55 protein-coding genes (1 of these 55 only partly in view) are annotated in these 56,199 nt (G+C 69.6%); 15 read left to right on the top strand and 40 right to left on the bottom strand.

All coding sequences use genetic code 11. The features are described 5' to 3' along the window. Positions 1-157: 157 nt before the first annotated feature. The 7 genes from EIZ45_RS39065 to EIZ45_RS39095 form a co-directional block, all read right to left on the bottom strand. A complete protein-coding gene (locus EIZ45_RS39065; RefSeq protein WP_043829145.1) occupies positions 158-364 on the bottom strand; it encodes a hypothetical protein in 207 nt (68 codons plus the stop codon). A 184-nt stretch (positions 365-548) separates the two neighbouring features. Then, positions 549-746 (bottom strand): DUF397 domain-containing protein, encoded by a 198-nt coding sequence (locus EIZ45_RS39070; protein WP_037809881.1) that lies wholly within the window; start codon positions 744-746, stop codon positions 549-551. A gap of 13 nt (positions 747-759) precedes the next feature. Continuing rightward, entirely contained in the window at positions 760-1,659 is a 900-nt protein-coding gene (locus EIZ45_RS39075; RefSeq protein ID WP_037809879.1) for a helix-turn-helix transcriptional regulator, read from the bottom strand. A 439-nt stretch (positions 1,660-2,098) separates the two neighbouring features. Then, positions 2,099-3,001 (bottom strand): acyl-CoA thioesterase II, encoded by a 903-nt coding sequence (locus EIZ45_RS39080; RefSeq protein WP_134668522.1) that lies wholly within the window; start codon positions 2,999-3,001, stop codon positions 2,099-2,101. Positions 3,002-3,092: 91 nt separating this feature from the next. Continuing rightward, entirely contained in the window at positions 3,093-4,517 is a 1,425-nt protein-coding gene (gene pyk, locus EIZ45_RS39085) for a pyruvate kinase (RefSeq protein WP_037809875.1), read from the bottom strand. A gap of 157 nt (positions 4,518-4,674) precedes the next feature. Then, positions 4,675-5,340, bottom strand: coding sequence for a DUF2461 domain-containing protein (locus tag EIZ45_RS39090; RefSeq protein ID WP_037810119.1), 666 nt, complete (start codon positions 5,338-5,340; stop codon positions 4,675-4,677). A 59-nt stretch (positions 5,341-5,399) separates the two neighbouring features. Beyond that, complete coding sequence (locus EIZ45_RS39095; RefSeq protein WP_037809873.1) at positions 5,400-6,617, bottom strand: glycoside hydrolase family 18 protein; 1,218 nt, start codon at positions 6,615-6,617, stop codon at positions 5,400-5,402. A gap of 169 nt (positions 6,618-6,786) precedes the next feature. On the opposite strand from EIZ45_RS39095, the gene EIZ45_RS39100 reads away from it, so the two are divergent. Together EIZ45_RS39100 and EIZ45_RS39105 are read left to right on the top strand one after the other, a co-directional pair. After that, complete coding sequence (locus EIZ45_RS39100; protein WP_205670261.1) at positions 6,787-7,089, top strand: helix-turn-helix transcriptional regulator; 303 nt, start codon at positions 6,787-6,789, stop codon at positions 7,087-7,089. A 10-nt stretch (positions 7,090-7,099) separates the two neighbouring features. Further along, positions 7,100-8,536 carry an aromatic amino acid ammonia-lyase gene (locus tag EIZ45_RS39105; RefSeq protein WP_134668527.1) on the top strand — a complete coding sequence of 479 codons (1,437 nt, stop codon included), beginning with the start codon at positions 7,100-7,102 and terminating at the stop codon, positions 8,534-8,536. A 17-nt stretch (positions 8,537-8,553) separates the two neighbouring features. Here the strand turns inward: EIZ45_RS39105 and EIZ45_RS39110 are convergent, their stop codons facing one another. Both EIZ45_RS39110 and EIZ45_RS39115 read right to left on the bottom strand, forming a co-directional pair. Beyond that, a complete protein-coding gene (locus tag EIZ45_RS39110; protein WP_134668529.1) occupies positions 8,554-9,111 on the bottom strand; it encodes a 3'-5' exonuclease in 558 nt (185 codons plus the stop codon). A gap of 54 nt (positions 9,112-9,165) precedes the next feature. Further along, complete coding sequence (locus tag EIZ45_RS39115; RefSeq protein ID WP_134668531.1) at positions 9,166-12,009, bottom strand: AAA family ATPase; 2,844 nt, start codon at positions 12,007-12,009, stop codon at positions 9,166-9,168. Between the two features lie 140 nt (positions 12,010-12,149). Between EIZ45_RS39115 and EIZ45_RS39120 the strand changes: the two genes are divergently transcribed. Beyond that, positions 12,150-13,895: a putative Ig domain-containing protein gene (locus tag EIZ45_RS39120; protein WP_134668534.1), complete on the top strand. Its 1,746-nt coding sequence runs from the start codon at positions 12,150-12,152 to the stop codon at positions 13,893-13,895. A gap of 48 nt (positions 13,896-13,943) precedes the next feature. Here the strand turns inward: EIZ45_RS39120 and EIZ45_RS39125 are convergent, their stop codons facing one another. From EIZ45_RS39125 to EIZ45_RS39135, 3 genes are all read right to left on the bottom strand, one after another. Next, entirely contained in the window at positions 13,944-14,378 is a 435-nt protein-coding gene (locus EIZ45_RS39125; protein ID WP_134668536.1) for a VOC family protein, read from the bottom strand. A gap of 9 nt (positions 14,379-14,387) precedes the next feature. Further along, a complete protein-coding gene (locus tag EIZ45_RS39130) occupies positions 14,388-15,662 on the bottom strand; it encodes a S41 family peptidase (protein WP_240690899.1) in 1,275 nt (424 codons plus the stop codon). An 86-nt stretch (positions 15,663-15,748) separates the two neighbouring features. Further along, positions 15,749-16,774: a 6-phosphofructokinase gene (locus EIZ45_RS39135; RefSeq protein WP_134668539.1), complete on the bottom strand. Its 1,026-nt coding sequence runs from the start codon at positions 16,772-16,774 to the stop codon at positions 15,749-15,751. Positions 16,775-17,065: 291 nt separating this feature from the next. On the opposite strand from EIZ45_RS39135, the gene EIZ45_RS39140 reads away from it, so the two are divergent. Further along, complete coding sequence (locus EIZ45_RS39140; RefSeq protein ID WP_134668542.1) at positions 17,066-18,157, top strand: 3-deoxy-7-phosphoheptulonate synthase; 1,092 nt, start codon at positions 17,066-17,068, stop codon at positions 18,155-18,157. A 626-nt stretch (positions 18,158-18,783) separates the two neighbouring features. Here the strand turns inward: EIZ45_RS39140 and EIZ45_RS39150 are convergent. Further along, positions 18,784-19,275, bottom strand: coding sequence for a polyadenylate-specific 3'-exoribonuclease AS (locus tag EIZ45_RS39150; protein WP_037809860.1), 492 nt, complete (start codon positions 19,273-19,275; stop codon positions 18,784-18,786). Between the two features lie 20 nt (positions 19,276-19,295). Beyond that, on the bottom strand, positions 19,296-20,057 hold the full coding sequence (locus EIZ45_RS39155) for a 1-acyl-sn-glycerol-3-phosphate acyltransferase (RefSeq protein WP_037809856.1): 762 nt from the start codon (positions 20,055-20,057) through the stop codon (positions 19,296-19,298). Between the two features lie 219 nt (positions 20,058-20,276). Here EIZ45_RS39155 and EIZ45_RS39160 point away from each other — a divergent pair, with 219 nt between their 5' ends. The 4 genes from EIZ45_RS39160 to EIZ45_RS39175 are packed head-to-tail and all read left to right on the top strand — an operon-like array spanning position 20,277 to position 23,212. Continuing rightward, positions 20,277-21,044: a carboxylesterase gene (locus EIZ45_RS39160; RefSeq protein WP_134668547.1), complete on the top strand. Its 768-nt coding sequence runs from the start codon at positions 20,277-20,279 to the stop codon at positions 21,042-21,044. Then, entirely contained in the window at positions 21,041-21,586 is a 546-nt protein-coding gene (locus tag EIZ45_RS39165) for a hypothetical protein (RefSeq protein WP_037809852.1), read from the top strand. Before EIZ45_RS39160 ends, EIZ45_RS39165 begins: the two co-directional genes overlap by 4 nt. A 10-nt stretch (positions 21,587-21,596) precedes the next feature. Continuing rightward, complete coding sequence (locus EIZ45_RS39170) at positions 21,597-22,736, top strand: glutamate--cysteine ligase (protein WP_134668549.1); 1,140 nt, start codon at positions 21,597-21,599, stop codon at positions 22,734-22,736. A gap of 20 nt (positions 22,737-22,756) precedes the next feature. After that, the gene (locus EIZ45_RS39175) at positions 22,757-23,212 is read left to right on the top strand and encodes a YdeI/OmpD-associated family protein (protein ID WP_043829118.1); all 456 of its coding nucleotides are present in this window, start codon (positions 22,757-22,759) and stop codon (positions 23,210-23,212) included. Here EIZ45_RS39175 and EIZ45_RS39180 read toward each other — a convergent pair. Beyond that, the gene (locus EIZ45_RS39180) at positions 23,209-23,775 is read right to left on the bottom strand and encodes a TetR/AcrR family transcriptional regulator (protein ID WP_134668552.1); all 567 of its coding nucleotides are present in this window, start codon (positions 23,773-23,775) and stop codon (positions 23,209-23,211) included. The genes EIZ45_RS39175 and EIZ45_RS39180 overlap by 4 nt on opposite strands. Before the next feature lie 109 nt (positions 23,776-23,884). Here EIZ45_RS39180 and EIZ45_RS39185 point away from each other — a divergent pair, with 109 nt between their 5' ends. Next, positions 23,885-24,673 carry an oxidoreductase gene (locus tag EIZ45_RS39185; protein WP_134668554.1) on the top strand — a complete coding sequence of 263 codons (789 nt, stop codon included), beginning with the start codon at positions 23,885-23,887 and terminating at the stop codon, positions 24,671-24,673. Between the two features lie 561 nt (positions 24,674-25,234). On the opposite strand, the gene EIZ45_RS39190 is transcribed toward EIZ45_RS39185, so the two are convergent. The 7 genes from EIZ45_RS39190 to EIZ45_RS39220 all read right to left on the bottom strand — a co-directional run bounded on the left by EIZ45_RS39190 (position 25,235) and on the right by EIZ45_RS39220 (position 30,474). Continuing rightward, a complete protein-coding gene (locus EIZ45_RS39190) occupies positions 25,235-26,104 on the bottom strand; it encodes an NUDIX domain-containing protein (protein ID WP_134668557.1) in 870 nt (289 codons plus the stop codon). A 117-nt stretch (positions 26,105-26,221) separates the two neighbouring features. After that, complete coding sequence (locus EIZ45_RS39195; RefSeq protein ID WP_037810117.1) at positions 26,222-27,148, bottom strand: ROK family protein; 927 nt, start codon at positions 27,146-27,148, stop codon at positions 26,222-26,224. A 15-nt stretch (positions 27,149-27,163) separates the two neighbouring features. Further along, entirely contained in the window at positions 27,164-27,640 is a 477-nt protein-coding gene (locus EIZ45_RS39200) for a hypothetical protein (protein WP_134668559.1), read from the bottom strand. Further along, a complete protein-coding gene (locus tag EIZ45_RS39205) occupies positions 27,637-28,794 on the bottom strand; it encodes an ArsA family ATPase (RefSeq protein WP_134668561.1) in 1,158 nt (385 codons plus the stop codon). Before EIZ45_RS39205 ends, EIZ45_RS39200 begins: the two co-directional genes overlap by 4 nt. Further along, positions 28,795-29,232: an SRPBCC family protein gene (locus EIZ45_RS39210; protein ID WP_134668564.1), complete on the bottom strand. Its 438-nt coding sequence runs from the start codon at positions 29,230-29,232 to the stop codon at positions 28,795-28,797. It abuts the gene before it with no gap. A gap of 27 nt (positions 29,233-29,259) precedes the next feature. Beyond that, entirely contained in the window at positions 29,260-30,054 is a 795-nt protein-coding gene (locus EIZ45_RS39215) for a metallophosphoesterase (RefSeq protein WP_134668566.1), read from the bottom strand. 9 nt (positions 30,055-30,063) lie between these two features. Next, complete coding sequence (locus EIZ45_RS39220; protein ID WP_134668568.1) at positions 30,064-30,474, bottom strand: polyketide cyclase / dehydrase and lipid transport; 411 nt, start codon at positions 30,472-30,474, stop codon at positions 30,064-30,066. 112 nt (positions 30,475-30,586) lie between these two features. Here EIZ45_RS39220 and EIZ45_RS39225 point away from each other — a divergent pair, with 112 nt between their 5' ends. Then, on the top strand, positions 30,587-32,383 hold the full coding sequence (locus tag EIZ45_RS39225) for a long-chain fatty acid--CoA ligase (protein WP_043829108.1): 1,797 nt from the start codon (positions 30,587-30,589) through the stop codon (positions 32,381-32,383). A gap of 76 nt (positions 32,384-32,459) precedes the next feature. On the opposite strand, the gene EIZ45_RS39230 is transcribed toward EIZ45_RS39225, so the two are convergent. From EIZ45_RS39230 to EIZ45_RS39240, 3 genes are all read right to left on the bottom strand, one after another. Then, positions 32,460-32,918, bottom strand: a complete 459-nt coding sequence (locus EIZ45_RS39230) for a YbjQ family protein (protein WP_134668571.1) — start codon at positions 32,916-32,918, stop codon at positions 32,460-32,462. A 27-nt stretch (positions 32,919-32,945) separates the two neighbouring features. Then, entirely contained in the window at positions 32,946-34,040 is a 1,095-nt protein-coding gene (locus EIZ45_RS39235; RefSeq protein ID WP_134668574.1) for an FAD-dependent monooxygenase, read from the bottom strand. Positions 34,041-34,375: 335 nt separating this feature from the next. Beyond that, positions 34,376-35,614 carry an aminotransferase class I/II-fold pyridoxal phosphate-dependent enzyme gene (locus tag EIZ45_RS39240; protein ID WP_134736106.1) on the bottom strand — a complete coding sequence of 413 codons (1,239 nt, stop codon included), beginning with the start codon at positions 35,612-35,614 and terminating at the stop codon, positions 34,376-34,378. 71 nt (positions 35,615-35,685) lie between these two features. On the opposite strand from EIZ45_RS39240, the gene EIZ45_RS39245 reads away from it, so the two are divergent. Genes EIZ45_RS39245 through EIZ45_RS39255 form a run of 3 tightly spaced genes read left to right on the top strand, consistent with a single transcriptional unit; the run spans position 35,686 to position 38,323 of the window. Beyond that, positions 35,686-36,168, top strand: a complete 483-nt coding sequence (locus tag EIZ45_RS39245; RefSeq protein ID WP_134668576.1) for a hypothetical protein — start codon at positions 35,686-35,688, stop codon at positions 36,166-36,168. A gap of 44 nt (positions 36,169-36,212) precedes the next feature. After that, entirely contained in the window at positions 36,213-37,358 is a 1,146-nt protein-coding gene (locus tag EIZ45_RS39250) for a GDSL-type esterase/lipase family protein (protein ID WP_134668578.1), read from the top strand. A gap of 23 nt (positions 37,359-37,381) precedes the next feature. Then, positions 37,382-38,323 carry a methylenetetrahydrofolate reductase gene (locus tag EIZ45_RS39255; protein WP_134668580.1) on the top strand — a complete coding sequence of 314 codons (942 nt, stop codon included), beginning with the start codon at positions 37,382-37,384 and terminating at the stop codon, positions 38,321-38,323. On the opposite strand, the gene EIZ45_RS39260 is transcribed toward EIZ45_RS39255, so the two are convergent. The 13 genes from EIZ45_RS39260 to EIZ45_RS39320 all read right to left on the bottom strand — a co-directional run bounded on the left by EIZ45_RS39260 (position 38,301) and on the right by EIZ45_RS39320 (position 50,076). Next, entirely contained in the window at positions 38,301-38,762 is a 462-nt protein-coding gene (locus EIZ45_RS39260) for a hypothetical protein (RefSeq protein ID WP_240690901.1), read from the bottom strand. The two genes, EIZ45_RS39255 and EIZ45_RS39260, sit on opposite strands and share 23 nt — an antisense overlap. 23 nt (positions 38,763-38,785) lie before the next feature. Then, positions 38,786-39,292, bottom strand: a complete 507-nt coding sequence (locus tag EIZ45_RS39265; protein WP_134668582.1) for a hypothetical protein — start codon at positions 39,290-39,292, stop codon at positions 38,786-38,788. Beyond that, positions 39,292-40,533, bottom strand: coding sequence for an MCE family protein (locus EIZ45_RS39270; protein ID WP_134668584.1), 1,242 nt, complete (start codon positions 40,531-40,533; stop codon positions 39,292-39,294). The genes EIZ45_RS39265 and EIZ45_RS39270 overlap by 1 nt, the downstream gene beginning before the upstream one ends. Continuing rightward, positions 40,533-41,726, bottom strand: coding sequence for an MCE family protein (locus tag EIZ45_RS39275; protein WP_134668586.1), 1,194 nt, complete (start codon positions 41,724-41,726; stop codon positions 40,533-40,535). The genes EIZ45_RS39270 and EIZ45_RS39275 overlap by 1 nt, the downstream gene beginning before the upstream one ends. After that, the gene (locus EIZ45_RS39280) at positions 41,723-42,919 is read right to left on the bottom strand and encodes an MCE family protein (RefSeq protein ID WP_134668588.1); all 1,197 of its coding nucleotides are present in this window, start codon (positions 42,917-42,919) and stop codon (positions 41,723-41,725) included. The genes EIZ45_RS39275 and EIZ45_RS39280 overlap by 4 nt, the downstream gene beginning before the upstream one ends. Then, positions 42,916-43,947, bottom strand: a complete 1,032-nt coding sequence (locus EIZ45_RS39285) for an MlaD family protein (RefSeq protein ID WP_167754205.1) — start codon at positions 43,945-43,947, stop codon at positions 42,916-42,918. Before EIZ45_RS39285 ends, EIZ45_RS39280 begins: the two co-directional genes overlap by 4 nt. Continuing rightward, entirely contained in the window at positions 43,944-44,981 is a 1,038-nt protein-coding gene (locus EIZ45_RS39290) for an MCE family protein (RefSeq protein ID WP_037809821.1), read from the bottom strand. Before EIZ45_RS39290 ends, EIZ45_RS39285 begins: the two co-directional genes overlap by 4 nt. Next, positions 44,978-46,333 carry an MCE family protein gene (locus EIZ45_RS39295; RefSeq protein ID WP_043829090.1) on the bottom strand — a complete coding sequence of 452 codons (1,356 nt, stop codon included), beginning with the start codon at positions 46,331-46,333 and terminating at the stop codon, positions 44,978-44,980. Before EIZ45_RS39295 ends, EIZ45_RS39290 begins: the two co-directional genes overlap by 4 nt. Beyond that, positions 46,330-47,190: an ABC transporter permease gene (locus EIZ45_RS39300; protein ID WP_009075203.1), complete on the bottom strand. Its 861-nt coding sequence runs from the start codon at positions 47,188-47,190 to the stop codon at positions 46,330-46,332. The genes EIZ45_RS39295 and EIZ45_RS39300 overlap by 4 nt, the downstream gene beginning before the upstream one ends. Position 47,191: 1 nt before the next feature. Then, a complete protein-coding gene (locus tag EIZ45_RS39305; protein ID WP_037353718.1) occupies positions 47,192-47,983 on the bottom strand; it encodes an ABC transporter permease in 792 nt (263 codons plus the stop codon). A 123-nt stretch (positions 47,984-48,106) separates the two neighbouring features. After that, positions 48,107-48,871, bottom strand: coding sequence for a glucose 1-dehydrogenase (locus tag EIZ45_RS39310; protein WP_043829087.1), 765 nt, complete (start codon positions 48,869-48,871; stop codon positions 48,107-48,109). A 13-nt stretch (positions 48,872-48,884) separates the two neighbouring features. Further along, positions 48,885-49,766, bottom strand: coding sequence for a 3-oxoacyl-ACP reductase (locus EIZ45_RS39315; protein ID WP_037809817.1), 882 nt, complete (start codon positions 49,764-49,766; stop codon positions 48,885-48,887). Positions 49,767-49,890: 124 nt separating this feature from the next. Next, positions 49,891-50,076 carry a ferredoxin gene (locus EIZ45_RS39320; RefSeq protein WP_037809816.1) on the bottom strand — a complete coding sequence of 62 codons (186 nt, stop codon included), beginning with the start codon at positions 50,074-50,076 and terminating at the stop codon, positions 49,891-49,893. A 103-nt stretch (positions 50,077-50,179) separates the two neighbouring features. Between EIZ45_RS39320 and EIZ45_RS39325 the strand changes: the two genes are divergently transcribed. Both EIZ45_RS39325 and EIZ45_RS39330 read left to right on the top strand, forming a co-directional pair. Beyond that, positions 50,180-51,343, top strand: a complete 1,164-nt coding sequence (locus tag EIZ45_RS39325; protein WP_134668592.1) for an acyl-CoA dehydrogenase family protein — start codon at positions 50,180-50,182, stop codon at positions 51,341-51,343. Positions 51,344-51,459: 116 nt separating this feature from the next. Beyond that, positions 51,460-52,488, top strand: coding sequence for an acyl-CoA dehydrogenase family protein (locus EIZ45_RS39330; RefSeq protein ID WP_134668594.1), 1,029 nt, complete (start codon positions 51,460-51,462; stop codon positions 52,486-52,488). Here EIZ45_RS39330 and EIZ45_RS39335 read toward each other — a convergent pair. Both EIZ45_RS39335 and EIZ45_RS39340 read right to left on the bottom strand, forming a co-directional pair. Further along, on the bottom strand, positions 52,472-55,198 hold the full coding sequence (locus tag EIZ45_RS39335) for a bifunctional GNAT family N-acetyltransferase/acetate--CoA ligase family protein (protein WP_134668596.1): 2,727 nt from the start codon (positions 55,196-55,198) through the stop codon (positions 52,472-52,474). The two genes, EIZ45_RS39330 and EIZ45_RS39335, sit on opposite strands and share 17 nt — an antisense overlap. Before the next feature lie 389 nt (positions 55,199-55,587). After that, positions 55,588-56,199 carry the 3' portion of an acetoin utilization protein AcuC gene (locus tag EIZ45_RS39340; protein ID WP_037809812.1) on the bottom strand. Its footprint extends 561 nt past the window's final position, so 612 of the gene's 1,173 nt are visible here — the last part of the coding sequence; its start codon lies beyond the right edge, outside the window; its stop codon occupies positions 55,588-55,590.

Here is a 56,199-nt window from a genome sequence, read left to right on the forward strand (position 1 = left end):
GCTTGACAAACAAAACCCAGGGATGTCTTCACGGACCTCTGCGGGAGCTTCGCGCGGGCGGGGGCCGGGTGCGTCCGGCGGGCGGAGCGGCCCCGGAACCCCCGTCCCGGCTCGGCCGCCCCGCCCGACCCCCTTACCGTCCCCGACACCCTGAGGCTCATGCGCTATGTCGCGCCCTGGCCTCCGGTACCGTCGCCGTGCGCCTTTCCTGGCGGGGCACCTCGACGTTCGTGATGCGGTGGGTGCGCACCCAGCGGACCACCCGGTTGCCCCGGCTCAGGCGGGCCTGGCGGGCGGCGCGGCGCAGTTCGGTCATCCGGTAGTCGACCTCGGCGCGGGTGGCGTCCCAGTTGTAGTCGCTCATTTTCTTCTCCCCAGCGGGTCTCGTTGTCTGCCGAAGACCACTTTCGTGCTGAGGGGCCGCCCCGGGCATCGGGTGATCGCCTACACCGGGACGCGAAAAGACCCCTTACCCGCGGCTTCGACCAGGGAAGTCCAGGTCGAGCGGGGTAAGGGGTCTCAGCTGAGCGATCAGCCGGGCGAACGGGTCAAGCCTGCCCCTGGCCGCGCACCGCGTCCAGGAGCGCCTGCCAGCCGGCGGCGGGCAGGCGGAACGCCCCGCCTTCCGGGTCTTTGGAATCGCGCACCGCGGCGCCGCCTGCGACGAAGGCGACCTCGACGCAGTCGTTGCCGCCGCCGCTGTAGCTGCTCTTGCGCCACTGGGCACCGGAAAGGTCGGCCATCATGGTCCCCACATCCTCACTGTCTCGGGTCGGTGTTCCTCGGTTCCTGAACCACGGCGGCCTGTTCGGCGAACCGGCCGGCCGCGTCGGTGATCAGCGCCACCGAATCGTCCGGTTTCAGCGCTGCTGCGCGCAGGTGGTCGAACATCAGCGCGTAGCGCCGGACGTCGTCGGGCTGTTCGAGGTACAGGCCGCTGGAAGTGCTGTCGTCGACGTAGACCACGTCGGGATCGGCCTGCTCGGGGAAGCCCATGATGAGGAACGGTCCCTCCATGCCGGGGTGCGCCCCGGCGCCGAACGGCACCACCTGGACGGTCACGTTCGGCTTTTCCGCCATCGCGGTGATCCGGTACAGCTGCTCGGCCATCACCTCGGGGCTGTCGACCACGCGGTGCAGCACCGCCTCGTCGATCACCGCCCAGTACTCGACCGGCGGGTCGTCGGTCAGCAGCTGCTGGCGCGCCATCCGCGCGGCGACCCGGCGGCGGGTCTCGGACTCTTCGGCGTCCGGGCGCAGCGCGCGGATCACCGAGAACGCGTAGCGCTCGGTCTGCAGCAAGCCCGGGACCAGCAGCGCCTGGAACGCGCGCAGCGAGCTCGCGTCGGCTTCGAGGCCGACGAAGGTGCCGGTGAAGACTTCGTTGTACGCGTGCCACCAGCCGCGTTTGCGTGCTTCACGCGCGAGCTGGACGAGCGCTTCCTGCTCGTCGCCGGTGATGCCGTACAGCGCGAGCATGTCGCGTGCGTCGCGCGGGGTGACGCCGACGTGGCCGGTCTCGATGCGGCTCACTTTCGACGCCGAGCACTCCAGCTTTTCGCCGACCTCGTCGATGGTCAGATCGGCGGCTTCGCGCAGCCTCCGCAGCTCGCTCGCGAGGCGCCTGCGGCGAACAGTCGGTCCCTGGCCTCTCGCCACGGCAGCACCTCCGGTTCGTATTGTTGCCCGCACTGCATATCTAACCAGGTGATCGACTTGTCAGTGGAGTAATAACACCGGCGAATTCCCACTGTCGCGGCGGGAGCCCGCCATCACTGGTTCCGATCTGCTCTCGACCTGCATTGTGCAGAGTGCGCTTGTACTCTGGCATCCTGCGGGCCGAGACGCGAATCCAGCCGCGTCGACGGCCCTGAGCAGCGTAGACGACGGCCGTCCCCGGCTATTCGCGGACACCGCGGTAAAGCGGACGACCACGGTGTCCGGGGCCGCCCCCCGACCGGTCCCGGGCACCTTCCTTTGCTTCACGGCATTACTCAGACGAGTATTCCCGCGCAATTTCGCCACGGGAGAGTGACAGTTTCCGACGTTTTCCTCTGCAGACAGCCACTCTGAGTGGTCATCGCCGGGGCAGCCGTCCTTATCGGACCCGCAGCAGTCCTTCTTGGACCACGGTGGCGACGTGCAGGCCGTCGCGGGTGAAGAACCGTCCGGTGGCCAGCCCGCGGGCGCCCGAGGCGCTCGGCGACGTGCTGTCGTAGAGGAACCACTCGTCTGCCCGGAACGGACGGTGGAACCAGAGCGCGTGGTCGAGGCTCGCGCCGAGCACCTTGTCGACGTCCCAGTACACGCCGTGCCGCGCGAGGACCGAGTCGAGCAGGGTCATGTCCGAGGCGTAGGTGAGCACGCAGACGTGCAGCAGCTGGTTGTCGGCGAGGGTGCCGTCGGCCCGCATCCAGACCCGGTGATGGGTCGGGCGTTCGCCGGTCGTGCGGGTGACCCACGGCGGCTCGCCGACGTAGCGGATGTCGATCGGCCGCGGGATCTCGCTGAAGCGCAGGCCGTAGCCCGCGGTCAGCTCGGGAAAGGTCGGCAGCGACTCGGGATCGGGCACGTCCGGCGGCATCGTCTCGGCGTGGTCGATGCCCGGTTCGTCCTTCTGGAACGACGCGGACAGCGAGAAGATCGCCTTGCCGTGCTGGACGGCGACCACGCGCCGGGTGGTGAACGAGCGGCCGTCGCGGATGCGGTCCACTTCGTACACGATCGGGACGCTCGGGTCGCCGCCGCGGATGAAGTACGCGTGCAGCGAATGGACCCGCCGCTCCTCCGGAACGGTCCGGCCCGCCGCGACGAGCGCCTGCCCGGCGACCTGCCCGCCGAACACCCGCACCGACGAGTGCGCGGGCGAAACGCCGCGGTAGATGTTCTCTTCGATCTTCTCCAGGTCGAGCAGCGCGACGAGCTTGTCCAGCACGGGCTGCCCGCCGCCACCGGGGTTGGAGTCGAGTCCGGTGGCGGCCTTCCTGGCCATCTCAGTCATGCCAAAAATTTACAGCGGCGCCCAGCGCCTCCGTTGAGGGTGGCGGAGGGGAGGAAGGCGGAGCCTATGCAACAGGGTTCCGGCATGTCCCTTATGCGTGGTCGTCTTCACCGAGCCGGTGGACGTGGATCAGGTTGGTCGACCCGACGGTCCCGGGCGGGGAGCCCGCGACGATCACCACGAGGTCGCCGCGCTGGTACTTGCCCATTTCGAGCATCGCGTGGTCGACCTGCTGGATCATCTGGTCGGTGGAGTCCACGCGCGGCACGATCTGCGTCGTGGTGCCCCAGGTCAGCGCCAGCTGGCTGCGGACGCTCTGCTCCGGCGTGAACGCCATCAGCGGCAGCCGCGTGTGCAGCCGCGCGAGGCGGCGCACGGTGTCTCCGGACTGGGTGAACGCGACCAGCGCCTTGGCGTTGAGCCGCTCGCCGATGTCGCGGGCGGCGTAGGAGATCACGCCCCGCTTGGTGCGCGGCACATGCGACAGCGGCGGCACGACCGGCGAATCCGTCTCGACGGCCTCGACGATCCGGCCCATCGTCTGGACCGTCTCGATCGGGTACCGGCCGACGCTCGTCTCGCCGGACAGCATCACCGCGTCGGCGCCGTCGAGGACCGCGTTCGCGACGTCGGACGCCTCGGCGCGGGTCGGGCGGGAGTTGCTGATCATCGACTCCAGCATCTGGGTGGCGACGATGACCGGCTTCGCGTTCTCGCGGCAGATCTGGATGGCGCGCTTCTGCACCAGCGGGACCTGCTCGAGCGGCAGCTCGACGCCGAGGTCGCCGCGGGCGACCATCACCGCGTCGAAGGCCAGCACGATGGCCTCGAGGTTGTAGACCGCCTCGGGCTTCTCGATCTTCGCGACGACCGGCAGCCTGCCCTTGCCGACGCGGTCCATCACCTGGTGCACGAGGTCGATGTCGGCGGGCGAGCGCACGAAGGACAGCGCGATGAAGTCGACGCCCAGGTGCAGCGCGAACTCCAGGTCCTCGATGTCCTTGTCGGACAGCGCCGGCACCGAGACGTCCATCCCGGGCAGCGACACGCCCTTGTTGTTGCTGACCGGACCGCCCTCGGTCACCTCGCACACGACGTCCGGGCCCTCGACGTCCTTGACCACCAGGCCGACCTTGCCGTCGTCGACCAGCAGCCGGTCGCCCGGCTTGGCGTCCTTGGCGAGGCCCTTGTAGGTGGTCGAGACCCGGTCGTGGGTGCCCGCGACGTCCTCGACGGTGATCCGGACGACGTCGCCGGTGTGCCATTCCGCCGATCCGCTGGCGAACGTGCCCAGCCGGATCTTCGGTCCCTGCAGGTCGGCGAGAATCCCCACCGCCCGGCCGGTTTCGGCGGCCGCGGACCGGACCAGGTCGTAGACCTGCTTGTGGTCGCTGTGGCTGCCGTGGCTGAAGTTCATCCTCGCGACGTCCATCCCGGCGTCGACGAGTGCCCGCATCTTCTCCGGCGTGGAGGTCGCGGGACCCAATGTACAAACGATCTTCGCGCGTCGGCTCACGTCCGGAGAGCCTAGTCGCTCGGGCCGCTCGCGTCTGTACCGATCCCGAAACTCCGGCCGGAGAACGCGGGAAGGATTCAGTTCCGGGCACCGGCGTGCGCTGGGCCGCCGCGCCGCACGGGGGCACGAGGAATCACCCGAACGGGGGAGGCCGGGTTCAGCGCCGCGGTTTCTCGCTCGGACCCACGTGGTCGCGGGCCCATTCGTTGAACTTCCGCAGCTGGCGCCACGATTTCCGCACCCGGTCGAGTGCCTCGCGCTCGTGCAGGAAGTCGTCCGGCTCCCAGGCTCGGACGGCGTACACCGAGCGGTGCCGCAGCAGGTCGAGGCGCGGGTGGTCCTCGGCGAACCCGCGCGGTTTGGACTTCAGCCGGTCACCGAGAATTTCCCAGCCCGCCTTCCGCAGGCTCGCCAGGATCTTCTCCAGCGCGGGCCCGTGCAGTTCGGTGTCGACCGCCGTGCGGTACCGGGCCAGCTGGTCCGAGGCCAGGTGGAAGCAGCCGCCGCCGACGCGCAGCCCGGCCGGGCCGACCTCGACGTAATACGCTCCCCCGCCGCGGCCGGCCTCGATCACGCCGCCGCAGTGCGTCTTGTACGGCGTCTTGTCCTTGGCGAACCGGACGTCGCGATAGGGCCGGAACACCTTCGCCTCGCCGAAGCCCGCGCCGAACTCCGGCTCCAGTTCGGCCAGCAGCGCCTCCATCGGAGCCCGCACGTGCTCCTTGTAGAGCGCCACGTGGTCGTCCCAGTAGGCCTTGGTGTTGTCCGCGAGCAGCCCGTCGTAGAACTCGACGGCGTGCTCCCCGAATCCGCTGAACTTCACCCGCAGCACGATAAACCGGGGCACCGACAGAATCGGCGCCCCGGCTGCATCGAACGGGGTTACTTGGCGAGTGCCGTGATCAGCTCGCCGTTCGAGGTGTCGCCGGACAGCTCCCAGAAGAAGGTGCCGCCGAGGCCCTGGGACCTCGCGTAGGAGGTCTTGCCCGCGATGGTCGACGGGGTGTCGTAGCTCCACCAGTTCGAACCGCACTTGGCGTACGCGGTGCCCGCGACGGTTCCGGTCGCCGGGCAGCTCGTCTTGAGGATCTTGTAGTCCTCGATGCCCTGCTCGTACTTGCCAGGGGCCGGTCCGGTCGCGGTGCCGCCCGGCGCGCTCTGCGTGACGCCGGTCCAGCCGCGGCCGTAGAAACCGATGCCCAGCAACAGCTTCGAGGCCGGGACGCCCTTGCTCTTGAGCTTCTGGATGGCCGCGTCCGAGTAGAAGCCCTGCGTCGGCAGGCCGTTGTACGACGTCAGCGGCGAGTGCGGCGCGGTCGGGCCTTGCGCGGCCCAGCCGCCGAAGAAGTCGTACGTCATCACGTTGTACCAGTCGACGTACTGCGCGGCGCCCGCGTAATCGGTGACGTCGAGCTTGCCGCCGTTGCTGCCGTCCGCGGTGATCGCGGCGGTGACGAGCTTCGACGAACCGAACTTCCCCCGTACCGCGGCGAGAAGCTTCTTCAACGCGTCGGGACCGCTCGTGTCACAGGTGAGACCGCACGCGTTCGGATACTCCCAGTCGAGGTCGATGCCGTCGAACAGCCCGGCCCAGCGCTTGTCATTGACCAGGTTGTAGCAGGAATTCGCGAAGGCTTCCGGGTTCTTCGCGGCCTGGCCGAAGCCGCCGGACCAGGTCCAGCCGCCGAAGGACCAGATGATCTTCAGCCCGGGGTGCTTGGCCTTCAGCTTCTTGAGCTGGTTGAAACTGCCCGCGAGCGGCTGGTCCCAGGTGTCGGCGACACCGTCGACGCTGCCCGCCGCGTCGTAGGTCTTCTGGTAGTCGGCCCACGCGTCGCCGATCGCGCAGCCGCCGTTCGTGACGTTGCCGAAGGCGAAGTTGATGTGCGTGAGCTTGTTCGCCGAGCCGGACGTCTCGATGTTCTTCACGTGGTAGTTGCGGTCGTAGATGCCCCAGTCGGTGAAGTAGCCGACGACCTTGCCGGACGCGGCCTCGGTTCTCGCGGGGGCCGCGGCCGAGGCGGCGGGGACGAGCGCGGCCGCGGCGGCGAACGCCGCGGTCGCCAAGGCCAGCAGGCGGGTTCTGCGCAAGCGAAGCATCGTTGCTCCCTTCAGGAGTCACCGTCGGTGACGAGGCAGTGACGGCGGGGACAAATGCACCGTAAGTGGACTAGACCACCAGGTCAATGGTTTAGACCATAAAACGGACATTCGGCGGTACGCGCATTCCTTGACAGGCATATGCGCCGCGAGGCAGATTTCCGGGGTGATGCAGACCTTCGACGTGCTGGCCGAACCCCGCCGCCGCGCGCTGCTCGACCTGCTGCTCGAGGGCGAGCGGTCGGTCGGCGAACTGGTGGCCGAACTGCGGCTCAGCCAGCCCGCCGTGTCCAAGCACCTGCGCGTCCTGCGCGAGGCGGGGCTGGTGACCGTGCGGGTGTCCGCACAGCGCCGCTGCTACCGGCTGCGCGCCGAGCCGCTGGCCGAAGTGGACGCGTGGCTCGCGCCGTACCGGCAGTTCTGGGCCGAGCGGCTCGACGCGCTCGAACAGCGGCTGGACGAAACCGAGTGAGGAGCACGTCGTGATCCGAGTGGACGGCCGGACCCTGCGGTGCGCCGACGTGGTCACGGCGGCGCACACCGACGGCCCGCTGGCGATCGACGTGTCCATCGCCGCGCTGCGCGCCGCCGAGCACTCGTGGAAGCTGGCCGAGGACCTGAGCACCCGGCGAGTGGTCTACGGCCGCACCACCGGCGTCGGCGCGAACAAGGACGACGCGGTGGACGAGCCCGCCGAACACGGCCTTCGCCTGCTGCGCAGCCACGCCGGCGGCAGTGGCGAACTGCTGCCCGACGGCCAGATCCGCGCGATGCTGCTGATCCGGCTCAACCAACTGCTGGCCGGACGCTCCGGAATCAGCCCCGAGCTGATCAGTGCGCTCGCCGAAGCCGTGCGCACCGGCGCCTTGCCCGTCGTGCACCGCCTGGGCGCGATCGGCACCGGCGACCTCGCTCCCCTCGCGGAGACCGCTCTCGCGTTGGCTGGGGAACGCGAGTGGGCGATCGGCACGGTGCCGCCGGTTCCGGTGCACACGGGCGACGCATTGGCGTTCATGAGCAGCAACGCCGCGACGCTCGCCGAAGCGACCCTCGCCGCGATGAGCCTGGACACGCTCACCCGTGCGAGCCACGCCGTCGCCGCGCTCACGTACGTGGCTCTCGACGGCAACCCCGAGGCGTACGCGACGCCTGTGCACGAAGCGCGTCCGCACGCCGGACAGGTGGCGTGCGCGGCTGAGATGCGTCGGCTGTTGGGCATGCACGGCACGCCTAAGCCGGGTCGGCGGCTTCAGGATCCCTTCGGGCTGCGCGCTTTTCCTCAGGTGCAGGGTCCCGCGCTGGACGCGATCCACTATTTGCGCGATGTGCTCGCCGTGGAGATCAATGCCAGCACGGAGAATCCGATGATCTCCACCGTGCATGGCGATGCGTACCACCACGCGCACTTCCACACTGCGTATGTCTCGACTGCGCTCGACCAAGCCCGCGCGACAGTGCATCAGGTCGCAGAGCTGTCCGTGGCCCGGTTGGGAGACTTGGTGGAACCGGAGTTCACCGGGTTGCGGCCGTTCCTCGCGGTCGGTCCGCCGGGAAGTTCCGGGGTGATGATCCTGGAGTACGTGGCGCACGACGCGCTGACCGAACTGCGGCAGGCGGCGTTGCCCGCGACGCTCGGGACCGCCGTGGTGTCGCGCGGGATCGAAGACCACGCGAGCTTCTCGACCCAGGCCGCACGGGCGGCTACTGCGGCTGCTGGGGCTTACCGACAGGTGCTGGCTTGCGAACTGGTCGCGGCGGTGCGGGCGTTGCGGATTCGGAAGGCCGAGCTGGTGGACCTCCCGGTGCGGGCGGCGTACGCGGCCGCGGTGGAGGTGTTGGACGAGCGGTTGGAGGATCGGCCGTTGACTGAGGACATCGCCAAGGCAGCCGGAGTTCTGGACGAGCTGGCGCGGATCTGAACCCCGGCGATACGGATTCAGCCGCGGGGCCACGCTCCGCGCTTCGCGATCTCCAGCACCAGCGCGGCGATGTTCCACGCGTCGTCGTCGCCGCGATGGTGGCGGCCTTCGAGCGGGAGGCCCGCGACGGCAAGCGCTTGCGCCATTCCGGGGCGGCGACGCAGACCGCAGGCCGCGGTGAACGCGACCTTCGCGTTGGTGTGCTGTCCAGTGAACGGGTACTCGGTGCCGGTGTGGCGGCATTGCCGAGCGAATTGATTGCGGTCGTAGTCTCCCCAGCTGGCCCACGGCAACTCCGCCGTGCGATGCCGCACCGCCAGCGTCCGGCAGGCCTCCTGGAACGACAAGCCGCCGTCCACTTCGGACTGGGTCAAGCCGGTCAGCTCCGTGCAGAACGGGCTCACTTCCGACCGGGCCGGACGGACCAGTATCCGGTGCTTGGCCACCCGCTCGCCCGCGCGCAGATCGACGACCGTCAATCCGATCTCGATGATCTCGCTGGCCTGGCCGGGCGGCGGCTGTTTCTCCCAGCAGGTCGCCTCGACGTCGACCACGTTCAGGAGGTCCGCTTCCATGCCAGCGAGTGTAGAAACCGAAGACAGCCGAGGCACTCGAGTTTCCACGCAGACTCAGTCCTCCGCCAAAGCGTCCCGCCGCAAAGCCGTGAACAACTCCTCCGCCCGCCCCCGATCCCGGGCCGCAGCAAGGCAATCGCCGCGCCAATCCGACAGAACAGCATTCGCCGCACTCACCCGTGCGTGCAAGTAAGGCGAACCCACCCGCTCAGCCAGCGCACCCGCCTCCTCCAAACTCTCCCCCGCCGCCGAAAAGTCCCCGCGCCGAAGAAAAGCCAGACCCTGCACCCGAAACGCGTCCGTGCGGGCGAGGATGTGCTCGATGTGCTCAGTGCAGGCAACAGCCTCCGCAGCAGTCTCCCCGGCAGCAACCGGGTCCCCGGCCGCCAGTTGTGCTTCGGCGAGGAACGGCAGTGCGTCGGTCATCTGCCAGCTCCGTTCCCCTTGCAGCGCAAGCAAAGGCAGCAACCGGCGCACTCCTCGCTCAGGACGGCCCGCGCGGACGTCGTTCTCCGCCAGCTGTGCGGACGCGTTGCAGATGATGTCCGCATTGTCGCTCTCTTCGCCCAGCCGGATCACTTGAGTCAGGTCGTCGGCCGCCACGTCGTAGCGGCCGCAGGCTGACCACAGTGCGCCCCGGCCGATGAGGGCCATCGCGCCGCACATGGGCGAGCGGCCGTGTCCCGCCAGTTCCAGTGCCTGGCTGAACCGGCGCAGCGCGGCGCCCCAACGGCCGACGTAGACCGCGCTCGCGCCGACGTTGCAGACGGCTCGGCTGAGCAGCTCCCGGTCGCCCAGTTCTTCGGCCAGCCGGAGGATTCGCTCGAACTGCCGGTCCGCCCGGGTCAGTTCGCCGCGGTAGTGGTGCAGCACGGCGACCCCGGTCAGCGCGCGGACGACGATGTCCCGGTCGCCGCACAGTTCCGCGGTGGCCGCGGCGGTGTGCAGATCGGCCAGTGCTTCCTCGTTGCGGCCGAGCAGGCGCAACGCGAGGCCGCGGCGCAGGTGGCCGCCCGCTAGGCCATGCTCGTCCCCCACCGACTCCGCCGCGACGATCGCGGCCGTGGAAACCTCGACGGATTCCCGGTAGCGCGTGCTCTGGTAGAGGTTCGCGGCGCGAGCCAGCCGCAGCCGCACGGACGATCCGCCGGGGCGATCCTCGGTCAGGGTCGGCGCGATCCGGGCCAAGCCTTCGCGCGGAGTGCCGCGTTGGTAGTGCAGGTACCCGATCCTCGCGATAACGAGGCGTTGCCGTTCCTCGTCACCTTCCTTGCGGTACACCAAAAGCGCGCGTTCAGCAGCGGCGAGCGCGGCGTCGTACCGGCCGGCTGCGGCAAGCGCGTCCGCCCAGGCTTCGGCGGCTTCGGCGACGGCGGCCTGGGAACCGGTGCGGTCCAGCAGGTCGACCAACGCACCCAGATGCTGGGCGGCCGTGTCGTGCGCGGCTTGTCTGCTGGCTTTTTCCGCTGCGTGCCTTAAGGTCTGCGCGGCGCGTTCAGTGTCCTGTGCGTGCGTGTAGTGGTAGGCCGCCGCCGCGCCGCCCAATGCTTCGGCGAGTCTGCGGTGCAGTGCGTGCCGACGGCTTGGTGGCAAGTCGCCGTTCACTACCTCGGCGACCAGTTCGTGGGTCAGCCGGACGCCCTCGGCGTTCTCGTCCAGCAGCCGTGCGGTGTGCGCGGGAGCGAGCACTTCGGACAATTCGGCCGGATCGAGCCCGGCAGCCGCGGCCAGGACGTCCGGGTCCATCCGCTGCTGCCCCACCGCCAGCAGCGTGAGCACTTCGACCGTCCGTTCGGGCAGCGAACCGACCTGCCGCCGCACCGCGTGGGCAAGTCCCCACGGCAGTTCCGCGGGCGGTTTGCCGGATCTGCCCAGTACGTGTCCCAGTTGGACCAGGAACAACGGGAGTCCGCCTGCCAGTCGGAGCACGCGGTCGCGGGCGGACTGCCCGACCTCGGTTCCGGCGCTGTGGTGCAACAGCATCGTCGCGTCCTCGTCCGCCAGCGGGGCCAGCGAATGCTGTGTCACCAAGCCTTTCCGGTACAAATCGAGCAGCGTGTCGGCCAATGGCTCGGCCGCGGCGATCTCGGTGTCGCGGTAGGCAGCGAGGAAGCGGACGCGATCCGGCCGGGCGTCTTGGACGAGCGAAGCCAGCAGCGCCAGCCCGTCCGGACCGGCCCATTGCAGGTCGTCCAGGATCACGAGCACGCCGCGGCGTCGCGCCAGGGTGTCGAGAAACCGCGCTGCTTCGGCGAACATCTGCCAGCGGGCCGGAGCCGGTTCGGCCGTGCGTTGTTCGGGAAGCAGGAACGCCAGGCCGGGTCCGGCGGGATGCTCGGAAACGTGCCGCGCGAACGCTTCGGAGAGCGGCGCGTACGGCTCTCCGCCATAACGCGAGCACGCCGTCGAGAGCACCACCGTTCCCCGCGCCTCGGCCAGCGCCGCGGCTTCGGCGAGCAGCCGGGTCTTGCCGATTCCGGTTTGTCCCGCGAAGACCAGAAACGGCCTTCCTGTCCCGGAAATGTGCTTGTCCAGCAAGGCGTGTTCCTCGGTGCGGCCGATGAGGTCCGGCGCCGGACGAGGCGGCGGAACCGGGTGGTCCAACGGCTGTTGCCTGCCGCGCCGGGCGGCCGCGAGCAGTTCGGCCCGGCTGTCCTCGGGCAGTGCGAGACCGTCGGCGAGGAGTTGCACGGTGACTCGCCGCGGATGCCGTTGCCCGCGTTCGAGATTCCCCACGCCGCGCGTGCTCAGCCCGCAGCGCTGGGCCAGTTGTTCCTGCGTCAGCCCGGCTGCCCGGCGCAACCGGACCAGTGTCCGGTCGAACGTTTCCGCAGCGCCGTCCGGCATGTCCCGCACCTCCTGCCGCTCCATCGTCGCTCGCGCCGGGGCGCGAGACATCCTCCGAAGGTCGGGTTCCTCCTCCCGGCACAACAGCCGGTTGTGCCGGTTGTTCCTGGTTCCGCACCGCCTCGGTGAAATCCAATGGCGGCACCGCTTTTCGCCCGTCTTCCGGGCAGCGGCGTACGAGGAAGGACGCGATGATGCGTGCAGGAATGACCTTGAGACGGCTGGCCGCCGCCGGTGCCGCGCTCGCTCTCGGAGCGGGGGTGGCGGCGCTGTCGGCCCCGGCCGCGGACGCCGGACCCCAGCTGAGCCCGGCGTCGTGTGCCAACGCGCCCGCCGGCTACGCGAAATGCCAGGCCGTGCAACTGGTTTCGTCCGGAGCCCGCCCGGCCAGCGCGATGAGCCCGGCCGACCTGCAGAAGGCCTACGGCGTCGCCGGGATGAAGAGCGGCGGGACCACCGTCGCGATCGTCGACGCCTTCGACGACCCCGGCATCGAGAAGGATCTGAACGACTACCGCTCGCACTGGAACCTGGGCTCCTGCACCAAGGCGAACGGCTGCCTCACCGTCGTCGGCCAGGACGGCACGAGCACGCTGCCGTCCAAGACCGACTCGGGCTGGGCGACCGAGATGGCCATCGACGTCGACGCGGTCAGCGCGCTCTGCCCGGACTGCAAGATCCTGCTGGTGGAAGGCAACAGCAACGAGGACAGCGACCTCGCGGCGGCGGTCGACAGCGCGGTCCGCCTCGGCGCGAAGATCGTGTCGAACAGCTACGCCGACCACGAGAGCGCGATCCCCTCGGACGCCGAGCAGCACTACAACCACCCGGGCGTCGCGATCCTCGGCGCCACCGGCGACTGGGGCAGCGAAAGCGGTTCCCAGGCGGAATACCCGGCCACGTCGCCCGAGGTCGTCGCGGTCGGCGGCACCACGCTGACCGCGTCCGGCAGCGGCTACTCCGAAACCGCCTGGAGCAAGGCGGGCAGCGGCTGTTCGAGCAAGTTCAGCAAGCCCGCGTTCCAGAACGGGATCAGCACCGCGTGCGACAATCGGGCCACTTCGGACATTTCGGCGGACGCGGATCCCAACAGCGGCATCACGATCTACGTCAACGGCCAGCAGTCGCAGTACGGCGGCACCAGCCTCGCCACCCCGATCGTCGCCGGCATCTGGGCGCTCGCCGGCACGCCCAAGGACGGCGACAACGCCGCGACCTACCCGTACGCGCACACCGGCGACTTCAACGACGTCACCTCGGGCAGCAACGGCAGCTGCGGCACGGTGATCTGCGACGCCGGCACCGGCTGGGACGGCCCGACCGGCCTCGGCACCCCGCACGGCGTCACTGGCCTGACTCCCGGCGGCGGTACCAACGGCAAGCTGAGCGTCAGCAACCCGGGCAAGCAGAACAGCGTGGTGGGCAAGGCGGTTTCGCTGAAGGTCACGGCGTCGGGCGGCACCTCGCCCTACACCTACTCGGCGGACGGCCTCCCCGCCGGACTGGCCATCGACGGCAAGACCGGCTCCATCACCGGCACACCCAGCGCCGCGGGCACCAGCAACGTGACCGTGACGGCCACCGACTCCGCCGGGGCGACCGCGCAGGCTCCGTTCACCTGGACCGTCACGACGGCTCCGGTGGGCAAGCTGACCGCGAAGTTCACCACAGACTACGACTACGGGTTCGGCGCCTTCGCGCACTTCACGATCACCAACGGCGGCTCGTCGGCGTCTAACGGCTGGACGCTGTCGTTCGACCTGGCTTCGAACGAGTCGCTGTCGAACACGAACCCGGGCACCGCGTCCAGCTCGACCGGGCACGTCGTGATCACCGGACAGGACAGCATCCCGGCGGGCGGCAGCCTCACCGTGTCGCAGATCTACCAGGTGTCGGGCGGCTCGTTCACCGCTCCGGCCAACGTTTCCGTTTCCTGACCCGGCAGCCGCCGTGCCGTCGCCTCGCGCGCGGCACGGCGGTTTCCGTCAGTCCAGGCAGAACTCGTTGCCCTCGACGTCCTGCATCGGGATGCAGGACTCGTTCACGCCGTCCGCCTCCAGCACCTGCACGATGGACGCGCCGAGCGCGACCAGCCGATCGGCCTCGGCTTTCAGGGCCGCCAGCCGTTCCTCGCCGACCAGACCGGTGCCTGCGCGCACGTCGAGGTGCACCCGGTTCTTCACCACGCGGCCCTCGGGCACCCGCTGGAAGAACAGTCGCGGGCCGACGCCGTTCGGATCGACGCAGGCGAACGCCGAGCCCTGATGCTCGGCCGGCAGCGAACGGTCGAACTCCGCCCAGTCGGCGAACCCTTCCGGCGGTGGCGGCACGACGTAGCCCAGCACCTCGCACCAGAAGCGGGCGACGCGCTCGGGCTCCGCGCAATCGAAAGTGACCTGGACCTGCTTGACCGACCCCATGCGCTCACCTTACCGGCGGGCCGCGGCCAGCGCCGGATCCCGTCCGGCGGCGAGATCGTCCGGGGCGAAGACCGGGACCTGCAGGTCCGGGCTGATGCCGGTGCCGTCGTAGGTGCGGCCGTGCGGGTCGAGGTACTCCTCGTTCGGCAACGCCACCTTCCAGCCCGGCTTAGGCAGCGTCCGCTCCAGCAGGTCCGAGAAGGCGCCCTGAGTGGACTGTCCGATCAGGACCGGACGCGGATGCCGGTTCAGCAGCGCTTGCAGGAAGGTCTCTCCCGCTGAGACGTCCAGGCTGCCGGTCAGGACCGTGAGCGAACCGGTGTAACGCGGTGCCGCGGCTGGCTGCACGAAGAACGGTTGCGGCACAGTGAATCGCGTGGGGTCGTCCGGGTCGTTGCGGGCACGTTTGGCGTAGGCGAAGTGCGGGACATCGGTCAGCCGGGCGGCGACTTGCAAGCCGAGCGGGTCGTCCCCTCCGCCGTTGACACGCAGGTCGAGGATCAGGCCGCGCAGCTTGTGCACCCGGTCGGCGGTGAAGATCTCGTCCAGCGCTTTCGCCAGGACCTTGCTGCTGGCGGCGAAAGTGTCGGCGTAATCGTGGAATCCGCTGATCCGCAGGTATCCGCGACCCTCGGGCAGATCTGCGTAGGCGATGGCTCCGTCGGCCCAATGCTGAATCAGCGCACCGAGATTCGCGTCGGCTACGGCGATCGCGCGCGGGACGGTCGTTTTCAGGTCGGGAGTGCCTGGTCGCGGAAAAGAGCAGTGCTGGCCTGCGGCGAGCAGACCGACATGAGCGTCGTGCAGCGGACGGATCAGTCCACAAAGGACTTCGAAGAGCCGCTCCGGATGCGCGGCGATCTCGCGGCGGGCAGCGTCCCCTTCGGACTTCCAGTCGACGCCTTTCGCCCGGAAGAAGGGATAATTCTCGGCGAAGGTGTGCCAGAAGACGTCGAACAGGTCCGCGGACGAAGCCCGGCACGCAGGCGGCAATCCACCCGGGACGCGACGCAACGACCGCACGCCGAGGTTGTCGTCGAAACTCATCCGGCCCGCCCGGATGGTGACGACCGAGCCTTCGTTCGTGGAAAACGTTGTGCCGTCGCCAGTTCCGGAAAGAGTGCCGGGCAAGCAACTGACCTCGGTGACGTCGTAAGTCGTCAGCTTGCCGCCGGACACGTGGACCAGCTGCCCGTACCCGTCCGTCCGCCAGACACTGTCCACAGTGGAAGGAGGGGCTGCGGCCACCGAGAGAATCGCCAAGCCCGCCAGGAAGATTCGCACGAGCCGAGGGTAGAAAAAAGCCGGGGGCGCACGGAATACCGCGCGCCCCCGGCACTGTGGTGGGGTTGCCCCTACCACGGGAGAACTCAGCCGAAGAAGACTTCGGCTTCCTGGTACCGCTCCAGCGGAACGGTCTTCAGCTCGGCCGTCGCCTCGGACAGCTTCACGCGCACGATCTCGGTGCCCTTGAGCGCCACCATCACGCCGAAGTCGCCGTCGGCGACGGCGTCCACCGCGTGCAGGCCGAAGCGCGTCGCGAGGACCCGGTCGTAGGCGGTCGGGGTGCCGCCGCGCTGGACGTGGCCGAGCACGACCGCGCGCGATTCCTTGCCGGTGCGCTCGGAGATCTCGTCGGCCAGCCAGTTGCCGATGCCGCCGAGCCGGACGTGCCCGAAGGCGTCCTTCTCGCCGGTCAGCAGCTTCTCCTCGCCGCCCTCGGGCAGCGCGCCCTCGGCCACGACGATGATCGGCGCGTACTCCTTCTCGAAGCGCTGCTCGACCCACTGCACGACCTGGTCGACGGAGAACTGCCGCTCCGGCACCAGGATCACGCTCGCGCCGCCGGCGAGGCCGGAGTGCAGCGCGATCCAGCCCGCGTGCCGTCCCATGACCTCGATGACGAGCGCCCGGTGGTGCGATTCGGCTGTGGTGTGCAGCCGGTCGATCGCCTCGGTGGCGATGGAGACCGCGGTGTCGAAGCCGAACGTGTAGTCGGTGGCCCCGAGGTCGTTGTCGATCGTCTTGGGCACGCCGACGACGCCGATGCCGTCGTCGGTCAGCCGCTTGGCGACGCCGAGGGTGTCCTCGCCGCCGATCGCGATCAGCGCGTCGACCTCCTGGTCGGCGAGCACCTTGCGGATCTGGTCGACGCCGCCGTCGACCTTGTACGGGTTCGTCCGCGACGACCGCAGGATGGTGCCCCCGCGGGTGAGGATGTCCTCGACGTCGGCGAGGCCGAGCGGCCGGCTGTCGCCGGTCAGCGGGCCCTGCCAGCCGTTGCGGAAGCCGACGAACTCCCAGCCGTGCACTTCGACGCCCTTGCGGACCACCGCGCGGATCACCGCGTTCAGGCCGGGGCAGTCGCCGCCCCCCGTCAGCACACCGACACGCATCTGTTGCCTCCGTCTTTCCTCGCAGGGAGAGTGCAGTCACAGTCCGCGGACAGCGTAGCGGCTTTCATCTGGATCGGTGCAGGGCGGACCACCTGCCCAATCCGGTCCGGGCCGGGGCGGCTCGGAGGTGTGTTACGGTGGCGGCGTGCAGCGCTATTTCTGGTTTACGAAGCCGGCCCCGGGTGGGCACGGCGGCGTGAACCTGCGCTGACCTCCACCCCGAGCCGGATCTCGAACCGGCTCGGCGAATCCCCCGCGGGTCGGTGTCCACCAGGAAGGAACCACCCGCTCATGAGCACCCGCCTCGTCGCCGCCCCCGCCGACGCGAGCACGCTGGACAACCGCCGCACGACGTCGGTCAGTCCCCTCATCTCGCCCGCGCTGCTGCGCGAAGACCATCCCGTGGACGCCGCGGTCGCGAAAGTCGTGGAAAACGGCCGCACGGAAACCGTCGACATCCTCGACGGCCGCGACGACCGTCTCGCCGTGATCGTCGGCCCGTGCTCGGTCCACGACCCCGAAGCCGCCCTCGACTACGCCCGCCGCCTGGCCGCCAAGGCGGAGGCTCTGCGCGAAGACCTGCACATCGTGATGCGGGTGTACTTCGAAAAGCCGCGCACGACGCTGGGCTGGAAGGGCCTGATCAACGACCCGGATCTGGACGGGACCTTCGCCGTCAACAAGGGCCTGCGCCTGGCCAGGAAACTCCTGCTGGACGTCTCCGGACTGGGCCTCCCGGTCGGCTGCGAATTCCTCGACCCGATCACCCCGCAGTTCATCGCCGACATCGTCACCTGGGGCTCGATCGGCGCCCGCACCGCGGCGAGCCAGGTCCACCGGCAACTGTGCAGCGCCCTGTCCATGCCGGTCGGCATCAAGAACTCGACGGAAGGCGACATCCAGGTAGCCGTGGACGCGACCCGCGCCGCCGCCGCCTCGCACGTCTTCCCCGGCATCAACGTGGACGGCCTGGCCGCCCTGGTGACGACCTCCGGAAACCCGGACTGCCACGTCATCCTGCGCGGCAGCTCCGCGGGCCCGAACCACGACCCGGCGTCAGTCGAGGAAACCCTGGCCCGCCTGGCGAAATCCGGCCTCCCGCAACGCTTGGTGATCGACGCGAGCCACGGCAACAGCAACAAGGACCACGTCCGCCAGGCGGAAGTAGTCCGCGACCTGGCCGCCCGAATCTCCTCGGGCGAACGCGGCATCGCAGGCCTGATGCTGGAAAGCAACCTGGCCGCCGGCCGCCAAGACCTGGTGCTGGGCCGCTCGGCGGACCTGACCTACGGCCAGTCGATCACCGACGCCTGCATGGACTGGGACACGACAGCAGACCTGCTGGACACCCTGGCCACCGCAGTCCGCACCCGCCGCGGCTGACACAGCCCCGCTCCCTCCGCTGGTCGTGAGGGGAACCCTCATTGACTCTGATTCCCTCAGGGTTCCCCTCACGACCAGCCGAAGCACGTGAGGGACCCCTTCACGGACTTGGATTCCCTCAAGGAGCCCTTCACGGCCCGCTCGCCTCGCGCCCGCTCGGGATACCGCCCCAATGCGGCATTGGGTGCGTCACATGCACCGAACGCCACATTNTCGCGCCCGCTCGGGATACCGCCCCAATGCGGCATTGGGTGCGTCACATGCACCGAACGCCACATTGGGTGCGCCAGATGCACCCAATGCCACATTGGGGCGCAAGCCCCCACCACCAACCAACCCGCAACCGATGCACCCAACGATCAGCGCACCCAGCCCCCGAGCGCAGCCAGTGCACCCAAAACATCGAGGCACCCAGCTCCTCCCGCAGCCAGTGCACCCAACGAGCGAGGCACCCAGCCCTCCCCCAACCCCGATACGAAGCTCCCCTGCGGTTCGGGGGTGCTTGTCAAGGCATCTTTCCCGCCTTGACAAGCACCCCCGAACCGTCAGCACAATCAAACTTCGGGGTGCCCCACGCACGCCAGGGCGCAATGTCGCCCCCAGGCGACGAGCCGAAACGACGACCTTCAACGCCCCCGCCGAAACGCCTCCTCAATAACCCCCCACCGCTGCAAATTATGCCGAGCATCAGCCAACGCATCGTGCTGATCCCCAGGCGCAGCAGGCAACTTAGGCTTCCCCGCATCCTCCCACCGCTGCCTCAAATCCCGGGTGAACCGGGGCAACTGCCGAGGCAACGCAGGCATCGGCCCCCACAACTGCGCCAACGCCACATGGTCATAAGCCGCGAACCAGGCCCACAGCTCGATCCCCCCAGGCGGCTTCCCGAAGAACTCCAGCAGATCCGCCCGGATCCGCTCCCGGCTCCGCCAAGCCGGATCCGCCGGCGAGGGCAGCTTGGGCAGCACGTTCTCCCGCACCCAAGCCCCGGCCCTCCCGGGGTCGAAATCAGTGGACACGGCATAGAACTCGCGTCCGCGCTCGTCAACGACACCGATCGACACCAGGTCAATCGTCACGCCGTCCTCAATAAACTCGGTGTCGTAGAAAAAACGCACCGGGGAACTCTAGTGGGGCGCTACCCGGCCTTCGTCTCCGGCACCCGATCGGCGTCCAGCGCCCTCGGCTGGGCCGGCACCGCGGGCTTCACCCCGGCCGCCTCGGCGGCGAGCAGTTCCTTGGCCTTGGCCGCGTAAATGTCCACGTACTCCTGGCCGGACAGCTCCATCAGCGCGTACATGATCTCGTCGGTGATGGACCGTTCGATGAACCGGTCGCCGGCCAAGCCCTCGTAGCGGGAGAAGTCGAGCGGCTTGCCGAAGCGCACCTCGAGCCGCCGCGGCCACCACATCTTGGAACCGATCGGGTTGACCTTGTCCGTGCCGACCATCGCCACCGGGACCACCACGCCGCGCGATTCGAGCGCGATCCGGGCGACGCCGGTCTTGCCCTTGTACAGCCGTCCGTCCGGGGAGCGGGTGCCCTCGGGGTAGATGCCGAGCAGGTGCCCGTCCTTGACCAGCCGGATCGCGGTGTCGAGCGCGGCCTGCGCGGCGTTGCCGCCGGAGCGGTCGATGGGGAACTGGCCGACGCCGGTGAAGAACCACTTCTTGAGCAGGCCCTTGAACCCGGGCTCGGTGAAGTACTCCGACTTCGCCGGGAAGGTGACCTTGCGCTTGACCCGCAGCGGCATGAAGAACGAATCCGCGACCGCGAGGTGGTTGCCGGCGAGGATGGCGCCACCCGTCTCGGGGATGTTTTCGGCGCCGACGACTTTCGTGGGCCACAGCGTCTTCAGCAGCGGCCCGATGAACACCCACTTCATCAGCCAGTACAGCACCGGGTTCCAGTCCTTTCCTGCCCGCGCGGGCCCCGGCAGGTCAGCGTACGGAACAAGCACCGGCCCGCACAACGCGAGAGCGGGCGGTCACCCGGGGGCAGCGACCGATCTCACAGCGGAACCGGACGGATCCTCGCTTCCGCGACTAGGCCACACAACCCGGCTTCGGCGTGAGAGCATGGAGAGACTCCACCGCTTCGATTCGGAAGGGCGTTCGTGATGGGCGTGCTCGCCGGCGCGGAACCGTTCTCCCACCCGGGTTCCTCCGGGGCCGGCTTCCTGCTCTGCCACGGATTCACCGCGACGCCCGACGGCATGCGCGCCTGGGGCGGGCACTTGGCCGCCGAGGGCTTCGCGGTGCGCTGCCCGCTGCTGCCCGGCCACGGCACGCACTGGCGCGACCTCAACCGCACGACCTGGCAGGACTGGTACGCCACCGTCCGCGAGGCGCTGCTGGCCCTGCGCGCGGAATGCGACCAGGTGTTCGTCGGCGGGATGTCGATGGGCGGGACGCTCAGCCTCCGCCTCGCCGAGGAGTTCGGCGCGGACATCTCCGGCCTCGTGCTGGTCAACCCGTCGGTCACCCGGCTGAGCCTGGACGCCAAGGTGCTGCCGCTGCTGTCGCGCGTGGTCCCGTCGATCCGCGCGATCGGCAACGACATCGCGAAGCCCGGCGAGGTCGAACTGGCCTACCCGCGCACCCCGGTGCGGGCCGCCGCGAGCCTCGCCCGGCTGTGGAAGATCGTGCGCGCCGACCTGCCGAAGGTGACGCAGCCGGTGCTGCTGCTGCACTCGCGGGTCGACCACGTCGTCGAACCCGAGAACTCGCAGATCGTTCTGGACGGCATCTCGAGCACGGACGTGACCGAGGTGGTGCTGGAGAACAGCTTCCACGTCGCGACGCAGGACCACGACGCGGAACTGATCTTCAGCCGCAGTGTCGACTTCGCCCGGCAGCTGCGGGCGGGACAGGTGGGTGCCGGATGAACCGGGGGAAAGGCGCGGACGGGCCCGAGGACGTCGACGCCACGTTCGCCGAGATCGTGGCCGACCTCCGGGCCGAGGGCGTGGGCGTGTTCCTGGACGAGGACCCGTTCTCCGGCGCCGGTCCCAAGGCCGCCGAGCCCGAGGCGTCCTCCGGAGCCGAACCCGAAGCGGGCAAGACCAAGCCGAAGCCCGCCGCGGACCCGCCCGCCGCTCCCCCCGTGTCGTCCTCGGAGGGCTGGCGCACCGGCGGCACCGACTGGGACACCACGATGTTCTCCGGCGACCCAGCCGAGGACGACGAGCACTACGTGCCCCCGGAGCCGCCGCCGCTGCCGCGCTGGCGCAAGGGCGCGTTCATCGTGCTGCTGTTCTTCGTCGTCGGACTCCTGCTGCTGATCGTGCCGAGCCTGATCGGGGTCGGCCCGGCGCTCGCCACCCCGCTCGGCATCCTCTCGCTCGCCACCGGCATCGCGCTGCTCCTGCTGCGCGTGCGCCAGGGCCCGCCGCCCGGCGCGGACCCCAGCAACGGCGCCCAGGTCTGACCGGACGGGCATGCGGATCGACTTCCGGGCGTCCCGGCGTTCCACCGTCGGCGCGGAATGGGAACTCGCGCTGGTGGACCGGCGCAGCGGCGAACTGCGATCGGTCGCGGAGGAACTGCTCGCCGCGGTCCGGCCGGACGGCGCGCCCGAGCATCCCCGGATCAAACAGGAACTGCTGCTCAACACCATCGAGGTGGTCAGCGGCGTCTGCCGCACGGTCGGCGAGGTGAAGCACGACCTCGCCGAGGCGCTCGACGAGGTGCACCGCGTCGCCGACCCGCTGGGCGTCGAACTGTTCTCCGCGGGCTCGCACCCGTTTTCCTCGTGGTACCGGCAGAAGGTGACCGACAAGGAGCGCTACGCCAAGCTGATCGACCGCACCCAGTGGTGGGGCAGGCAGATGCTGATCTACGGCGTGCACGTCCACGTCGGGCTCGACCACCGGGACAAGGTGCTGCCGGTGCTCGACGGACTGCTGCGGTACGCGCCCCATCTGCAGGCGCTGTCCGCGTCGTCGCCGTACTGGTCCGGCGAGGACACCGGGTACGCCTCGAACCGGGCGCTGATGTTCCAGCAGCTGCCGACCGCCGGGCTGCCGTTCCAGTTCCGCGAATGGGCGGAGCTGGAAGGCTACGTCGAGGACATGTTCACCACCGGCGTGATCGATCATTTTTCCGAGATCCGCTGGGACATCCGCCCGGCCCCGCATTTCGGCACCATCGAGATGCGCGTGTGCGACGGACTGCCGACGCTGCAGGAGGTCGGCGCGATCTCGGCGCTCACCCAGTGCTTGGTGGACGATTTCAGCGACCGGCTCGACAAGGGCGAGACGCTGCCGGCGCTGCCGCCGTGGCACGTGCAGGAGAACAAGTGGCGAGCCGCCCGCTACGGCCTCGACGCGATCGTCATCCTCGACGCCGCCGGACGCGAACGGCTCGTCACCGAAGACCTCGCCGAACTGCTGGACCGGCTGGAACCGGTCGCCAAGCGGCTGGACTGCGTCCGCGAGCTGCGCGATGTCGAGAACATTCTCCAGGTCGGCGCGAGTTATCAGCGGCAGCGGGCGGTCGCCAAGCAGTACAACGGATCCTTGAAGGCCGTGGTCGCCGCGCTGGTCACCGAGATGCGCGAGGGCGTCCCGCACGTTTAGCTGTGGCCCGGGAGGCAGCGATGTCGCATACGTTCAGCACGCTTGTCGAGCTCAACGGCAAGACCGCCACCGGATTCCGGGTCCCGGCCGACGTTGTCGAGGCGCTCGGCCAGGGACGGCGGCCGAAAGTGCGGGTGACGATCGGCCCGCACACCTACCGCAGCACGGTCGCGGTCTATTCCGGCGACTTCATGCTGCCGCTCAGCGCGGCGAACCGGGAGGCGGCCGGGGTCGCCGCCGGGGAGACGGTCGAGGTCACGCTCGAAGCCGACCTCGCCGAGCGGACCGTCGAACTGCCGGATGAGCTGGCTTCGGCGCTGGCGGCAAGGCCCGGTGCGCGGGCGGCGTTCGACAAGCTTTCCTTTACCGCCCAACGGGAACGGACTGAAGCGGTCACCTCGGCCAAGCGCGCCGAAACCCGGGAACGGCGGATCGCGAAGATCGTCGCCGAGCTCGCCGGGGACGGGCTCCCCTAGCTGATCGTGACGCCGGGTTTGCCGAACCCGCCGAGCACGGTGTCGACGACGCGGGTGGCCAGCGCGTCCGGGTCGGCGGAGTCCTGGTCCTGCGCGGCTTCGTGGATGAGCGCGCAGTAGACGCGGCGCGCCCAGACCAGGTCGACGCCAGGCCGCAGCGCGCCGCTTTCCTCCAGCCGCCGGAAGAAAACGTCGCATTGGGCGAGCACGTCCGGGGTCAGGACGCCGTCCTCGGCCGGGTGCGCGTTCATCGCGAAGCCCCACCGGAGCTTGACGCTCAGCACCTTCGCGGTGACCTGGTAGAGCGCGACCAGCGGCGGCGTGACGTCGGGCCGGACGCTGGCGAGCGCGTTGTGGAACTGCTGCGTCGCCCACAGGGTCATCGCGTCGACCAGCGCCTCCCGGCTGGCGAACCGGCGGTGCACCGTGGTCCGCGAGACGCCCGCGGCCTCGGCGATCTGCTCCATGGTCGCCGCCGGGTTGTCGCTGAGCACCCGTTCGGCCGCCTCGAGGATCGCCTGGGCCGTCCGTTCCGAGTCCGCGCGCAGGGCCCGTTTCTCCATGCTGTCCAGTTTACGCCATGGTTGCCACTCGGTTCATAGTTGCGACACTGGTGTTGCAACTGCTAGCTTAGCTGCATCGCCTTTGACACGACTTTTTGGGGGTTTCGCGATGGACCTGCAGTTGACCGGCAAGACCGCGGTAGTCACCGGAGCGAGCCGGGGAATCGGCCTGGCCACGGTTTCCGCGCTGCTCGGCGAAGGAATGCGCGTGGTGGCCGCGGCCCGGACGATCACGCCGGAACTCAAGGAAACCGGCGCGGTGCCGATCTCCGTGGACCTCTCCACACCCGACGGTCCCGGACGGTTGATCGACCAAGCCGTCGCGGAACTCGGCGGATTGGACGTCCTGGTGAACAACGTCGGCGGCGGCGACAGCGCCAGCGGACAGGCCGGTGGTTTCCTGTCGATCGCGGACCAGCAGTGGACGGACCTGCTGGAACTGAATTTCCTCGCCGCTGTCCGGGCTTCCCGTGCCGCATTGCCCCACCTGATCGAACGCCGGGGCGCGATCGTCACGGTGTCCTCGAACGGCGCGCGGATTCCGCATTCGGGCCCGATCGCTTACACCACCGCGAAAGCCGCGCTGACCGCTTTCGGGAAGGCGTTGGCGGAGGAGTTCGGCCCCCAAGGCGTACGAGTCAACACGGTCTCGCCTGGGCCGGTGCGCACCGCGCTGTGGGAAGGCCCGGACAGCTACGGTGCCGAGCTGGCTTCGTCGATGGGGTTGGCGCACGAGGATCTGCTGGCCGCACTGCCCGCCGGTGCCGGAATGCTGACCGGACGGCTGATCGAACCGGATGAGGTGGCTACGTTGATCGCGTACCTGGCGTCGCCGCTGGCTGCGAGCATCACCGGGACGGACCACCTGGTGGACGCAGGCTCGGTGAAGACCGTGTGACGGCTAGCGCTGACGGGGCGGATGGCTGACTTGGCTGCTTGCGATTTGTCGCCGACGGCACGACACGAGCCGGAAGGTAACCGCTCTCGGCTAGCTGCTCGATGCCTCGCGAGGGCTTCTTTGCCGCGCGATTCACGATCGGCTGCGACGGGCGGGATCACGCGGAGCATTGCCGGGCTATGGACGAGGGCGTGCGGCGTTCGCTCGATCATGCCGCTCCCGCACCAGAATTCCCGACCCGGCCACGCGGCTCGCGACCAACCACCACCACGGAGGTGATCTCCCAAAGCCCCATCGGACAGCAGTTGCATCCGCGCGACGTCCGCTCAGCTCGCGCGGCAAGATCGCCGACTCGGGCGCGCAGCTCGCGAGCAGCCGCCACCACAGGCGTGATCCCCCGCAGCGCTGCTGAGCAGCGGCCGAGACCCCGCGACGTTCGCTCACAGCGCCGCTCCCGCAGCAGGATTTCCCGACCCAGCCACGCGACTCGCGCCTAACCACCACCACGGAGGTGATCCTCGAAGCCACACCAAACACCAGCCGCGGCCAAGCGAGCCCCGCTCAGCCGCCCAGTTCCCGCAGCAGCGTCCCCGGTCCGAGCACCAACGCGCCTAGATCGCCGACCCGGCCGCGCAGTTCTCGGTCGGCCGTCACCACCACGACGTGGTCGTCCGGGCGTTGGCGGGCGGCGGCGGTCACCTCGACGATCTTCGAATCGCCGTCCGTCTCCGCCGCGACGACCTCGACTCCGGGGATCGGCTCGACTCCTCTGGCCTTGCCCTCGACCACCAGCACCACCCGGGGCCACCAGGACCACGCCGGGCCCGCGCCGATTCCGGTTACGGAGTCGCGCAGACCTTGTTCGGCCGGACCGGTCAGCTGGTCGCGCAGTCGTTCCGCGGCGCCGTGGCGGTCGCGCCACCAGCCGTCGGGGCGGGAGCCCATCACGTTCGCCGCGTCGACGACCAGGACCAGTTCGCGGCCTAACTGCTCGCGCAGCACGGGCCAGGCGGCGGCGAAATCTCGGTGGAGGTCCAGTGCGGCCACCTCGTCCGGCGGGACCCAGCGCATCTCGGCGCTTTCCTCGTTCGCGACCTGGGCTTGCAACGCACTGTCGGCCAGGCCGAGGACCGTCGTGTACTGCCATTCGCCGTGGTCCAGCACCGAGGCAGACATCGCGCGGAACGCGGACGCGGGGATGGCGGCCTCTTCCCACGCCTCGCGGGCAGCGGCCTCGTGCACGGTCTCGCCGACTTCGAGCGCGCCGCCGGGCAGGGCCCACGTGCCGCCGTTGTGCACCCACGACGCGCGCTGCTGCAACAGCACCCCGCGGCTGGGATCGCACAACAACAAGCCGGCCGCGCCGAACGCGCCCCAGTGCTGCCTGCCGCAGGAGCACCGCACGAAGCGGTTGGCGGTCATCGGCGTCACCGGCCCAGCCTTCCACAGAACGTCGTGCGTGTTAATCCCGGTGAGAACCGTGAATGCCACGCACGAGCCCTGCGGAACCTCGTGCGCGCCTAGGCCGGTTCTAACCGGCGTACGCACTCACAACGTGTCCATCGCCAACGCCGCCGCCCCGACGATCGCCGTGTCGTCGCCCAGGTGCGCGGTCCGGATCCGGGCCAGCGGACGATGCCGTGCGCCCGTGATCGCTCCGGAGTAGTGCTCCCGGGCCTCGTCCAGGAACAGCGGCGCGGACTCCGACACTCCCCCGCCGATCACGATGATCTCCGGGTCGAAGACGTCCGCCACCAGGGCCAGTCCCTCGCCCAGCCATTTCGCCAGTTCCGCCATGGCGCGCAAGGCGATCGGGTCGCCGTCACGGGCCGCGCGGGCCACTCGGCGGCCGGTGACCGAACCGGGGTCGCCGGCGATTTCCCGGGACAGCACAGTCGACCGGCCGGGGTACCGGGCGAGCAGTTCGACGGCGGTCGCGGCCAGCGCGGTGCCGCTGCAATAGCGCTCCCAGCAGCCGTACTTGCCGCACGGGCACGCGCGACCGTTGCGCACCACCGTGAGGTGGCCGAGTTCCGGCGCGACCCCGTGGGCGCCCCGGTAAATCTCACCGTCCAGCAGCAAACCCGCGCCTATTCCGGTGCCCAGTGCGACCAACGCGGCCACCCCCGCACCGCGGGCGGCGCCGAAGCGGTGTTCGGCGACGACCGCCGAATTGACGTCGTGCTCCAGCGTCACCGAGAGGCCGACGCGCTTCGCGATCCGGTCCGCCACCGGAGCGTTGCGCCAGGCGAGATGCGGCGCGAACATCACCGAGCGCCGGTCGCGGGTCACGAAACCGGCCACGGCCAGGCCGACCGCGGCGACGTCGTGCCGGTTGCGCAGGTCTTCGACGACCCCGGCGATGGCGTCTTCGAGCGCGTTCTCCTCGCTCGGCGTCCCGACGCGCGCCGTGTCGAGCAGCGAGCCGCGCTCGTCCACGACGCCGGCGCGCACGCTGGTGCCGCCGACGTCCACCCCTACGGTCAGCAATCAGTTCTCCCGCTCCGGCTGCCAGTCCGCGCGCTTGCGGACGGCGATGTGCTGGACCCGCGACGCCGCCTCCGAAGAGGACGCCGCGGTCGCGGGCGGATGCGCGACAGGCCGGAATCCGGGCATGTGCACGCCCTCCTCCGGCTCCCACCGGTCCGCGAGCACCGCCCGCAGCAGCGCGACGAGCTGGGCGGCCTGTTCGAGGACCCTCGCCACGAACTCAGGCCGCTCGCCGCGCACGACGGCGACGATCGCACACAGCGGGCACCACCCGCATCCCGAAGTGCTGTCCTCCACACCGGACCCGCCCGGCGCGCCCGGTTCCTCCGGCGAGCCGTGCCCGGCGGCCATGACGCCTTCCAGCCACGGCGCGGCCCGTTCGATCACCATCTCGACCAGCAGCCGGATCTCCTCGGCCAGCTTCAGGCCGTCCGAAGAAGACCCCGCCGCGTGGTCGTCGCCGTGTTCTTCGCTCATCCGGCTCCCCGGTTCCCGGCCAGGCTGACCACCAGGCCGTCGGCGTCGGATTCCGCGCCGGTGATCCGGCACGGGCGCAGTGTCTCGGGCAGGGCGACCAGGCGGCGGAACCCGTCCACGGTGATCGCCAGGTCGTCGTCGACGCGGGCGAGGTCGACCGCCGAATCGCGGTCCAGCGGGAGCGCGACCCGCAGCCGGAAACCGTCCCCGTCGGCGGCCACCGACAGCAGCGGCGTGACCGGTTTCCCGTTGCCGGACAACGGATCCCGGCTGCCGTACAGTTCGCGGGCCAGTTCGGCGAGCGCCTCGGCGCCCACCGGTTCGCTCGCCCGGTGCTCGACGCGGGCCAGCTCGCCGGGGCCGAATCCGGCCTCGGCCAGTTCCGCCAGCACGGCGTCCTGCTGGTCCCGTCGGGTGCGCAGCCATTTCGCCGCCGATCCGCGCCAGAATCCGGGCGCGGGCATGAGCCGGTTGGCGATCAGTCCGTCGACCGCGATGCCGCGCAGCGCGAGCGACGTCAGCGTGCGCCGCGCCTCGGCGACCACCACTCGTTCCGGCGTCAGCACCAGCCGCACGGTCGTCACGCGCGGGTCGGTGAGCAGTTCGCGCAGCGCGTCGAGATGCGCGCCGAGCCGACGCACCGAAGCCGCGACGCGCCGGTTGCCGAACACCCGGCCCAAGTAGCCCGACACGGCTTCCGGCAGCGAAAGCAAGCGCAGCGTCTCAGCGGTCGGACCGCAGTCGACCACCACGGTATCCCACGGCCCCTGCGAAGCCAGCCGCCGCACCTCGCTCAGCGCGAGCAGTTCGTCGACGCCGGGCAGCACGGTCAGCTCTTCCGCGTCCAGGACGTCCAGACCGGCTCCGGCCAGCACTTTCCGCAGTTCGCCGCGCAGCTCGTGCCAGGTGCGGTCGGCCAACGCCCGCGAGTCGACCTGCGCCGCCCAGAGACCGGCAGGCGTGCCGTCGCGGCGGAGGTCCACTTCGGAGGGTTCGGCGCCGAGCGGCGTGCCGAACGCGTCGCCGAGCGAATGCGCCGGGTCGGTGGACACGACGAGCGTCTTCCTGCCGCGGCCGGCGAGCGCGGCCGCGGTAGCCGCGGCGAGCGTCGTTTTCCCGACACCCCCCTTGCCGGTGAACAGCAGGATGCGCATCTAGCCCTCAGCCCTGCGCTTGAGCTCCTTGAGCGCGGTGTCCATGACCATCTTCTCCGCCTTGCGCCGCAGCAGCCCGATCATCGGCAGCGCCAGCTCGACCGACAGCGTGTAGGTGACGCGGGTGCGCCCGCCGTCGAGCGGCTCGAGCGCGTACCGGCCGTTCTGCGCCTTCTGCATCTGGCCCTTGACCAGGTGCCAGCTGACGCCGAGACCGGAATCGTCCCAGTCGTATTCGAGTGTGTACACGTCCTTGATCGGCCCGGCGTCGAGGGTCAGCTTCACCTGTTTCGCCCGGCCCGCGTCGTCGGTCGCGAGCACCTCGGTCTCGCGGACCGCCTTGGCCCACTCCGGGTACGCGGGGAAATCGGAGATCACCGACATGACCCGCGCGGGCTCGGCGTCGACCTCGATGGACTGCGTGGACTGCTCGGCCATGGGACGAAGCGTAGCCGGACAGCACAGTCACCAGCGCAGCACGTAGGGCTGCCCGGTCTCCTTGAAGTGACCCACGTTACGGCACTCGGTGTGCGCGACCCGGCGCCGCGCGGCCAGCGGCTGGTGCACGTGCCCGAACACCGACCAGCGCGGACGCTGCCGCCGGATCAGGTCCAGCAGCGCCTTCGAACCGATTTCGGCGCGGCGCGCGACCACGTCGTAAGTCAGTTCGGGCACCGCGGGCGGAATGTGCGTGCACAGCACGTCGACCTCGTCCAGCAGCGAGACCGCCGCGTCGAACTCCTCGCGTGCTCGCAAGTACGGCCGCCACGCCGCGCCCTTGCGTGGACGCGGAAGCACGCCGTCCGGCAGGACCGCCCCGCCGGCGAAGCCGAACCGCAGGCCGCCGATGGTGACGACCTCGCCGTCGACCAGGTGCACGCCCTCGCCGGCGAACTCCGGCCACGCCGAAGGCGCGTCGACGTTGCCGGGGATCGCGTACGTCGGCGCGGTCATCGAAGCGAACAATGTCGAGTACTGCTCGCGGACCGCTTCGTCGACCGCGGCGGCCGGATCGTCCAGGGTGGCCCACAGCGTGCGCGAGTAGGCGACCGTCTCGTCCCTGGTGCCTTCGCGGCGCAGGCGGGCGAACTCGCCGACCTTCTCCGCGCCGAACAGCACGCCCATGATGCCTTTGTCGTGGTCGTGGTAGTCGACGAAGTCGAGCAGGTCGCCCAGCACGACCAGCGCGTCCGCCCCGTCCCCCGCCCGCTTCAGCGCGTCGGCATTGCCGTGCACGTCCGAAACGACGTGAACCCGCACAAGAGCCTCCTACTCGACGGGCCGGGGCGGAATCCCCGGCTCGCGCCCGTCCTCGAGGATCTCCTTCAGTCCCAGCGCCACTTCCTTCGCCGCGCGCGCCCGCCGGTCGAATTCGCGGCGCAGTTCGCGCGGGCTCAGCTCGCGCGGGACGCCGCCGGGACCGGCAGGCGTGGCCCGCAGGAAGTAGTGCAGCACCGTGCCGTCGAGAACAGGTTCCAGCCAGACCTCCATGGTACCGATCAAGGCGCCCGTGACGGTCCAGCGCAGGCCCTTGTCCCCCCGGTCGGTGTAGACCCGCAACTCCAGGTCGGGCCAGTAGCGCCGCCACGAACGCGGGTCGGCGAAGGCGGCAGCGACGGTCGACGGGGGCACGACGAGGAAGGTCTCGTCGACAAGATCGAGAGCTGGCGGTTCGTGCACCCGGACACGATGTCACGACCTCGCCGCGCGCTCCGTGCCAGCATGGTCTTAAGGTCTACGGCACGCTAAGTTGACTGGCGGGTAACCGCACGCGTCGAACACGGAGGTCCACGTGCGCGAATACAGCGCCCCCGCCGGGAAGCCGGTGACCGACGACGAGAACCTGGCCGATGTCGTCTGGGCGAACGCGGAGCGGTTCTCCGACGTGGTCAGCTTCCGGAGGCAGGTCGAGGGCACCTGGCTGGACGTCACCGCGAAGGACTTCGCCGACCAGGTCGCGGCCGTGGCCAAGGGCCTGATCGCGGCGGGCGTCGGGCACGGCGACCGCGTCGCGCTGATGTCCAAGACCCGTTACGAGTGGACTCTGGTCGACTTCGCGATCTGGGCCGCGGGCGCGGTCACGGTGCCGATCTACGAGACCTCGTCGCCCGAACAGGTGTACTGGATCCTTTCCGACTCGGCGGCCAAGGCCGTCGTCGTGGAGACCGGCGCGCACCGCAAGGCGGTCGACGAGATCAGCGGGCGGCTCAGCGCGCTCGAGAACATCTGGCAGATCGAGGGCGGCTCCCCCGCGGTCGACGAGCTGACCGCGCTGGGCGCCGAGGTCTCCGACGAGGACCTGCACACCCGCCGCCGCGGCGTGACCGCGAACGAGACGGCCACCATCGTCTACACCTCGGGCACCACCGGGCGGCCCAAGGGCGTCGAGCTGACCCACCGGAACCTGCTCGCCGAGATCCGCGCGGACATCGAGGCCTTCCCGGAGCTGATGGAGCAGGGCAACTCGCTGCTGTGCTTCCTGCCTCTCGCGCACATCCTCGCCCGCGCGATCGCCATCACCGCGCTCACCGCCCGGGTCACCCTGGGCCACACGCCGGACGTGAAGAACCTGGTCCCGGACCTCGGCACGTTCCGGCCGACGTTCGTGGTCGCCGTGCCGCGCGTGTTCGAGAAGGTTTACAACACCGCCAAGCAGAAGGCGCACGCCGACGGCAAGGGCAAGATCTTCGACGCCGCCGAGGCCACCGCGGTCGCGTACAGCGAGGCGCAGGAAAAGGGCGGCGCCGGACTGGGTCTGCGCGCGAAGCACCTGGTGTTCGACAAGCTGGTGTACGGCAAGCTCCGCGCCGCGTTGGGCGGCCGCTGCATCGCCGCGGTGTCCGGCGGGGCCCCGCTGGGCGCGCGGCTGGCGCACTTCTTCCGCGGCATCGGCGTGCCGGTGTTCGAGGGCTACGGCCTCACCGAAACGTCGGCCGCGGCGAACGTGAACACCAGCGCGGCGTTCCGCGTCGGCACCGTCGGGCGTCCGGTCGCGGGCACCTCGGTGCGCATCGCGGAGGACGGCGAGGTCCTGCTCAAGGGCGACGTCGTATTCGGCCGGTACTACAACAACCCGGAGGCGAGCGCGGAAGCCCTCACCGACGGCTGGTTCCACACCGGCGACCTCGGCGAACTGGACGCGGAAGGCTTCCTCAAGATCACCGGCCGCAAGAAGGAGATCATCGTGACGGCGGGCGGCAAGAACGTCGCCCCGTCCGGTCTCGAGGACACCATCAAGGCCTCGCCGCTGGTGAGCCAGGTGATGGTGGTCGGCGACCAGCGGCCGTTCATCGCCGCGCTGGTGACGATCGACGAGGAGTACTTCCCGGCCTGGAAGTCCCAGCACGGCAAGCCGGAAGCGGCGACGGTGTCGGAACTGGCCGAGGACGCGGACCTGCGCGCCGAGATCCAGGCGGCGGTCGACGAGGCGAACAAGCAGGTGTCGCACGCGGAGTCGATCAAGAAGTTCACCGTGCTGGCGAACGACTTCACCGAAGCCGGCGGCGAGATCACGCCGAGCCTGAAGCTGAAGCGGAACGTGGTGAACAAGAACTACGCCTCCGACATCGAGGCGCTGTACCGGAAGTGACCCGGTCCCGCGAAAACGGGCCCGCGCCGATCGCCGGCGCGGGCCCGTTTTCCGTCTGTCGCCCAGGCTGCGGGAGTCAGGCCTGCGGCGGCTGAGCCTGGTACTGCTGCTGCGGCGCCTGCGCGTACTGCTGCTGCGGGGCGGCCTGCTGCTGTTGCTGCGGCGACTGTTGCTGCTGAGTGCCGTCCGGGACCACGTACACCGCGGTGCCGTAGGCGGCGATCTCACTGGCCGTGCCGGCGATTTCGTTGCAGTCGAAGCGCAGCGCGAGCACGGCGTTGGCCCCGTGCTGCATGGCCTCCTGGCACAGCCGGAAAAGAGCTTCGTGGCGCGAGTCGGACAGCAGCTTGGTGAGGCCCTTGAGCTCGCCGCCTCCCATCGCCTTGAACCCGGAACCGATGTTGGAGAACATGTTGCGGCTGCGGACGGTGAGCCCGAAGACCTCGCCGAACACGCGGACGACGCGGTACCCGGGCAGATCGTTCATGGTCGACAGCAGGATCGGGAACTGCTGCGGTGGCGCGGCTTGAGTCATGCGCGGATCGTATCGTCGGCGGGCCGCTCACGCTGTGATTCGCGCGGTCCAGTCCAGATGATGCCGATATGCCCAGCCTCGTTCCTCGCCGACGTCCTGGCCCGCGCTGGCCGCCACGAGCTTCTCGACCCGGGCGCGGCGCAGCCGGTCGTAGGCCGCGAACGCCGCGGGCGCGTCCGGCAGATCGCGCAGGCACTGGCCGAGCACCACGGCGTCTTCCAGCGCCATCGACGCGCCCTGTCCCGCTGCGGGGGACGCCGCGTGCGCGGCGTCGCCGGCCAGCACCATCGACGGCGTCGACCAGACGCGGGTGGTCGGCAGGTCGTAGGAATGGCCGCCGTGCACGTCGTCGCCGGTCGCGGCCACGATCGCGGCGCACGGCAGCGGGTCGTCCGCGAACGCGGCGTGGGTGAACTCACGCCAGCCTTCCGGGGTGACGGCGGCGATCTCGGCGCGCGAGCGTTCGGAGTCGGGGACGCGGGCGAACCAGAACGTCGCGCCGTCCGGGTCGGTGGTGTAGCCGAACGCGGCGCGGCTGCCGCGGAACATCCGGTAGCTGCCCTGCGCGGCAGGAAGTCCTTCAGCGCGGGTGTAGCCGTAGACCACGGTGAGGCCGGTGAAGCGCGGCGGTTCGGCCTGCGGGTCGATGAGCGTGCGGACGACGGAATGCAGCCCGTCCGCACCGACGAGCACATCGCCGGACGCGGTGGTGCCGTCCTGGAATGTCGCGGTGACGCCGTCGGTCGCGGAAACCAAGCGCTTGCCGTGGACGATTTCGACGCCGCGGCGTTCCGCTTCCTGTTGCAGCGCACGGTAAAGCGCGGCGCGGGTGAGGGTGCGCGGGCCGTCGAGTTCGCGGTCGAACTCGTGCGCGCCGAGCGTGGTTCCGTCCGGGCCGACGAGTTCCATGCCGGTCGAGGGGAAGGACGCCTCGATCACCGGAGTGTCGGCGTCGATCGCACGCAACGCGTTCATGCCGTTGTGCATGACGACGAGGAACGCGCCCGCGTCCGCTCCCCCGCTGGGATGCGCCTCGTAGACGACCGGCTCGTGCCCGGCGCGCTGCAGCGCCATCGCCGTGACTGTGCCCGCGACTCCGCCGCCTGCGATCAAAACCCGCATCGTGCCCCCCCTGGAAACGACCGTGCCGCCGCCACCGTAGCGGGTGGCGGCGGCACGGAACCAGCGAAGATCAGGCGCGCTGCGCGATCGCGAGCCGCTGGGGCGAGGTTTTGCCGTCTGTGAGGGCCTCCCTGAGGGAATCTGATTCCCTCAGGGAGGCCGCACAGACAAGCAGAAACGGTCACCCGGGTAGGAAACCGGTCATTTCGCCGCCTGATTGCGTCCTTTGTGGACGGTCAGCATGCCGGAACCGCCCGGGCCAAGTCCCTGGCAGGGGAATCAGATCCCCTCAGACCTGAACACGCATTTCGCGCACGGCTTGCGACCAGCGAAGATCAGGCGCGCTGCGCGACCGCGAGCCGTACGCAGACGGCGAGGGCGCGGACGGCCTCCTCCACCTCGGCCAGCTCGGGGAAGGTCGGCGCGATGCGGATGACCGCGTCGGCCGGGTCGTCGCCGTGCGGGTGGGTGGCCCCGGCCGGGGTCAGCGCGACGCCCGCCTCCTTGGCCAGCCGCACGACCTCCTTCGCGGTGCCCTCGGGCACGGTCAGCGAGACGAAGTACCCGCCGGTCGGCTTGGTCCAGGTCGCCAGGTCGCTCAGCTCCTCGGTGAGGATGCGCTCGACGGCGGCGAACTTGGGCGCGATCAGCTCGGCGTGCTTGCGCATCAGCGCGCGGACGCCGTCGGCGTCCTTGAGGAACAGCGCGTGGCGCAGCTGGTTGACCTTGTCCGGGCCGATGGTGCGCTTGCTCAGCACGCTCTGCCACCAGGCGAGGTTCGCCTCGGACGCGCCGAAGAAGCCGACGCCGGCCCCGGCGAAGGTGATCTTCGAGGTGGAGCCGAACACGAACGCGCGGTCCGGGTTCCCGGCCTCGGCGCAGAGCGCGAGGATGTCGGCCAGCTCCGGCTCGTCCTCGGTGAGGTGGTGGACCGCGTAGGCGTTGTCCCAGACGATCCGGAAGTCCGGCGCGGCGGTGGGCATCGCGGCGAGCCGGCCCGCGACCTCGGCGCTGAAGGTGACGCCGGTCGGGTTGGAGTACTTCGGCACGCACCAGATGCCCTTGACCGCGGCGTCCTCGGCGACCAGCCGCTCGACGACGTCCATGTCCGGGCCGGTCTCGGTCATCGGCACCGGGACCAGTTCGATGCCGAACCGCTCGGCGAGCGCGAAGTGCCGGTCGTAGCCGGGCACCGGGCACAGCATCGCGATCCGGGGCTCGTCGGCCCAGCGGCGCGGCGCGCCCGGCAGGGTGCTGAGCATCGCCTGCGCGATCGTGTCGTGCATCAGCTCCAGGCTCGAGTTGCCCGCGGCGAACAGCTGCTCGACCGGCACCTGCAGCGCGTCGGCGAAGATGCGGCGCAGCTCCGGCAGCCCCTTGAGCCCGCCGTAGTTGCGGGTGTCGGTGCCGTCCTCGGCCTTGTACTGGCCGTTCGGCAGCGTCAGGAGATCCGCGGAGAGGTCGAGCTGCCGGGGCGACGGCTTGCCGCGGGTGATGTCCAGGGACAGTCCGCGCTCGACCAGCGCGGTGTAGTCGCGACGGGCAGTGTCGACATCGACAGGAGCTGTGGTCATACCACCACGCTAAACCGCGAGCGCAAGCCAGTTCGGGTGACCCCCGGCTCTCGTGGGCTAGCGTGGGGCCCGTGCGGTACCTGGTGCATGCCGAGCAGCGGCAGTTCTCCTTGCAGGACAAGGACGCCTGGCGTCCCGGCGACGGCGGGTGGACCGACGAGGCGGTGTCGGCGCACCGCGTCGCGGTAGAGCCGTCGTCGCTCTCCGTGGCGACCGCGCGCTCCGACTGGGTCGAGGTCGATGTGTCGGTAAGCACAGCGATGCCGCCGGTGCTGCCGGACGCGTCCCACGTGGTGGAAGCCGATCTCGACGTCCCCGGCGGCGTGGCGACGCTCGCCGGACCCGCCGATTACGCCCGCCAGGAACACCGGATCGCAGTCCCGCCCGGGCGGTACCGGGTCCGAGTGTCCTATGTGGAGAGCGGCCCGCCGGACGCGGAATGGCACGACCACGAGTTCGGCGAGCATTTCCGGTACGTGCTGGACCTGTGGCCGTCCGCCGGGGCCGCCCCGGTCGCGGTGCTGCGCGCGGGCCCCGGGGTCTGGGACGGCTGATATCCCGTTGGCGGCGAGGGGCCGCGGACGGCAGACTCGGCGGCATGCAGTGGATCACCACCGAGATCGGCGAAGAGTTCGTGCGCGGTGCACTCGAGCTGGAACGCACGCCGCAGGGCTTGCTGCCGCACCGGCTGACCGCGCGGGCGCGGGCGCAGAACACCGACAGCAGGCTCGCGATGGCGGAGACCCAGCCGTCCGGCGTGCGCCTGGCGTTCCGCACCGAGTCGACGGCGATCGAACTGGACACCCACCGCACGAAGGTCGGCTACGTGGGCGTGCCGCCCTTGCCGGACGGCCTCTACGACCTGGTGCTGAACGGGCGTCCGGCAGGCTCCGCGACCGTCTCCGGCGGCGACGAACTGATCCTCGACATGATGACCGGCGAGGGCGAAACCCGCCCCGGCCCGCCCGGCACGGTCCGGTTCTCCGACCTGCCTTCGGGCGTCAAAGACGTCGAGATCTGGTTGCCGCACAACGAAACCACCCGGCTGGTCGCGTTGCGCACCACCGGCCCGATCACTCCGCTGCCGCGCGATCGGCGCGTCTGGCTGCACCATGGCAGCTCGGTCAGCCACGGCACCGGCGCGGCAGGCCCGTCGCAGACATGGCCCGCGCTGGCCGCCGCTGCCGCCGGGGTCGATCTGATCAACCTGGGTTTCAGCGGGAGCGCTCTGCTGGACCCGTTCACCGCGCGGGCTCTTCGCGACACACCCGCCGATCTGATCAGCGTGAAGCTGGGAATCAACATCGTGAACGCGGACCTGATGCGGTTGCGTGCTTTCGGCCCGGCGGTGCACGGATTCCTGGACACGATCCGGGAGGGCCATCCGGACGTTCCGCTGGTGGTGGTTTCCGCATTGCTGTGCCCGATCCACGAGGACACGCCGGGTCCGGGAGCGCCGGATTTCAGCACCGGAACGCTCCGGTTCAAGGCCACCGGCGATCCCGCCGCCGTCGCGGAGGGAAAGCTGACGCTGAAGGTGATCCGGGAGGAACTGGCACGGGTCGTCCGGGACCGGGAGGATCCGGCACTGTCCTACGTGGACGGACTCTCGCTGTACGGGGAAGAGGATTTCGCCGCACACCCGCTGCCGGACGCGCTGCACCCGGACGCGGCGACGCACCGGTTCGTGGGCGAACGGTTCGCCAAGCAGGTCTTCGGACCAGGCGGTCCCTTCGCCGGTTGAGGCGCGCTGCTAGTTTTCGAACCATGGCGGACCACACTCTCCGGACACAGCTGACCCACCCCGATCGCGGCGTCCTGCTGTTCGGCATCACGCCGCCCCGCCTCAGCAACACCCCCGAGCGGATCCGGGAGATCACCGCCGCCACCCTGGCGCGGCTGAGCGACCTCGACGTCGACGGCCTCGCCCTGTACGACATCGACGACGAGAGCGACCGCAACCCCGAGGAGCGGCCGTTCCCCTACCTGCCGACCCTCGACCCGGTGCGCTACCACGCGGACTATCTCAGCGAGTGGGACCGTCCGGCGGTCATCTACCGGTGCGTCGGCAAGTACCCCGAAGGCGAGCTGCGGGACTGGCTGCGGAACGCCGACGCCGACCGCGTGCTGTCGGTCTTCGTCGGGGCTTCGTCGAAGGGCAAGGAGGTGCACACCCGGCTGTCCGAGGCACAGGCGTTGCGCCGGGAAGTGCGCCCCGACCTGCTGCTCGGCGGCGTCGCGATCACCGAACGGCCCGACGAGCACCTGCGGCTGATCGCCAAACAGCAAGCTGGCTGCGCGTACTTCATCTCGCAGGTGATCTACAGCGCCGACGCGGCGAAGAGCATGGTCTCCGACTACTTCTACGCGTGCCGTGAGCAGGGCCTCGAGCCGAAACCGGTCCTGTTCACGCTCTCGGTCTGCGGTTCGGCGAAGACGCTGGCGTTCCTCAAGTGGCTCGGCGTGCATGTCCCGCGGTGGCTGGAGAATTCCCTGCGCCACGCGGACGACACCCTGGCCGAGTCGTATGACCAGTGCCTGGCGAACGCCCGGGAACTGGCTGCGTTCTGCCGCAAGCTCGGGATGCCGTTCGGGTTTCTCGTGGAGAGCGTGTCCATCCGGAAGGTCGAGATCGAGGCGTCAGTGGCTCTCGCGCGCGAGGTGAGCGGGCTGCTCGGCCGAAGCGCTACAGCGGATCCAGCGCGGTGATCTTCCACCGCCCGTCAGTCCGACGCGCAGTCACCGACAACTGCCCCACCGACGACTGAGGCGCACCACCACCCGGCAAGATCGTCTGCTGATCCAGGAAAAGCAGCAAACTCGCATCATCACCGTGCAACGAACGAACCCCGATCGCCCGCACCGTCGTGGTCCGGACGAGCTTCTCAGTCGCCGCACGCTGCCGAGCCGCGGTGAACTGGCTCTGATACTGCCCCACAGCCGAACCAGTCAGCACGTCAGCCGCCGCGCGCGCAGTGCGGTCCAAATTCGCGTAGTCGTAGGAAAAAAGCGCCTTTACCGCAGCACTGACCTGGTCGGTGACCTGCGACGTCGCTTCCGTATCGACCATCGCCTCGTCATCCTCAGGCTGCAGCAACGACGCCTGCACGCCGAACCACACCGCGCACGCCAGCGCGACTGCGGTCACTCCCGCGGCGATCGTCCGCCGGTTCACGAGCCCACCGCCTGGATGCCGCCGATTTTCCACGCGTCGCCGTCTCGCGCGAAGTCCACGGCCAAGCGCGCCTGTTTCGCCGAAGGCGCGCCGTCGCCGGTGCTCACGCGGACGTTCAGGACCGCGATCAGCCGGGCGGTTCCTGCCGAGGGGTTCAGGTCGGTGACGGCGGCCTGCACCAGGGAAGCCGTCGACACGGTTTTGGTGCGTTTGGCGCGGTCGATCTGCAGTTGCCGGTCGCCGGAGAGGTCCTTGCCGTACTGCCCGGTCGTCGCGGCGATCCAGCGGTCCACGTCGACCGCGCTCGTTCGGTAGTCGATCGTGTTGAGCGTGACCAGTTCCGTGCTCGCGGCGGCCAGCACGGCGTCGCGCGCGCGGCCGCGGGCGAGGCTGTCGTCCTGCGCCGCGCTCCACCACGACCAGCCGAACCACGCGGCGGCCAGCACCGCGACGACGGCCAGCGCGGTCAGCACCCGTCCGTTCCGGAAGGTGTCCTCAGCCATCACGAACCGCCCAGCAACGCCCCGAGCCCGCCCTTCAACGGCGCGGTCAGCTGGCCCAGCAGACCCGGCAGCTGCTGCTGCGAACCCTGGTCCGAAGGCGCGGAAGCCTTGGGCGCGGCCGGAATCGCGGGCGGCTTCCCGGCGTACGGCGCGTTCTGCGCACCCCGCACCTCAGTCGGGCTGCCCGGCGGCTCCGCGCAGTAGGCGTTCATGTTGACCGGCGCTTCGCTCGTGTCGTTGGCCGGACGCTGTTTCGTGCCCTCGTACCCCTTCGTGCACGAATGCGGATCGAAGAAGTTGAACACCACGCCAAGGTGCCCGGTGCCGTCCGGCGAGGTCGACGGCGAGAACGCCGAGATCACCGGGTACGCCACCAGCAGCTCCTCGATCGCGTCCTTCCGCATCGACGTAACCTGCGCGGTGGTGAGCGAGTTCGCGAACAGCACCCCGAGGTCGGTCCCGGACGTCGCGAGCACGTCGCTGATCTGCCGGCTCAGCTGAGGAGCCTCGTCGATCACCTTGCGCACCGCCGGATCCGACGACTTCAGCTGCCCGGCGATCGTCTTCAATCCGGACGCGAACGCCGTGATGTTCTGCGCCTGCCGCTCCTGTGTGGCGAAAACCGTGCGCGAATTCGCCAGCAACCCCTGCGTGTCCGGCACGTACTGGGCAGCCGTCGCGGTGAGCGAACTGGTGCTGTCCAACAGTTTCTGCAGCTGCGGGCCGGAACCGGCGAACGCGTCGTACGTCTCGTCCACCACGGTCTTCAGCGATTCCGGATGGACGCTCGCGACCAGTCCGTCGAGATGCGTCAGCACCGAATCCGGCGTCGCGGGCAGCGACGTGCGGTCCTGCGTGATCACCGCGCCGTCCTCCAGGTACGGCCCGGTCTCGCGGTCCGGCAGCAGGTCCACGAACTGCTCGCCCACCGCCGACCGGTTCGCGACCTGCGCGTGCAGCGCCGACGGGATGTCCGGGCCGCCGGAGTCGATGTCGAGCCGGACGTCGATGCCGTGCGGCGTGAGCGTCATCGCCCCGACCCGGCCGACCGTCACGCCGCGGTACGCGACCTCGGAGTTCACGAAAACCCCGCCGGAGTCGGGAAGCTGGAGCGTCACGTGATAGCCCCGGTTGCCGAAAATCCGGTCGAGACCGGCGTAGTGCCCGCCCGCGTACGCCACCGAAACGACGGCGATCGCGAAGAACACCAGCAGCTGGATCCGGACCTTGCGCGTGTTCATCAGCCGCCTCCCACCAGACCGCCGAGCAATCCGCCCAGCACCCCGCCGTAGCCTGGCTTCGCTCCGCCCGTGGCCGGGGTGTTCGGCAGCGGCAACGGCAGCTGCGGCATCCCTTGCCCGGCAACGGGCGGGGCGGCGCCGGACGTCGAGGGCGTCGGCAGCTGGAACGGCGGCTGCGACGAGTTCGTGAAGTTCTGCACGAGCTTGTCGAGATCGAGGTTGATCCGCGCGTCGACGTTCGCGTAGTCGCCCTTGATCACGTTGCCCGCGTAGTCCGGGAACGGGTAGGTCAGCAGGATCCGCAGCGCGTTCGGCAGGTCCTGGCCCGCCGCGCTGAGCTGGCGCAGCGTCGGCTCCAGCGCCTTGAGGTTCGCGACGAGCTGGTCGCGGCTGCGGTTGACCGTGTCCACCGCGACGCCGGACAGCTTGTTCAGCGCGTTCAGCATCCCCACCAGCTGGTCGCGCTGGTCGGCGACGATCTTCAGCCCGGGCGCGAGTTTGTCCAGCGCGGTGGCGAGGTTCTGCTTCTGCCCGACGAGCGTCGTGGACAGCTTGTCCAGCCCGTCGATCGCGCGCAGGATCTCGCCCTTGTGCCCGTCGAGCTGGGTGGCGAGTTCGTCCACCCGGGACAGCAGCGCGCGCATCTGCGGTTCGTTGCCCGACAGCGCGTCGTTGAGTTCGTGGCTGATGTTCTGCAACTGGTCGACGCCGCCGCCGTTGAGCAGCAACGACAACGCGCCCAGCACCTCTTCGATCTCCGGGTTGCGGTTCGTGCGCCCGAGCGGGATCTGCGCGCCGTCGGCGAGTTTGCCCGCGGGTTTCTCCGCGGTCGGCGCGCTCAGCTGCACGAACTTCTCGCCGAGCAGACTGGACTGGCGCAGTTCGGCGTGCGCGTTGGCGGGCAATTGGACGTCGCCGTTCACCGTCATCGACACGAGCGCGGACCGGGTGTCCGGGGTGAGCGCGATCCGGTCGATCCGGCCGACCGCGACGTCGTTCACCTTCACGTTCGCCTGCGGAACCAGGTCCAGCACGTCGGTGAACAACGCGGTGACGTGGTACGGGTGGTCGCCGACGTCCGGGCCGCCCGGCAACGGCGTCGAGTACAGCCCGTTGAACCCGCCGTCGCTGCACCCGGCCAGCACCAGCACCCCGGCGAGCACGCCCGCCAGCCGTTTCCGGAGGCGTTTCACTTGCCACCTCCGGGTTTTTGCGTCAGCACGTCCGACAACGGCAGCGGCAACGGCGGCAACTGGCCGTTCTGCAGGGAGTTCAGCGCCTGCGGGATGGACGGCAGCTTGAGCGTGCCGTCGAGCACCGGCGCGAGCTTCTTGCAGATGTTGCCGAGCGTGTCCGGCAGCGGCTTCGGCGTGCCCGCGCTGATCAGCCGGCACACCGTGAGGATCGGCGGGTTGGTGATCTCGTTCAGGTTGTCGCGCACCGCGATCGTGCCGGACGCCGCGTCGTAGGTGTTGATGAAGTTCGTCGCCCCGGTCGGCGCGATGTCGAGCACCTCGGCGAGCGCGGCGCGCTGGTCCACCAGCACCTTCGTCAGCGACGCCAGTTTGGCCACATTGGACGAAAGCCCGTTCTTGTTGTCCGCCACGAACTGTTTCACGTCCTGCAGCGACGTCGACAGCGATTCGAGCGCGGCGCCGACGTCGTGCGAATCGTCGGCGAGGAAGCCGCTGACGTCCGCGAGCCGCTGGTAGAACTCGTTCAGCTGACTGTCGCTTTGGGACAGTGCGGAGGTGAAGGAGTTCAGGTTCTTCACCGTGGAGAACAGGTCGTCCTTCGAATCGTCGAGCGTGCCGGCCAGTTCGGCGAGCCTGCTGACGGTCGAGTTCAGGTCCTTGCCGTTGCCCTTGAGGTTGGCCGCGGCCGTGTCCAGCAGATCGGAGAACGCGCCGTTTTTGTTGGCCCCGTTGGGTCCCAGCGCGGTGGACAGCTTGTCGAGGCTCGCGTAGAGGTCGTCCAGTTCGACCGGCGTCGCGGTTTTGTCGCGCGCCAGCACGGTTCCGCTCGCGAGCGTCGGGCCGCTGTCGTACGCCGGGGTCAGCTGGACGTACCGGTCGCTCACCAGGCTCGGCGACACGACGACCGCGCCGACGTCCTTCGGGATCGGGACGTCGTCGTTCACCTTCATGTCCACGCGCACCGCTTGGCCTTGCGGCGTCACCGCGGTGACCTCGCCGACCGCCACGCCCAGCACGCGCACGGACGATCCGGCGTACAGGCCGACGGTTTTCCCGAAGTACGCCGAGATTTTGGTGCCGCCGGTGTCGCGCAGCACCAGGTAGATGCCCGCGGTGAGCAAAAGCGCTGCCACACAAGCGAAGCCAAGCCAAGTAACGAGGCTCCGCCCGGCCTTAGTCTCGACAGTCATCGTCCACCCACCCCCTGGTCAGGCGCGGAGATCGGCGGCGTGCAGCCCTCCGGATTGATCGAGATCCCGCCCGCCGTGATCGTCGGCGGCAGCAGACCGCACAGGTACCCCTCGAACCAGCGCCCGTTGCCGGTCGCGTTCGCGCCGACCCGGGCGAACGGGGCCATCAGCTGCAAGCTCCGGTCGAGGTTGCCCTGGTTGCGCTGCAACACGTCGGTCACCTTCCCGAGCGCGGCGAGCGTCGGCCCGATCTGGGTGCGGTTGTCCGCGACCAGCCCGGACAGCTGCTTCGAGATTTCCTGCGTGCCCTTGAGCAGCGTGCTGATCTGCTCGCGGCGCTGCTGCAGTTCGCTGAGCAGGAGGTTGCCGTCGCTGATCACCTGCTGCAGCTGCGCGTTCCGGTCGGACAGCGTCTTCGAAATCTTGCTCGTGTTGGACAGCAGCGCGTGCAGATCGGCGTCGCGCGAGGACACCGTCTTCGACAACGCCGACAGCCCGGACAGCGTGTCCTTCAAGTACTTCGGACTGTCCTTGAGGGAATCCGACAGCGCGGTGAAGCTCTGCGCGAGCTGCTGCGTATCGATGTCGCCGACCGTGGTGGACAGCTGGTTGAACGCGTCCTGCAACTGGAACGGCGTCCGCGTGCGCTGCACCGGGATCGTGTCGCCGGGCTTCTGCGTGCCGCCGCCCTTCGTGTCCAGCGCGAGGTACTTCTCCCCCAGCAGCGTCTTGATCTCGATCGATGCCGTGGACGCGTCGCCGACCCGCACGCCCTTCACCCGGAACTTCACGAGCACCTGCTTGTGCCCCAGTTCCACCGACGTCACCTGCCCGACCTTGACGCCGGCCACCTGCACCTCGTTGTCCGGCGCGAGCCCGGCGGACTCGGCGAACGCCGCAGTGTAGGTGGTGCCGCTGCCGAACATCGGGATGCTGTCGGAAAAGTACGTCACGGCGGTCACCAGCACGATGAGCACGAGCGTGACCGCGCCGACGCTCGCCTGGTTCCGGTCCTTCAGTCGTTTCACGGGCCACACCTCGGCGCGCGTTCGGTGCCGGGGATCGGCACGATCGGCAGCGTCACGTCCAGCGAGGAAATGCCGATGGTGCCTTCGATCCCGCACAGGTAGTAGTTGAACCAGCTGCCGTAGCTCAGGGTCCGGGTGAACTTCTCCAGGTTCCCCGGCAGCACCTGCAGCAGATGCTCGACGAGCGGCTGCGCGTCGTTGAGGTTGTTCGCCAGCTTCCCGAGCTGGGTCACGTCCTGCTGCACGGCGGGACGGGCGTCGGCGAGCAGCCCCGCGGTCGCGTTGGTGAGGTCGCCGAGCGCGCCCACCGCGTCGCCGATCGGCTTGCGCTGCTGCGCCAGCCCGCTCACCAGCCGCTGCGTCTGGTCGACGAGGTCGCCCAGCTGCGGGCCGCGCGCGTTGACCGTGCTGAGCACCTGGTTGAGGTTGTCGATGACCTGCCCGATCACCTTGTCCTTGCCCGCGATCGACGTCGTGATCGACGCGGTGTGCGACAGCAGGCTGGTGATCGTGCCGCCCTCGCCCTGGAACACCTGCACGATCTCCGCGGAAAGCTGGTTGACCTCCTTCGGGTCCAGCGCCTTGAACAGCGGTTTGAACCCGTTGAACAGCACGGTCAGGTTCAGCGCCGGCTTCGTGCGCTCCGGCGGGATGGTGTCGCCGGGAGACAGCGTGTCGCCGCCGCTGACGTCGGTGCCGAGCGAGAGGTAGCGCTGGCCGACGAGGTTGCGGTACTTGATGGTCGCGGTCGCGAGCGAGGGCAGCTTGTAGGCCGATTCGACGAGGAACCGCACCTCGGCGTAGTTCTGCTCGCCCTGGTCGACCCCGATCGTCTCGACCTGGCCGACCTTCACGCCGGAGATCCGCACGTCGTCGCCTGCTTGCAGGCCGGACGCGTCGGTGAACTTCGCGACGTAGGAGGCGGTATTGCCGAAGTTCGTGTTCGCGATCGTGGTGGCCAGGATCCCGGTGAGCAGCACGGTGACCACGGCGAAAATGCCGATCTTGATCAGCGCGGGAACGAACGACCTCATTTCAGCTCCACCTCCGCGCCCCGGTACAGCGGCCCGACCAGCAGTGCCGACCAGCCCGGCACGTTTTCCGGCGCGGTGTTCAGCGTCGGCGAGGCGAGCAGGTCGAGCAGCTTCTGCTCGTCGGCCGACCCGACGATGCTCGGCGCGCCGCCGGTCGACCCGGACCCGCCGGGCAGCGGGCCGTTCGTGAAGTCGCTGGGCAGCGTCCCGTCCGGATCGTGCGGCGGCGCGGGCTTGCTGGCCCCGTCCTTCACCGCGCCGTCCGGCGGATACTGCGGCCAGCGCCCGGGTTTGGGCACCTGCGGATAGCAGCGCGGCCCGCGTTTGTCGTCGTACTTCGGCTCGTCGACGCCGGGCAGGTACTTGCCGCGGCTCGCCGAGAACTCGATCGTCACGCGGCTGACCTCCGGATGCGCGGTGCCCTTGCCGAACGCCAGCTCCGCGTTCGGCACCGTCCCGGCCAGCTGCTTGAGCAGGCACGGGTATTCCGGCGCGTACTTCGCGAGCACGTCGAGCGTGGGCTGCACGGCGGTGGTGAGGCGGATGATGTTGTCCTTGTTCACTTCCAGGAAGCGCGTCAGGTCGGTGGCGGTGCCGGCGACCGAGGAGTACAGGTCGGTCAGGCCGCGCTGTTTCTCCACGATGGTCTGCGTCGTCGTGGTGAGGTCCGCCAATGCCTGCAGCGCGTCCGGCGCGGCCTTGTCGTAGATGCCGGATACGTTGGCCAGCCCGGTGATGTCCGATTTGAGATCGGGCAGCGACGGGTTGAGCTTGCCGAGATAGTCCGACAGCTGGGTCAGCGTCTCGCCGAGCTTCTTGCCGCGTCCGTCCAGCGCGGTGGACACGGCGTTGAGCGTGCTGGACAGCTTTTCCGGCTGCACCGCCTGCAACAGCGGCATGACGTGGTTGAGCACCTGCTCCAGTTCGATCGCGGTGCTGCTGCGGTCCTGCGGGATGACGTCGCCCGCCTTGATCGGCCGCTGCGGCCGCTCGGGCAACTGGAGCGCGACGTACCGTTCGCCGAACAGGGTTTTCGGCAGCAGCCGCGCCGAAACGTTCGACGGGATCACGTCGGTCTTGTCCGGCTGCAGCGCCAGTTCGAGCTCCGCGTGGTCGCCGACCGGCCGCACGTCGCGGATCTCGCCGACCAGCATGCCGCGCACCTTCACGTCGCCGCCGACGCGCAGCTGGCTGCCGACGTGGTCGGTCTCCAGCTTCACCATCGTGACCGGCGTGAACACCTTGCGGTACGCGGCGATCGTCGTGGTGAAGAACAACGCCGCCACGACCAGGAACACCAGCCCCAGCAGCTGGTACTGGAGCCGTTTGCGCAACTCTCGACGGGTGCTCATCCGGATATCCGCACTGTCGTGTTCGCGCCCCAGATCGCGAGGCTCAGGAAGAAGTCCAGCACCGAGATCAGCACGATCGACGTCCGCACCGCGCGGCCCACCGCGATGCCCACCCCGGCCGGCCCGCCGGACGCGGTATAGCCGTAGTAGCAATGGGAAAGGATCACCAGCACGCTGAACACGATCACCTTGGCGAAGGACCACAGCACGTCCTCCGGCGGGAGGAACAGCGTGAAGTAATGGTCGTACGTGCCCGCGGACTGGCCGTAGAGCCAGATGGTGATCTGCCGCGACGCGAGATACGAGGACAGCAGGCCCACCGCGTACAGCGGGATCACCGCGGTCACCCCGGCGAGCACGCGCGTGGTGACCAGGTACGGCATGCTCGGCACCGCCATCACTTCGAGCGCGTCGATCTCCTCGGAGATCCGCATCGCGCCGAGCTGGGCGGTGAACCCGCAGCCGACGGTGGCCGACAGCGCGAGCCCGGCCGACAGCGGAGCGACCTCGCGGGTGTTGAAGTAGGCGGAAATGAACCCGGTGAGCGCGGCGGTGCCGAGCTGGTTCAGCGCCGAATACCCCTGCAGGCCCACGATCAGGCCGGTGAACAGCGTCATGCCGATCATCACGCCGAGCGTCCCGCCGATCACCGCGAGCCCGCCGGTGCCGAAGCAGACCTCGGTGAGCAGCCGGGTGGTTTCGCGGCCGTAGCGGCGGATCGTGCGCGGCGACCAGGCGAGCGCCCGGCCGTAGAACGACAGCTGTTTCCCGAGTCCTTCGAGGCTCGCGCCGGGGCGCGCGATGATCTCCAGCGTCCGGTCGGACGCGCGCGTCTGCTCGATCGGTTCGGCCGTCATGTCACAACGCCTTCGGGGGCACGACTTTGAGGTACACGGCGGTCAGCACGACGTTGATCAGGAACAGCAGCAGGAAAGTGATCACCACCGCCTGGTTCACCGCGTCGCCGACGCCCTTCGGCCCGCCCGCCGGGTTCAGCCCGCGGAACGCGGCGACCACGCCCGCGACGAAGCCGTACAGGAACGCCTTGATCTCGCTGATCCAGAGGTCCGGCACCTGCGCGAGGGCGTTGAAGCTGGCCAGGTACGCGCCGGGCGTGCCGCCTTGCAGGACCACGTTGAAGAAGTAGCCGCCGAGCACGCCGACCACGCTGACCAGGCCGTTGAGCAGCACCGACACCACGATCGCGGCGAGCACCCTCGGCACCACGATGCGCTGCACCGGGTTGACGCCGAGCACTTCCATCGCGTCGATCTCTTCCCGGATCTTGCGCGCGCCGATGTCCGCGCAGACCGCGCTGCCGCCCGCTCCGGCCACCAGCAGCGCGGTGATCAGCGGGCTCGCCTGCTGCACGATGGCGAGCGCGCTGGCCGCGCCGGTGAAGGACTGCGCGCCGATCTGCGTGGTCAGCGATCCGAGCTGCAGCGCGATGACCGCGCCGAAGGGGATCGCGACCAGCGCCGTCGGAAGAATGGTCACGCTCGCGAAGAACCAGCACTGCTGGATCCACTCGCGGAACTGGAACGGGCGCTTGAAGATCGCCCGCAGGACCTCCCAGGACAGCGTGGCGAGCCTGCCGACCTGGGTCAGCGCCGCGGTGCCCGGGAGAGTGACCGAGCCGCTTCCGCCCACCGCACCTCCCAGTAGTCACCCCCGAGTCTTGCCCATCCCCGCCCGCCGATTTCGGTTAGCGGTGTTCACTCCCGTCCCTTCAGCCCCCGGCGGTCACCCTAGGCGCACCAGCACCCGACCTGCTCACAATTTCAGCGCGTGCGTGGCGGTGGCCCCGCCGTCGGCGACGAACTCGCCGCCGGTGCAGTACGAACTCTCGTCGCTGCCGAGGAACACCAGCAGCGGCGCGATCTCGTCGGCGCGGCCCACCCGGCCGAGCGCGACCTTCTTGCCCACCCAGGACACGTCCACGTCCGCGCCCGCCGCGTCGGACACCATCTTTGTGTCGATCATGCCCGGGTGCACCGAGTTGACCCGGATCCCGCGCGCGCCCAGTTCCAGCGCGGCGACCTTGGTCATCCCGCGGATCGCGAACTTGGTCGCGGTGTAGGCGACGAGGAACGGCATCCCGGCCAGACCCTCCACAGAGGACACGTTGACGATGGAGCCGCCCCCGGCCCCGGCCATGGGTTCAACGACCGAGCGCATGCCGAGAAACGCCCCGATCTGGTTGATCCGCACGACGCGTTCGTATTCGGCGAGCGGCGTCTTCGCGAGCTCCGAAAAGTACAGCACCCCGGCGTTGTTGACCAGCACCGTCGGCGGCCCGAACTCGGTCACCGTGGTCTCGACCGCGGCGGTCCAGCCGTCCTCGTCGCTCACGTCGAGATGGCAGAACACCGCCGCTTCGCCGAGTTCCGCGGCGAGCGCTTCGCCTTCGTCGTCGAGGACGTCGGCGATCACCACCTTCGCGCCCTGCGCGACGAACGCTCGCGCGGCGGCGGCGCCCTGTCCGCGGGCCGCGCCGGTGATGAGGGCGACCTTGCCGGACAGCCGGTGCTCAGTCATGCGTCCTCCGGGTTCAGGGCAGCGAAAGCAGATCGGTCGCGGCGAACATCCGCTCCGGGTCGCGGCCGGCGAAGTGCCCGCCGACCTTTTCGGCGAGTTCTGCGGTGGTCCAGGCGCCGTTCGCGGTGTCGAACCGCTCCTCCACCGACGGCGGTTTCAGCAAGGCGACCATGCCGCCGTGCACGACGAAGACCTGCCCGTTGATCGCGTCCGCCTCCGGCGAGGCGAGGAATGCGACAAACGGAGCAACGTGCTCTACCGACAACGGATCGAGCCCGTCCTCGGGTGCTTCGCCGAAGACATCCGCGGTCATCGCGGTGCGGGCGCGCGGACAGATCGTGTTGGCGCGCACGCCGTATTTCGCGAGCCCGCGCGCCGCGGACATGGTGAGCGCCGCGATCCCGGCCTTGGCCGCCGAGTAGTTGGGCTGGCCGGGCGAACCGACCAGGAACGCCTCGGACGCGGTGTTCACGAGCCTGCCGTACACCGGCTGACCCTCCATTTTGGAGCGATCGCGCCAGTACGCGGCGGCGTTGCGGGACAGCAGGAAATGCCCGCGCAGATGCACCGCGATGACCTTGTCCCAGTCCTCGTCGGACATCGAGAACAGCATCCGGTCGCGAAGCACGCCCGCGTTGTTCACGACGATGTCGAGGCTGCCGAAGTGGTCGACCGCGGCGGACAGCAGTTCCTTCGCGGTTTCGGCCGCCGAGACGTCCCCGGCCACCGCGAGCGCTTTGCCGCCCTGCTTTTCGATCTCGGCGACGACGTCTTTCGCCTCGCCGATGTCGTTGACCACGACGGACGCGCCTTCACGGGCCAGCGCGAGCGCCTCGGCCCGGCCGAGCCCCGCTCCGGCCCCGGTGACGACAGCGACCTTGCCTTCGAGCGTCATCGAACCGCCCCAGCCCGGTCGCCGTGCGTGTTCCCTGCGGTCGGTTCCACCCGCGAGCCTCCTCGTCGAAGCCTGCCTGACGCAGCACAGACTAGAATCTGTTCTCGTATTGAGCAAGCCCCGATTAACCGGTCGTGAACAGGGCATTCTTCGGGCAGTTCGTCACCGCTTGCGAAACACGTTCTACTTCTTCCTCCGGAACCGGTCCGATCACCAGGTTCTCGTCGTCGTCGAGATCGAACACCTCCGGCGCGAACCCGACGCAGACCGCGTTCGCCTCGCAGAGCGACCGGTCGACACTGACCTCCATGCTTCCTCCCGTCCGCCACTCCTGGTACAACTAGAACAGGTTCTAGCTTACCGCCGGGGCCCGGTACGACACCACAACGAGACCGGCGGGGTGGAGGTGACGGGTGCGGATCGACTACACGCCGCAGCAGCGGGCATTGGCCGCCGAGCTGCGGGAGTACTTCGCCGAACTGATGACCCCGGCGCGGCGGGAAAGCCTCGCCGCGCCCGGCGGCGAGTACGGCGACGGCTTGGCGTACAAGGAAATCGTGCGGCAGCTCGGCAAGGACGGGTGGCTTGCGCTCGGCTGGCCGCGCGAGTACGGCGGCCAGGACCGCAGCATGCTCGACCAGCTGATCTTCACCGACGAGGCGGCGGTCGCCGGGGTGCCGGTGCCCTTCCTGACGGTGAACACGATCGGCCCCACGATCATGCGGTTCGGCACGCCGGACCAGAAGGCGTTCTACCTGCCGAAGATCGCCGCCGGCGAACTGCATTTCGCGATCGGCTACTCCGAACCGGGCGCGGGCACGGACCTCGCGTCGCTGCGCACGCGGGCGACCCGCGACGGCGACGAGTACGTGGTCAACGGGCAGAAAATGTGGACCAGCCTGATCGAGTACGCCGACTACGTGTGGCTCGCCGCGCGCACCGATCCGGAGGCGCGCAAGCACAAGGGCCTGTCCATCCTGATCGTGCCGACCTCCGCGCCGGGGTTCTCCTGGACGAAGGTGCACACCGTCGCCGGCCCGGGCACCAGCGCGACCTACTACGACGACATCCGCGTGCCGGTCACGTCGCGGGTCGCCGAGGAGAACGCGGGCTGGCCGCTGATCACCAACCAGCTCAACCACGAACGCGTCGCGCTGACCTCGGCCGCGCCGGTGCGGAAAGCGCTGGCCGACGTCGTGGAATGGGCGCGCGCGGAGTCGCTGACCGACCGCGAATGGGTCCGGACGCATCTCGCGCGCGTGCACGCTTACGCGGAGTATTTGAAGCTGCGGAACTGGAAAATCGCCTGGGCCGCCGCGGCCAGCGAGCTCGGCCCGGCGGAGGCGTCGGCGACCAAGGTGTACGGCACCGAGATGGCGATCGAGGCGTACCGGCTGCTGATGGAGGTGGTCGGCGCGGCCGCCGTGGTGCGCGACGGCTCCCCCGGCGCGGTGCTCGCGGGACGGCTGGAACGGCTGCACCGCTCGGCGTTGATCCTCACTTTCGGCGGCGGCACCAACGAGGTGCAGCGCGACATCGTCGCCGCCACCGCCCTCGGCCAGCCCGTGACCCGTTAATAACCCGACCAAAAGTAGGCCGACCCCCCGCACGGCACGTAACCGTTGCCACGAAAGCCATTCGGCCGTGGCTGTGGTCGGGTTATTAACAGTCTGCACAGTAAGGAGTTCTCACGGTGGACTTCTCTCTCACCGAAGCACAAACCGACCTCGCCGCACTGACCCGGCGCATTCTCGCCGACCAGGTCACCGCGGAATCGCTGGGCCCGCACGGATCCGGCGGTTTCGAGGCTCCACTGTGGACTACCCTGGCCCGCTCCGGCGTCCTCGACGCGGCCCTGCCCGCGACGGTGGGCGGCGGCGGTTTCGGCTTGCTGGAACAGTGTTCAGTCCTGATCGAGATCGGCCGCGCGGTCGCTCCGGTCCCCTATCTGTCGTCCGTCGTCCAGGCTGGCTCGGTGCTCACCGATCCATTGCTGGCTGAGCGCTGGCTGCTGCCGGTTTCGCGCGGTAAAGCCGTGCTCGCGGTCGCTTTGGGCGGTTCGTTCGTCGCTTCAGACGGACGCCTCACCGGTACGCAGACCGCGGTCCCCTTCGCAGCCTTCGCAGACGCCTTACTCGTCGAAGCCAACGACGGCGTGTACATCGTCGAGAAGGACGCTGTCGGGGTCTCGATCGAAGCGCAGTCCACCACGGACCACGCCGACGCGGCTTTGGTGACGCTGTCCGACACCCCCGGGATCGCTCTCGGTGACGTCGGCGAGCAACTGCGCCTTCGCGGCACTCTCGGCGCTTGCGCGCAGCAGTTGGGCGTCTTGGAACGCGCGCTCGAACTGACAGCTGCGTACACGCGTGAGCGCAAGCAGTTCGACAAGGTGCTGGGCAGCTTCCAAGCCGTCCGACATCGTCTCGCCGACGCGTACATCGACGTCGAAGCCGTACGGCTGACGCTGTGGCAGGCAGCCTGGAAACTCTCCGAAGGCCTCCCCGCCGCCGCTGACGTGGCCACCGCGAAGTTCTGGGCTGCCGAAGCCGGACACCGCGTCGCGCATACCGCAGTGCACCTGCACGGCGGCGTCGGCATCGACGTCGAGCACCCCGTGCATCGCTACTTCGCCGCCGCGAAGCGCCTGGAGTTCACCAGCGGCGGCGCAACAGAGCAACTGCTGGGTCTCGGCGAACTGGTGGTCAGTCCACCGGCGTGATGTGCCGCAGCCGACGCGGTCCGGTATCCGGCCGCGTCGGCGGTGCGCCCACCACCAACCGCGCGTTGGCGACAAACGCCCCGTCCGGCGACGCGAGGATCGGGTCCAACGCCAACGACCGCACCTCCGGGTTGTCCTCCGCGAGCGCCGCGACGCGCAACACCATGTCCTGCAACGCCGCGAGGTCCGCAGGCTCGTCCCCGCGATACCCGGTCAACAAGGGCGACGTACGCGGCTCGCGGATCAGCGTCGCCGCGTCAACGTCCGTCAACGGCACAGCCCGGTACGCACGGTCTCCGAGCAGCGTGCTGACCAATCCCGACAGCCCGAACGAAACCAGCGTGCCGAACGACGGGTCGTCCTGCAGCCCAATGGCGCACGACAGCCCCTTCGGTGCCATCTGTTGCACGTACACGTCTTCGTCGCCAGACACCGCACACAGGTCTCGGTACGCGACACGTACGGACTCTTCGGACATCAGGTCAAGCCGTACGCCAGCGAAGTCCGGCCGCCCGCGCAATCGCTCGTCAACGGCTTTCAGCGTGACCGGATACCCCAGCTCCGCCGCCGCGGCCACTGCCTTGGTTTCGCTGGCCGCCACCCGGAACGGCACCACGTCCACGCCGTAACAGCTGAGCAGCCGCACCACGTCGTCGTCGGAGAGCAGCGTCGAACTGCCGTCCTCCGGCAGCAACTCGCGCACGATCTCCTGCGCCTGCTCCACGTGCAGACCGCTAGGCCGCACCAACGTTCCCTGCGGCCGCTGCCGCCACGCGGCGTACCGCACGACGCGCGCCAACGCGTTCACCGCACGCTCCGGACTCGAGTACGACGGAATCGACCCACGCGTCGGCACCCCGTCATCCGAAAGCACCGCCAACTCGTGCGGCACGCCTTCCGCGGCGAGGAACGTCGAGACGATCGGCTTCGACTGCTTCACCTCCGACACCGCTTCGCGCAACGCTCGTGCGTACGCAGCCCCAGGAATCGCCACCGGCGGCGCGAACACCGCGATCAAGGCGTCGGTATCCGGCGAATCCAACGCCTCCCGCACCGCCGTCGCGAACTCGTCCGGCCCAGCCTGCGGCCCGATGTCCACCGGATCGAACGCGAGCCGCAACCCCTCCGCACGGGCGGTGTCGGCGGCCAGCAACCCGATCGCACTGGAGTTCCCGACAATCCCGATCCGCGGCCCCGCCGGCAACGGCTGATGCGCGAACACGAGCGCCGTGTCGAACAGCTGTGCCAACGACTCGACCCGTACGACGCCAGCCTGCTCGAACAACGCCTGCACACTGGCCTCGTCGACCTCCGCCGACGTCGCCGCGAGCTGCGGCCGCACCGCATGCCGCCCCGACTTCACCGCGACGATCGGCTTCGACCGCGCCAACCGGCGCGCCAGCCGCGCGAACTTGCGCGGGTTGCCGAACGATTCCAGATACAGCAACACCAGGTCGGTTTCCGGATCGGTTTCCCAGTACTGCAGCAAGTCGTTGCCGGACACATCCGCCCGGTTGCCCGCCGACACGAACGTCGACAACCCCAGCCCACGCGACCCCGCGTCGGCCAGAATCGCCGTCCCCAACGCCCCCGACTGGCAGAAGAACCCGGTCCGCCCCCGCTTCGGCAACCGCGGCGCAAGGGTCGCATTGAGCCGCACGTCCTTCGCGGTATTCAGCACGCCCAGCGCATTCGGCCCGACCACGCGCATCCCGTGCGCCCGAGCCTCGCCGACCAGCCGCAACTCCGCGTGCAACCCCAGCGGCCCCGACTCCGCGAACCCGCCGGACACGATCACGAGCGTCTTGACGCCCTTGGCCAAACAAGCGTCCAGCACGGACTCGACGGCCTCCGCCGGAACCGCCACCAACGCCAGATCCACCGGATCCGGAATGTCCAGCACCGACGGATACGCCCGCACCCCGCGCACCGACCGATGCTCCGGATTGACCGGATACACCGCCCCCGCGAAGTCGGCCGCGAGCATGTTCGCGAACGCGACATGCCCGACCTTGGTGGGATCGGCGGACGCCCCGATCACCGCCACCGTGTTCGGATGAAGCAGATTGTGCACACTCCGCGCCTCGGCCGCCTGCTCCCTAGACCGCGCGACCGCGAGCGACTCCTCCGTCGGATCGATGTCGAACTCGAGATGCAGCACGCCTTCCTCGATCGCACGGCTGACCTGGTAACCCGCGTCGCGGAACACGCGCACCATCGCCGCGTTCTCGCTCAACACCTCGGCGACAAACCGCCGCAACCCGCACTCCGATGCCGCGGCGGCGAGATGCTCCAGCAGAATCGACCCGAGCCCGCGCCCCTGATGCTTGTCGTCGACAACGAACGCGACCTCCGCCGAAGGCCCGTGATCGAGCCGCTCGTAACGCCCCACCGCGACCACGTCGTCCCCGAGCAAGGCCACAAACGCGACCCGATCGTGGTGGTCCACAGTGGAAAACCGTTCCAGGTCCCGCGGCGGGATGCGAGGATAAGCACCGAAATACCGGAAATACCGGGTGCGGTCGGAGAGCCTGCTGTGCAGGGCCACGAGCCCGTCGGCGTCGCTCGGCACTACGGGTCGCAAGTGGACAGTGCCACCGTCGGAGAGGACTACGTCGGCTTCCCAATCGCGGGGGTAATCGTAGGGATCACGCTTCCCATCCGCGGCGGGGCTTTGTGTCTCTCCAGACGGGCTGCTTCCGCCTGCCACGCCCGGTTTCGCTGGCTGTCCCGACGCGCTGCTCGCGCCCGGCCTCGCTGCCGCAGACTCTCCAGCTGCTGCCTTGCCTTCTGCCGCAACGGAATCAGGCCGTTCCGATGCCACGCCACCCGCAGCCGGGTCCGCGCCGGACTCGCCCCGGGCAGGTCCGCTTGGCGAGCCGCTGCCTCCGTGCCTGCCCTCCGCAGCCGATGCAGCCGCTCCGGTCGGCGTCCCGGCTGCACTGGTCCCGCCCGTCGCGTAACGAGCGGCGTGCCCGGAAGCGCCGCCGGAATTCGGGGCATCGGTTCCGCCGGGACCGCTCGTCGGGTGAGTGCCGGGAGCGGGGTCGCCCGGGCCGGGGTTGCCGGGGCCGGGGCGGCGAGGTTGGTCGGGCATGGTCAGTCCCTCGGATCGTCCGGGTCGAGGCCGTGCAGCGGGAAGATCGCGCGGCGGGTGTCGCGGATCGCGATGTCCACCGGGTCGTCCGCGTCGTCGCCCCACGGTTTGAAGGCGGTGTCCTTGCCGTCGGTCATCGCGGCGGGGAGGTCGGCGGCCGGGGCGGCGCGGCGGACCGTCGAGACCCAGCCGGGCGGCAGCGGCGTTTCCGGCGGGACGTCGCGGTCCAGCACGGTCGCCATCAGGTGCGTCCACGAGCGCGGCACGACGCGGATCAGCTGGTATCCCCCGCCGCCGACGGCGAGCCAGCGGCCGTTCGCGTAGCGTTCGGCCAGGTCGCGCAGCGTGGAGTAGATGGTGCGGTGGCCGTCGACCGACAGGGACATGTCGGCCATCGGGTCTTCCTCGTGCGAGTCCACCCCGCACTGGGTGACCAGCAGCTGCGGCTGAAACTCCTGCAGCACAGCCGGAACCACCGCGTCGAACGCCCGCAGCCACCCGGGGTCCTGCGTATGCGGCGGCAGCGGGACATTCACCGCGGTCCCCGCTGCCTTGCCCTTGCCGACCTCGGCGGAGTAGCCGGTGCCGGGCCAGAGCGTGAACGGGTGCTGGTG

Source organism: Amycolatopsis sp. CFH S0740 (assembly GCF_004522315.1).
Taxonomy (GTDB): Bacteria; Actinomycetota; Actinomycetes; order Mycobacteriales; family Pseudonocardiaceae; genus Amycolatopsis; species Amycolatopsis nivea.

What these genes read in the sequence shown, in the direction of transcription:
- EIZ45_RS39120 (WP_134668534.1), top strand. Translation starts at nt 12,150, where the DNA reads ATGATGCGTGCAGGAATGACCTTGAGACGGCTGGCCGCCGCCGGTGCC.
- EIZ45_RS39065 (WP_043829145.1), bottom strand. Translation starts at nt 364, where the DNA reads ATGAGCGACTACAACTGGGACGCCACCCGCGCCGAGGTCGACTACCGG.
- EIZ45_RS39200 (WP_134668559.1), bottom strand. Translation starts at nt 27,640, where the DNA reads ATGAGCGAAGAACACGGCGACGACCACGCGGCGGGGTCTTCTTCGGAC.
- EIZ45_RS39140 (WP_134668542.1), top strand. Translation starts at nt 17,066, where the DNA reads ATGAGCACCCGCCTCGTCGCCGCCCCCGCCGACGCGAGCACGCTGGAC.
- EIZ45_RS39210 (WP_134668564.1), bottom strand. Translation starts at nt 29,232, where the DNA reads ATGGCCGAGCAGTCCACGCAGTCCATCGAGGTCGACGCCGAGCCCGCG.
- EIZ45_RS39250 (WP_134668578.1), top strand. Translation starts at nt 36,213, where the DNA reads ATGCAGTGGATCACCACCGAGATCGGCGAAGAGTTCGTGCGCGGTGCA.
- EIZ45_RS39080 (WP_134668522.1), bottom strand. Translation starts at nt 3,001, where the DNA reads ATGACTGAGATGGCCAGGAAGGCCGCCACCGGACTCGACTCCAACCCC.
- EIZ45_RS39235 (WP_134668574.1), bottom strand. Translation starts at nt 34,040, where the DNA reads ATGCGGGTTTTGATCGCAGGCGGCGGAGTCGCGGGCACAGTCACGGCG.
- EIZ45_RS39270 (WP_134668584.1), bottom strand. Translation starts at nt 40,533, where the DNA reads ATGAACACGCGCAAGGTCCGGATCCAGCTGCTGGTGTTCTTCGCGATC.
- EIZ45_RS39070 (WP_037809881.1), bottom strand. Translation starts at nt 746, where the DNA reads ATGATGGCCGACCTTTCCGGTGCCCAGTGGCGCAAGAGCAGCTACAGC.
- EIZ45_RS39230 (WP_134668571.1), bottom strand. Translation starts at nt 32,918, where the DNA reads ATGACTCAAGCCGCGCCACCGCAGCAGTTCCCGATCCTGCTGTCGACC.
- EIZ45_RS39185 (WP_134668554.1), top strand. Translation starts at nt 23,885, where the DNA reads ATGGACCTGCAGTTGACCGGCAAGACCGCGGTAGTCACCGGAGCGAGC.
- EIZ45_RS39315 (WP_037809817.1), bottom strand. Translation starts at nt 49,766, where the DNA reads ATGACGCTCGAAGGCAAGGTCGCTGTCGTCACCGGGGCCGGAGCGGGG.
- EIZ45_RS39205 (WP_134668561.1), bottom strand. Translation starts at nt 28,794, where the DNA reads ATGCGCATCCTGCTGTTCACCGGCAAGGGGGGTGTCGGGAAAACGACG.
- EIZ45_RS39310 (WP_043829087.1), bottom strand. Translation starts at nt 48,871, where the DNA reads ATGACTGAGCACCGGCTGTCCGGCAAGGTCGCCCTCATCACCGGCGCG.
- EIZ45_RS39290 (WP_037809821.1), bottom strand. Translation starts at nt 44,981, where the DNA reads ATGAGGTCGTTCGTTCCCGCGCTGATCAAGATCGGCATTTTCGCCGTG.
- EIZ45_RS39135 (WP_134668539.1), bottom strand. Translation starts at nt 16,774, where the DNA reads ATGCGTGTCGGTGTGCTGACGGGGGGCGGCGACTGCCCCGGCCTGAAC.
- EIZ45_RS39160 (WP_134668547.1), top strand. Translation starts at nt 20,277, where the DNA reads ATGGGCGTGCTCGCCGGCGCGGAACCGTTCTCCCACCCGGGTTCCTCC.
- EIZ45_RS39265 (WP_134668582.1), bottom strand. Translation starts at nt 39,292, where the DNA reads ATGGCTGAGGACACCTTCCGGAACGGACGGGTGCTGACCGCGCTGGCC.
- EIZ45_RS39175 (WP_043829118.1), top strand. Translation starts at nt 22,757, where the DNA reads ATGTCGCATACGTTCAGCACGCTTGTCGAGCTCAACGGCAAGACCGCC.
- EIZ45_RS39095 (WP_037809873.1), bottom strand. Translation starts at nt 6,617, where the DNA reads ATGCTTCGCTTGCGCAGAACCCGCCTGCTGGCCTTGGCGACCGCGGCG.
- EIZ45_RS39295 (WP_043829090.1), bottom strand. Translation starts at nt 46,333, where the DNA reads ATGAGCACCCGTCGAGAGTTGCGCAAACGGCTCCAGTACCAGCTGCTG.
- EIZ45_RS39280 (WP_134668588.1), bottom strand. Translation starts at nt 42,919, where the DNA reads ATGACTGTCGAGACTAAGGCCGGGCGGAGCCTCGTTACTTGGCTTGGC.
- EIZ45_RS39115 (WP_134668531.1), bottom strand. Translation starts at nt 12,009, where the DNA reads ATGTCTCGCGCCCCGGCGCGAGCGACGATGGAGCGGCAGGAGGTGCGG.
- EIZ45_RS39300 (WP_009075203.1), bottom strand. Translation starts at nt 47,190, where the DNA reads ATGACGGCCGAACCGATCGAGCAGACGCGCGCGTCCGACCGGACGCTG.
- EIZ45_RS39100 (WP_205670261.1), top strand. Translation starts at nt 6,787, where the DNA reads ATGCAGACCTTCGACGTGCTGGCCGAACCCCGCCGCCGCGCGCTGCTC.
- EIZ45_RS39165 (WP_037809852.1), top strand. Translation starts at nt 21,041, where the DNA reads ATGAACCGGGGGAAAGGCGCGGACGGGCCCGAGGACGTCGACGCCACG.
- EIZ45_RS39255 (WP_134668580.1), top strand. Translation starts at nt 37,382, where the DNA reads ATGGCGGACCACACTCTCCGGACACAGCTGACCCACCCCGATCGCGGC.
- EIZ45_RS39240 (WP_134736106.1), bottom strand. Translation starts at nt 35,614, where the DNA reads ATGACCACAGCTCCTGTCGATGTCGACACTGCCCGTCGCGACTACACC.
- EIZ45_RS39125 (WP_134668536.1), bottom strand. Translation starts at nt 14,378, where the DNA reads ATGGGGTCGGTCAAGCAGGTCCAGGTCACTTTCGATTGCGCGGAGCCC.
- EIZ45_RS39110 (WP_134668529.1), bottom strand. Translation starts at nt 9,111, where the DNA reads ATGGAAGCGGACCTCCTGAACGTGGTCGACGTCGAGGCGACCTGCTGG.
- EIZ45_RS39320 (WP_037809816.1), bottom strand. Translation starts at nt 50,076, where the DNA reads ATGGAGGTCAGTGTCGACCGGTCGCTCTGCGAGGCGAACGCGGTCTGC.
- EIZ45_RS39180 (WP_134668552.1), bottom strand. Translation starts at nt 23,775, where the DNA reads ATGGAGAAACGGGCCCTGCGCGCGGACTCGGAACGGACGGCCCAGGCG.
- EIZ45_RS39170 (WP_134668549.1), top strand. Translation starts at nt 21,597, where the DNA reads ATGCGGATCGACTTCCGGGCGTCCCGGCGTTCCACCGTCGGCGCGGAA.